This window comes from Pseudomonas sp. SID14000 (genome assembly GCF_002165135.1).
In the GTDB taxonomy this organism is placed as follows: domain Bacteria; phylum Pseudomonadota; class Gammaproteobacteria; order Pseudomonadales; family Pseudomonadaceae; genus Aquipseudomonas.
The window spans coordinates 169,465-226,237 of record NZ_NFZQ01000003.1 but is presented as its reverse complement, the minus strand read 5'-3'; the positions used below and the strand labels follow the sequence as shown (position 1 = coordinate 226,237).

General features: G+C 62.3%; 51 protein-coding genes and 2 pseudogenes (2 of these 53 running past the window's edge). 25 read left to right on the top strand and 28 right to left on the bottom strand.

All coding sequences use genetic code 11. The annotated features are described in order from the left end of the window. Nucleotides 1-1,204 carry the 3' portion of an exodeoxyribonuclease I gene (gene sbcB / locus CAY82_RS06105; protein ID WP_087500381.1) on the top strand. 230 nt of this gene lie to the left of the window's left edge, so only the last 1,204 of its 1,434 coding nucleotides appear in the window; the start codon falls outside the window, past its left edge; its stop codon occupies nt 1,202-1,204. A gap of 86 nt (nt 1,205-1,290) precedes the next feature. Here the strand turns inward: sbcB and mvaT are convergent, their stop codons facing one another. Continuing rightward, nucleotides 1,291-1,668, bottom strand: a complete 378-nt coding sequence (gene mvaT / locus CAY82_RS06100; RefSeq protein WP_015271662.1) for a histone-like nucleoid-structuring protein MvaT — start codon at nt 1,666-1,668, stop codon at nt 1,291-1,293. A gap of 285 nt (nt 1,669-1,953) precedes the next feature. On the opposite strand from mvaT, the gene purU reads away from it, so the two are divergent. Beyond that, entirely contained in the window at nt 1,954-2,805 is an 852-nt protein-coding gene (purU, locus tag CAY82_RS06095; protein ID WP_023662871.1) for a formyltetrahydrofolate deformylase, read from the top strand. A gap of 205 nt (nt 2,806-3,010) precedes the next feature. Here purU and CAY82_RS06085 read toward each other — a convergent pair whose 3' ends face one another. From CAY82_RS06085 to CAY82_RS06070, 4 genes are all read right to left on the bottom strand, one after another. Continuing rightward, a complete protein-coding gene (locus CAY82_RS06085; RefSeq protein ID WP_087500379.1) occupies nt 3,011-3,976 on the bottom strand; it encodes a lysylphosphatidylglycerol synthase transmembrane domain-containing protein in 966 nt (321 codons plus the stop codon). Continuing rightward, nucleotides 3,973-4,737 (bottom strand): DUF2334 domain-containing protein, encoded by a 765-nt coding sequence (locus tag CAY82_RS06080; RefSeq protein ID WP_087500378.1) that lies wholly within the window; start codon nt 4,735-4,737, stop codon nt 3,973-3,975. Before CAY82_RS06080 ends, CAY82_RS06085 begins: the two co-directional genes overlap by 4 nt. Further along, a complete protein-coding gene (locus CAY82_RS06075) occupies nt 4,730-5,851 on the bottom strand; it encodes a glycosyltransferase family 1 protein (RefSeq protein ID WP_087500377.1) in 1,122 nt (373 codons plus the stop codon). Before CAY82_RS06075 ends, CAY82_RS06080 begins: the two co-directional genes overlap by 8 nt. A 240-nt stretch (nt 5,852-6,091) precedes the next feature. After that, complete coding sequence (locus tag CAY82_RS06070) at nt 6,092-7,966, bottom strand: methyl-accepting chemotaxis protein (RefSeq protein ID WP_087500376.1); 1,875 nt, start codon at nt 7,964-7,966, stop codon at nt 6,092-6,094. A gap of 169 nt (nt 7,967-8,135) precedes the next feature. Here CAY82_RS06070 and CAY82_RS06065 point away from each other — a divergent pair, with 169 nt between their 5' ends. Further along, nucleotides 8,136-9,611 (top strand): helicase HerA-like domain-containing protein, encoded by a 1,476-nt coding sequence (locus CAY82_RS06065; protein WP_087500375.1) that lies wholly within the window; start codon nt 8,136-8,138, stop codon nt 9,609-9,611. A 156-nt stretch (nt 9,612-9,767) separates the two neighbouring features. Here the strand turns inward: CAY82_RS06065 and CAY82_RS06060 are convergent, their stop codons facing one another. Continuing rightward, a complete protein-coding gene (locus tag CAY82_RS06060; RefSeq protein ID WP_087500374.1) occupies nt 9,768-11,240 on the bottom strand; it encodes an inorganic phosphate transporter in 1,473 nt (490 codons plus the stop codon). A 313-nt stretch (nt 11,241-11,553) separates the two neighbouring features. Then, nucleotides 11,554-11,754, bottom strand: a complete 201-nt coding sequence (locus CAY82_RS26640) for a hypothetical protein (protein ID WP_063913241.1) — start codon at nt 11,752-11,754, stop codon at nt 11,554-11,556. Between the two features lie 488 nt (nt 11,755-12,242). Between CAY82_RS26640 and pcaR the strand changes: the two genes are divergently transcribed. The 8 genes from pcaR to pcaC all read left to right on the top strand — a co-directional run bounded on the left by pcaR (nt 12,243) and on the right by pcaC (nt 20,635). Beyond that, nucleotides 12,243-13,133 carry a pca regulon transcriptional regulator PcaR gene (gene pcaR, locus CAY82_RS06050; RefSeq protein ID WP_087500373.1) on the top strand — a complete coding sequence of 297 codons (891 nt, stop codon included), beginning with the start codon at nt 12,243-12,245 and terminating at the stop codon, nt 13,131-13,133. A 322-nt stretch (nt 13,134-13,455) separates the two neighbouring features. Continuing rightward, a complete protein-coding gene (locus tag CAY82_RS06045; RefSeq protein ID WP_087500372.1) occupies nt 13,456-14,802 on the top strand; it encodes an MFS transporter in 1,347 nt (448 codons plus the stop codon). Between the two features lie 230 nt (nt 14,803-15,032). Next, nucleotides 15,033-15,893, top strand: coding sequence for a CoA transferase subunit A (locus tag CAY82_RS06040; protein ID WP_015271654.1), 861 nt, complete (start codon nt 15,033-15,035; stop codon nt 15,891-15,893). Next, nucleotides 15,890-16,669 (top strand): CoA-transferase subunit beta, encoded by a 780-nt coding sequence (locus CAY82_RS06035; RefSeq protein ID WP_087500371.1) that lies wholly within the window; start codon nt 15,890-15,892, stop codon nt 16,667-16,669. Before CAY82_RS06040 ends, CAY82_RS06035 begins: the two co-directional genes overlap by 4 nt. Next, nucleotides 16,666-17,871, top strand: coding sequence for a 3-oxoadipyl-CoA thiolase (gene pcaF / locus CAY82_RS06030; protein WP_170931035.1), 1,206 nt, complete (start codon nt 16,666-16,668; stop codon nt 17,869-17,871). The genes CAY82_RS06035 and pcaF overlap by 4 nt, the downstream gene beginning before the upstream one ends. Before the next feature lie 202 nt (nt 17,872-18,073). Then, entirely contained in the window at nt 18,074-19,426 is a 1,353-nt protein-coding gene (locus tag CAY82_RS06025; RefSeq protein ID WP_087500369.1) for a 3-carboxy-cis,cis-muconate cycloisomerase, read from the top strand. An 11-nt stretch (nt 19,427-19,437) separates the two neighbouring features. Further along, nucleotides 19,438-20,229: a 3-oxoadipate enol-lactonase gene (gene pcaD / locus CAY82_RS06020; RefSeq protein WP_087500368.1), complete on the top strand. Its 792-nt coding sequence runs from the start codon at nt 19,438-19,440 to the stop codon at nt 20,227-20,229. A gap of 10 nt (nt 20,230-20,239) precedes the next feature. Then, nucleotides 20,240-20,635, top strand: coding sequence for a 4-carboxymuconolactone decarboxylase (gene pcaC / locus CAY82_RS06015; RefSeq protein ID WP_087500367.1), 396 nt, complete (start codon nt 20,240-20,242; stop codon nt 20,633-20,635). 31 nt (nt 20,636-20,666) lie between these two features. Here pcaC and CAY82_RS06010 read toward each other — a convergent pair whose 3' ends face one another. The 7 genes and pseudogenes from CAY82_RS06010 to ttgA form a co-directional block, all read right to left on the bottom strand. Next, complete coding sequence (locus CAY82_RS06010) at nt 20,667-21,191, bottom strand: DUF962 domain-containing protein (RefSeq protein ID WP_087500366.1); 525 nt, start codon at nt 21,189-21,191, stop codon at nt 20,667-20,669. Nucleotides 21,192-21,384: 193 nt separating this feature from the next. Beyond that, nucleotides 21,385-21,699, bottom strand: coding sequence for a LysR substrate-binding domain-containing protein (locus CAY82_RS06005; protein WP_256576230.1), 315 nt, complete (start codon nt 21,697-21,699; stop codon nt 21,385-21,387). Next, nucleotides 21,694-21,813 (bottom strand): annotated as a pseudogene (locus CAY82_RS26990) (LysR family transcriptional regulator); the annotation flags it as partial. The gene CAY82_RS06005 and the pseudogene CAY82_RS26990, both read right to left, overlap by 6 nt. A 201-nt stretch (nt 21,814-22,014) precedes the next feature. Then, nucleotides 22,015-23,271: an OprD family porin gene (locus CAY82_RS06000; protein WP_087500364.1), complete on the bottom strand. Its 1,257-nt coding sequence runs from the start codon at nt 23,269-23,271 to the stop codon at nt 22,015-22,017. A 366-nt stretch (nt 23,272-23,637) separates the two neighbouring features. Beyond that, nucleotides 23,638-25,092 carry an AdeC/AdeK/OprM family multidrug efflux complex outer membrane factor gene (locus CAY82_RS05995; protein WP_087500363.1) on the bottom strand — a complete coding sequence of 485 codons (1,455 nt, stop codon included), beginning with the start codon at nt 25,090-25,092 and terminating at the stop codon, nt 23,638-23,640. Continuing rightward, nucleotides 25,089-28,241 carry a multidrug efflux RND transporter permease subunit TtgB gene (ttgB, locus tag CAY82_RS05990; RefSeq protein WP_087500362.1) on the bottom strand — a complete coding sequence of 1,051 codons (3,153 nt, stop codon included), beginning with the start codon at nt 28,239-28,241 and terminating at the stop codon, nt 25,089-25,091. Before ttgB ends, CAY82_RS05995 begins: the two co-directional genes overlap by 4 nt. Nucleotides 28,242-28,244: 3 nt before the next feature. Beyond that, nucleotides 28,245-29,399: a toluene efflux RND transporter periplasmic adaptor subunit TtgA gene (gene ttgA, locus CAY82_RS05985; protein ID WP_087500361.1), complete on the bottom strand. Its 1,155-nt coding sequence runs from the start codon at nt 29,397-29,399 to the stop codon at nt 28,245-28,247. A 258-nt stretch (nt 29,400-29,657) separates the two neighbouring features. Between ttgA and ttgR the strand changes: the two genes are divergently transcribed. Continuing rightward, nucleotides 29,658-30,290, top strand: a complete 633-nt coding sequence (ttgR, locus tag CAY82_RS05980) for an efflux transport transcriptional regulator TtgR (RefSeq protein ID WP_087500360.1) — start codon at nt 29,658-29,660, stop codon at nt 30,288-30,290. A gap of 221 nt (nt 30,291-30,511) precedes the next feature. Here the strand turns inward: ttgR and CAY82_RS05975 are convergent, their stop codons facing one another. After that, a complete protein-coding gene (locus CAY82_RS05975) occupies nt 30,512-31,963 on the bottom strand; it encodes an MDR family MFS transporter (protein ID WP_087500359.1) in 1,452 nt (483 codons plus the stop codon). Between the two features lie 440 nt (nt 31,964-32,403). On the opposite strand from CAY82_RS05975, the gene CAY82_RS05970 reads away from it, so the two are divergent. Further along, nucleotides 32,404-33,273 carry an oxaloacetate decarboxylase gene (locus tag CAY82_RS05970; protein ID WP_087500358.1) on the top strand — a complete coding sequence of 290 codons (870 nt, stop codon included), beginning with the start codon at nt 32,404-32,406 and terminating at the stop codon, nt 33,271-33,273. Nucleotides 33,274-33,406: 133 nt separating this feature from the next. Here the strand turns inward: CAY82_RS05970 and CAY82_RS05965 are convergent, their stop codons facing one another. Continuing rightward, entirely contained in the window at nt 33,407-34,312 is a 906-nt protein-coding gene (locus CAY82_RS05965; RefSeq protein ID WP_087500357.1) for a LysR family transcriptional regulator, read from the bottom strand. A gap of 103 nt (nt 34,313-34,415) precedes the next feature. Here CAY82_RS05965 and CAY82_RS05960 point away from each other — a divergent pair, with 103 nt between their 5' ends. Then, nucleotides 34,416-35,291, top strand: a complete 876-nt coding sequence (locus tag CAY82_RS05960) for an MBL fold metallo-hydrolase (protein ID WP_087500356.1) — start codon at nt 34,416-34,418, stop codon at nt 35,289-35,291. A gap of 27 nt (nt 35,292-35,318) precedes the next feature. Next, entirely contained in the window at nt 35,319-35,933 is a 615-nt protein-coding gene (locus CAY82_RS05955; RefSeq protein ID WP_087500355.1) for an NAD(P)-dependent oxidoreductase, read from the top strand. A gap of 98 nt (nt 35,934-36,031) precedes the next feature. On the opposite strand, the gene CAY82_RS05950 is transcribed toward CAY82_RS05955, so the two are convergent. Continuing rightward, complete coding sequence (locus tag CAY82_RS05950; protein ID WP_087500354.1) at nt 36,032-36,907, bottom strand: LysR substrate-binding domain-containing protein; 876 nt, start codon at nt 36,905-36,907, stop codon at nt 36,032-36,034. Between the two features lie 113 nt (nt 36,908-37,020). Between CAY82_RS05950 and CAY82_RS05945 the strand changes: the two genes are divergently transcribed. Further along, on the top strand, nt 37,021-38,658 hold the full coding sequence (locus CAY82_RS05945) for a 5-guanidino-2-oxopentanoate decarboxylase (protein WP_087500353.1): 1,638 nt from the start codon (nt 37,021-37,023) through the stop codon (nt 38,656-38,658). A gap of 134 nt (nt 38,659-38,792) precedes the next feature. Here the strand turns inward: CAY82_RS05945 and CAY82_RS05940 are convergent, their stop codons facing one another. Further along, nucleotides 38,793-39,713: an AraC family transcriptional regulator gene (locus CAY82_RS05940; protein WP_025340474.1), complete on the bottom strand. Its 921-nt coding sequence runs from the start codon at nt 39,711-39,713 to the stop codon at nt 38,793-38,795. A 202-nt stretch (nt 39,714-39,915) separates the two neighbouring features. Between CAY82_RS05940 and CAY82_RS05935 the strand changes: the two genes are divergently transcribed. Together CAY82_RS05935 and CAY82_RS05930 are read left to right on the top strand one after the other, a co-directional pair. Beyond that, nucleotides 39,916-40,209 carry a putative quinol monooxygenase gene (locus CAY82_RS05935; protein WP_087500352.1) on the top strand — a complete coding sequence of 98 codons (294 nt, stop codon included), beginning with the start codon at nt 39,916-39,918 and terminating at the stop codon, nt 40,207-40,209. A gap of 81 nt (nt 40,210-40,290) precedes the next feature. After that, a complete protein-coding gene (locus tag CAY82_RS05930) occupies nt 40,291-40,524 on the top strand; it encodes a hypothetical protein (RefSeq protein WP_051098363.1) in 234 nt (77 codons plus the stop codon). On the opposite strand, the gene CAY82_RS05925 is transcribed toward CAY82_RS05930, so the two are convergent. Both CAY82_RS05925 and CAY82_RS05920 read right to left on the bottom strand, forming a co-directional pair. After that, the gene (locus tag CAY82_RS05925) at nt 40,525-41,130 is read right to left on the bottom strand and encodes a flavin reductase family protein (RefSeq protein ID WP_087500351.1); all 606 of its coding nucleotides are present in this window, start codon (nt 41,128-41,130) and stop codon (nt 40,525-40,527) included. It lies immediately after the preceding gene. 118 nt (nt 41,131-41,248) lie between these two features. Continuing rightward, nucleotides 41,249-41,575: a hypothetical protein gene (locus CAY82_RS05920; RefSeq protein WP_087500350.1), complete on the bottom strand. Its 327-nt coding sequence runs from the start codon at nt 41,573-41,575 to the stop codon at nt 41,249-41,251. A gap of 344 nt (nt 41,576-41,919) precedes the next feature. Between CAY82_RS05920 and CAY82_RS05915 the strand changes: the two genes are divergently transcribed. Further along, the gene (locus CAY82_RS05915; RefSeq protein ID WP_087500349.1) at nt 41,920-42,672 is read left to right on the top strand and encodes a hypothetical protein; all 753 of its coding nucleotides are present in this window, start codon (nt 41,920-41,922) and stop codon (nt 42,670-42,672) included. A 267-nt stretch (nt 42,673-42,939) separates the two neighbouring features. Here CAY82_RS05915 and CAY82_RS05910 read toward each other — a convergent pair whose 3' ends face one another. The 4 genes from CAY82_RS05910 to bglX all read right to left on the bottom strand — a co-directional run bounded on the left by CAY82_RS05910 (nt 42,940) and on the right by bglX (nt 50,000). Beyond that, a complete protein-coding gene (locus CAY82_RS05910) occupies nt 42,940-44,259 on the bottom strand; it encodes an MFS transporter (RefSeq protein WP_085625844.1) in 1,320 nt (439 codons plus the stop codon). Between the two features lie 277 nt (nt 44,260-44,536). Beyond that, nucleotides 44,537-45,871, bottom strand: a complete 1,335-nt coding sequence (locus CAY82_RS05905; RefSeq protein WP_087500348.1) for a sigma-54 dependent transcriptional regulator — start codon at nt 45,869-45,871, stop codon at nt 44,537-44,539. After that, entirely contained in the window at nt 45,865-47,622 is a 1,758-nt protein-coding gene (locus CAY82_RS05900; protein WP_087500347.1) for an ATP-binding protein, read from the bottom strand. The genes CAY82_RS05905 and CAY82_RS05900 overlap by 7 nt, the downstream gene beginning before the upstream one ends. An 86-nt stretch (nt 47,623-47,708) precedes the next feature. Then, entirely contained in the window at nt 47,709-50,000 is a 2,292-nt protein-coding gene (gene bglX / locus CAY82_RS05895) for a beta-glucosidase BglX (protein ID WP_087500346.1), read from the bottom strand. Between the two features lie 186 nt (nt 50,001-50,186). Between bglX and CAY82_RS05890 the strand changes: the two genes are divergently transcribed. Then, nucleotides 50,187-50,804: a TPM domain-containing protein gene (locus CAY82_RS05890; protein WP_087500345.1), complete on the top strand. Its 618-nt coding sequence runs from the start codon at nt 50,187-50,189 to the stop codon at nt 50,802-50,804. A gap of 144 nt (nt 50,805-50,948) precedes the next feature. Further along, complete coding sequence (locus tag CAY82_RS05885; RefSeq protein ID WP_087500344.1) at nt 50,949-52,163, top strand: SAM-dependent methyltransferase; 1,215 nt, start codon at nt 50,949-50,951, stop codon at nt 52,161-52,163. 140 nt (nt 52,164-52,303) lie between these two features. Here CAY82_RS05885 and CAY82_RS05880 read toward each other — a convergent pair whose 3' ends face one another. Further along, the gene (locus CAY82_RS05880) at nt 52,304-53,071 is read right to left on the bottom strand and encodes a TSUP family transporter (RefSeq protein WP_087500343.1); all 768 of its coding nucleotides are present in this window, start codon (nt 53,069-53,071) and stop codon (nt 52,304-52,306) included. Between the two features lie 76 nt (nt 53,072-53,147). After that, entirely contained in the window at nt 53,148-53,693 is a 546-nt protein-coding gene (locus CAY82_RS05875) for a hypothetical protein (RefSeq protein WP_177408883.1), read from the bottom strand. Here CAY82_RS05875 and CAY82_RS26635 point away from each other — a divergent pair, their 5' ends adjacent. After that, nucleotides 53,694-53,966: a hypothetical protein gene (locus tag CAY82_RS26635; RefSeq protein WP_170931030.1), complete on the top strand. Its 273-nt coding sequence runs from the start codon at nt 53,694-53,696 to the stop codon at nt 53,964-53,966. Nucleotides 53,967-54,062: 96 nt separating this feature from the next. Here CAY82_RS26635 and CAY82_RS26985 read toward each other — a convergent pair. Beyond that, a pseudogene (locus CAY82_RS26985) lies at nt 54,063-54,196 on the bottom strand (DUF4917 domain-containing protein); the annotation flags it as partial. 71 nt (nt 54,197-54,267) lie between these two features. Next, nucleotides 54,268-55,146: a DNA-binding response regulator gene (locus tag CAY82_RS05865; RefSeq protein ID WP_087500341.1), complete on the bottom strand. Its 879-nt coding sequence runs from the start codon at nt 55,144-55,146 to the stop codon at nt 54,268-54,270. Nucleotides 55,147-55,594: 448 nt separating this feature from the next. On the opposite strand from CAY82_RS05865, the gene CAY82_RS05860 reads away from it, so the two are divergent. The 3 genes in view from CAY82_RS05860 to CAY82_RS05850 are tightly spaced (at most 38 nt apart) and all read left to right on the top strand, a layout consistent with a single transcriptional unit that may run on beyond the window. Next, nucleotides 55,595-55,786, top strand: a complete 192-nt coding sequence (locus tag CAY82_RS05860; RefSeq protein ID WP_087500340.1) for a Flp family type IVb pilin — start codon at nt 55,595-55,597, stop codon at nt 55,784-55,786. A gap of 38 nt (nt 55,787-55,824) precedes the next feature. Further along, complete coding sequence (locus CAY82_RS05855) at nt 55,825-56,343, top strand: prepilin peptidase (protein WP_087500339.1); 519 nt, start codon at nt 55,825-55,827, stop codon at nt 56,341-56,343. Between the two features lie 15 nt (nt 56,344-56,358). Beyond that, nucleotides 56,359-56,773, top strand: partial view of an AAA family ATPase gene (locus CAY82_RS05850; RefSeq protein WP_087500338.1) — the start only. 920 nt of this gene lie beyond the right edge of the window; only the first 415 of its 1,335 coding nucleotides appear in the window; the start codon lies at nt 56,359-56,361; its stop codon lies off the right edge, out of view.

Genomic DNA, 56,773 nt, shown 5'->3' with positions numbered 1-56,773 from the left:
GTTCATGACCCGGGTGCACGCGCAACTGGCGCAACCAGGTACCTGTGGCGCCGGCTACAACACGCTGCGCTTCGACGACGAAGTGACCCGCTACAGCCTGTACCGCAACTTTTTCGACCCTTATGCCCGGGAGTGGCAGGGTGGCAACAGCCGCTGGGACCTGATCGATATCGTGCGCACAGCCTATGCGTTGCGCCCGGATGGCATCGAGTGGCCGCAACAGGATGGGCGCACCAGCCTGCGCCTGGAGCTGCTGAGCAAGGCCAATGGCATCGACCATGGTCAGGCTCACGAAGCGCTTTCCGACGTGCGGGCGACCATCGCCCTGGCCCGCCTTATCCGGCAGAAACAGCCCAGGTTGTATGACTGGCTGTTCCAGTTGCGCAGCAAGCATAAAGTGATGGAGCAGATCCGTTTGTTGCAGCCATTGGTGCATATATCCGGGCGCTTTTCGGCTGCACGTAATTACCTTGGTGTCATATTGCCATTGGCCTGGCACCCACGTAATCGTAATGCGCTGATTGTCTGCGACCTGCATCAGGAAACCTTACCGCTACTACGGGAAAGTGCTGAAGTTCTACGCCAGCGTTTGTATACCCGCCATGAAGAACTGGCCGAGGGAGAATTACCCGTTCCGCTCAAACTGGTGCAGATCAATCGCTGCCCGGTGCTGGCGCCACTCTCGGTATTGCGCCCGGCCGATCAACAACGGTTGGGCCTGGACTTGACGTTGTTACAATTGCGCGGCGAAGAACTGGCCAGGCAACAGGCGCAATGGCAAGACAAGCTGGAGTACATCTACGGCAAGGAAGACTTCGCCCCGAGTGAAGACCCGGAACAACAGTTGTATGACGGATTTCTGGGGGACCGTGACCGCCGTTTATGTGAGCAAGTTCGTGCGCTGGAACCGGCGCAGTTGGGCCGTGGGCACTGGATGTTCGATGACCCGCGCCTGCCCGAACTGTTATTCCGTTACCGGGCGCGCAACTTCCCCGAGACCTTGACCGGTGAAGAGCGGCAACGCTGGTTCAGCTTCTGCCAGCAGCGCCTGAGCGACCCGCAGTGGGGCGCGCCGAATACGCTGGGCGACTTCGAACAGGCCCGGCAGCAGGCCTGGGAGGGCGCCGACGAGGCGGGGCGGCGAGTGCTGGAGGCCTGGCAGGTGCATGCCCGGCAACTGCAGGCACAGTTTGCAATTGGCTGAGGGCTGACAAAAAACGCGGACAAACAAAAACGCCGGCAATGTGCCGGCGTTTTTGTTTGCGATAAGCAGCAGGGGTGTGTGGACAATCAGTCCAGCAGGGTCGCCCAGCTTTCAACCACATCGCCACCCCACTTGGCTTTCCACTCTTTCAGGGTCTTGTGGTTGCCGCCTTTGGTTTCGATCACTTCATTGTTGTGCGGGTTCTTGTATTGCTTGACCTTGCGCGCACGCTTGGTAGCAGTAGTCTTGACCGCACCACGAGGTGCCTTGCTCAGTTTCGACTCTGGGTCGAGCAGGGCAATCACGTCGCGCAGCGACTTGGAGTACTCACCCATCAGGGCGCGCAGTTTGCCTTCGAACTCCAGTTCTTTCTTCAGCTTGTCATCCTGCGACAGGTTGGCCAGGCGGGCCTGAAGTTCCTTGATGGCTTCTTCGGTAGCGCGGTACTCGTTGATCAGGGACATGGAGTGTTCCTTAATGCGTGTTCAGAAATGTGTGGAGCAATAATAGACAGGCAATACTCGCAAGTAAACATATTGTTGGGCAATTAACTGTTAACTAAGGTGTGACAACCATTTCTCTACGTGAACAAAAATTTACAATTAATCCGGCATTTCCTCATGCCTGTCAGAGAATGCCGGCAATGCATCTCGTCCAGGTACACAGGCTACGGCCACTGCGATCAATACTGCGTTTTTCCTGGCGGGCCGCTAGAATGAGCGCCTTTGCGAAGTTCTGGAGTCTCATTCATGCGCACCTATCGTCTGGTGATCGCCTGCCCCGACCGTGTTGGCATCGTGGCGAAAGTCAGTAATTTCCTGGCCTTGTACAATGGCTGGATCAACGAAGCCAGCCACCACTCCGATGAGCAGAGCGGTTGGTTCTTCATGCGCCATGAAATCCGCGCCGAATCGCTGCCGTTCGGTATCGAAGCCTTCCGCGAGGCGTTTGCGCCGATCGCCGAAGAGTTCTCCATGACCTGGCGCATTACCGACTCGGCACAGAAAAAGCGCGTAGTGCTCATGGCCAGCCGCGAGTCGCACTGCCTGGCCGACCTGCTGCACCGTTGGCACACCGATGAACTGGACTGTGAGATCCCTTGCGTGATCTCCAACCACAACGATTTGCGCAGCATGGTCGAATGGCACGGTATTCCGTTCTTCCATGTACCGGTCGACCCCAAGGACAAGGCACCGGCCTTTGCCGAAGTGTCGCGCCTGGTGCAGGAGCACGCCGCCGACGTGGTGGTGCTGGCCCGCTACATGCAGATCCTGCCGCCGCAACTGTGCCAGGACTATGCTGAGAAGGTAATCAACATCCACCACAGCTTCCTGCCGTCGTTCGTCGGCGCCAAGCCCTATCACCAAGCCGCCCTGCGTGGTGTGAAGCTGATCGGTGCGACCTGCCATTACGTCACCGAAGAGCTGGACGCCGGCCCGATCATCGAGCAGGACGTGGTACGTGTCAGCCATGCCGACAGCATCGACGACATGGTCCGGTTTGGCCGTGATGTGGAGAAGATGGTGCTGGCCCGTGGCCTGCGTTATCACCTGGAAGATCGGGTGCTGGTGCATGGCAACAAGACTGTGGTGTTTGACTGACAGAGTCGGGTTGTCGGTGAGATCTTGGGGCTGCGCAGCAGCCCCGGCAATCTTGAGGGATACCCAATGACCAAGACCCGCAACAACCCCACCGCCTCACCCCCACCCACCCTCGGTGAAGGCTGCCTGGCCCGCTACGACCCTGAAGCCCTGGCCGACACCGATGGCACCGATTTCCCCGGCGCTGCCGAACTGTGGCAGCAGCTCAACCCACCTGACGCCGCCAGCGCTCCAGCAGCGGGCGCGCCAGCAGGCACACGAACACCGGCCCACCCGCCAGCAGATAAAAGTAGTAAGTGACCGCCCGCCATATCAGGATCGCCGCAGCCGCGGTCGAACTGCCCACCAGTGGTGTCAGCAGGCTGGCGGAAGTCAGCTCGGCGGCACCGGCACCGCCAGGTAGCAGGCTGAACTGGCCGGCACTGAGCGAAAGCATCTGCACCAGGAAGCTGGGGATCCACGCCAGGTCTACCCCCAACCCTCTCAAGACCAGGTACAACACGCTGTAGCGCAGGCCCCAATGGGCGCAGGTCAGGGTGAACACCAAGGTCAGCGTGCGCTTGGGCAGGCGCCAGGTCTGCAGCAGCGCGTCGACGAAGTGCAGCAGTTTGCGCGCCCAGCGGCGTTTGCGCTGCCGGCTCATGCCCAGGCGGCGCAGCAACTTGCCGTTCACGCGCATCACCGTGCGTCGGTAGCGCAACAGGCCAATCACCCCGGCCAGTGCCGTGCACAGCAGCAACGCACTGCCCAGCAACATGTTCTGCTGGCTGTGGCCCAGGCTGTGGAACAGCGAATAACCGGCAATCGCCAGCATCGCGCAGAAAAAGAACACCAGGTCATTCAGCTGGTCCATGGCAAACACCGCGCCGCTGCGTGCCGGGCCGATACGGTCGCGTGCCAGCAGGGCGATCAGGGTCAACGGGCCGCCGCTGCCGCCGGGGGTGGTGCAGATGGCGAACTCGGTGGCCATCACCACGCCCAGGCTGCGCAGGCGCCCAAGCCTTGTGCCTTGCTGGCCGAGCAGCAGGCGCAGGCGAATGGCGTTGATGACCCAGCACAGCAGGATCATGCCCAGCAGGGTCAACATCAGGCTGGGGGCGAAACGCTGCAGCCTCGGCAACAACTCGCTGCCACCGAGCAATGCCGGTACCAGCCACGCCAGGCGGTTCATGCGTTGGCCTGGCGGTCGAGCCAGGTGGACTTGGTCAGGGGCTCACGCCCCTGTTCCAGCAGCGTGTGCAAGGTGTTCAGCCAGTAGTCGCGCGACGCGCGATGACGCATGTCCACCGGGTGCAGGCCCAGGCGCAAGGTCTCGGCGTCGCGCCAGCGCCGGCATTGCCAGTCGCACAGCACCCGTGACAGGCTTCGGCGCCAGGCGCTGCGGGCGCTCCAGACCAGCCCTGGGGCCTTGATCGCGGTGAAGTCCGGCAAGCGGTACAGGTGCTGCGGCGTGCTGGTGTAGCGCAGCGGCAGGCGGCGCAGTGCCTGGCGGGTGCCTTCGCTCATCAGCCAGGCGGGCGCGACGAAACCGGCCACTGGCCAGCCCTGCTGGCCGAACAGGGCCAGGCCGTGCTCCAGGCGTTGCAGGGCCTGCTGCTGGTCGAGGGCGTAGAACTCGCCTTCATGGGTATAGATGCGACGCATGACGTATTCGCCGGGCGTGCGCGGTGGCGGGCCGTTGTCGGCATGGTAGAAACCATGCAGAGCGAGTTCGTCACCTCTGGCCAGGCGCCGTTCGAGCAAGCGGCAGAAGGTGGGTGAGCGCTGCAGGGGGTTGCAGTGGTGAAAGTCTGGCACCACCAGCCAGGTCATGGGGATGCCGCCGATGGCGTCGATGGCCTGGACGAAGGGTTGGTAGTCGGGCCAGGTCTCGGGTGCGACATCGTGCAGCACCAGCATCAGGCTGCGCGATGTGGGTAGTGGCTCAACCATGGGCACGAACCTGCGGCTGGTGGCCGAGCACGGCCTGGTAGTGCTGCAGCAGGCCGGCTACCACGTTGTCCCACGAATAGTGCTGCTCGACATGGCGTCGAGCCTGTGCCCCGAGTTTACGCACACCGGCCTCGAACGCCTCTTGCACAGCCGTCGCCATGGCTTGGCTATCGTTGGGGCGGCACAAGCGCCCGCACTGTTCGTTGACGATTTCGCCGAAAGCACCGGCGCGCACCGCCACCACCGGCGTGGCGCTGGCCATCGCTTCGAGAATGACCAGGCCGAAGGTTTCCTGGTCGCCGGCGTGCACCAGCAGGTCGGCGCTGGCCATCAGCCGGGCGACTTCTGGTGCCGGGCAGAAGTGATCGATCACACTGACGTTCTGCGGCACGTTGGCCGGCATGTTCGAACCCACCAGCAGCAAGTGGTAGGGGTGGCCCAGATGCCGCATGCACTCGAGCAGCACCGGCAGGTTCTTTTCCCGCGAGCCACGGCCGGCATAGATCAGTAGGCGACTGGTATCGGCAATGCCCAGTTCGGCACGCAGTTGCGGGTCGCGCTGGCTGGGGTGGAAGGTGGCCAGGTCGACGCCCAGGCGCTGCACGTGCACATCCCGCACTCCCAGGCGGCGCAACTTGTCGGCCATGACCTGGCTGGGGGCCAGGACCCGGTCGAAATTGCCGTACAGCTTGCTGACGTAGGCCTCGACATTGGGGGTGAACCAGTTACCCATGCGGTTACTGACCAGCAGCGGCAGATCGGAGTGGTAGAAGCCGATCACCGGCACATCGAGTTTGCGTCGTGCCTCCAGCGCAGCCCAGGCGGTCAGGTAGGGGTCGCCGACTTCGATCAGGTCGGGCTTGAGCCTGCGCAGCACATTGCACCAAGGGGCCAGGCGCACCGGGAAGCGGTAGCCGTTGCCGAACGGCAGCGGCGGTGCGGGCACCTGGTAGATGCCATCGGCGTGTTGCGCGCTGGCACCAGGTATCAGCAAGCTGTGACGCACGCCCTGAATGGCGCCGAGGCGGTGGTGTTTGGCATCAAGATAGGTACGTACGCCGCCGCTGGCGGGGGCGTAGAACATGGTGATGTCGGCGATGTGCACGATCAGCATCCCTCCGGGATCGTCTTCGGGTCTGTCATCTGGCGCTAACGGGCCGGCGATGACGCGCCTAAAGGTGGACCTATCAGAAGGATAGTTTGTTCGATCGAGGTTGGGCGGGCGGGAAAGGCGGGGAGCGGTGTGGGCTTCTTCGCCGGTTAACCCGCTCCCACAGGGATTACACAGGCCCCGGGGTCTGTGCAGTTCCTGTGGGAGCGGGTTCACCTGCGAAGCAGGCGACGCGGTTTGCGATCAGATGCGGAAGCTGCCCACCAGCTGCTTCAGGCGGCCGGCCTGCTGCTCCAGGTCAGAGCAGGCGCGCAGGGTGGCCTGCAGGTTTTCCACGCCTTCCTGGTTGAGCATGTTGATCTCGTTGATGTCCATGTTGATCGCCTCGACCACGGCGGTCTGCTCTTCGGTGGCGGTGGCCACCGACTGGTTCATGCCGTCGATTTCGCCGATACGTACGGTAACGCTGTCAAGCCGCTCACCGGCCTGGTTGGCGATCTGCATGCTGTCCTGGCTATGGCGCTGGCTCTGGTCCATGGTCTCGACCGATTCGCGGGCGCCGACCTGCAGTTCTTCGATCATGGTCTGCACCTGTTGCGCCGACTCCTGGGTGCGGTGCGCCAGGTTGCGTACTTCATCGGCGACCACGGCAAAACCACGCCCGGCTTCACCGGCACGGGCCGCTTCGATGGCCGCGTTCAGCGCCAGCAGGTTGGTCTGCTGGGAAATGCTGGTGATCACCTCGAGGATCTGGCCGATGTTGACGGTTTTGCTGTTCAGCGTCTCGATATGCGCGCTGGAAGTGACGATCAGGTCGGACAGGCGGTTCATTGCCGCAATGTTGCGTTCCACCACCTGCTGCCCTTCTTCGGCCAGCAACCGCGCCGAGCTGGCGTGCTGCGAAGCCTGGGCGGCGTTGCTGGCAATTTCCTGGGCGGCGGCGCCCAGTTCGTTAATGGCGGCGGCCACGCTGTTGGTGCGGTTGGACTGTTCGTCGGAGTTGGTCATCGACGAGTTCGAGGCGCTGATGACCCGCAGGGCCACTTCGTTGACCTGCTCGGTGGCCGAGGACACTTCGCGAATCGAGCTGTGAATACGCTCGACGAAACGGTTGAAGGCGCTGCCCAGGATGCCGAATTCGTCGTGGTTGTGGATACGCAGGCGCTTGGTCAGGTCGCCTTCACCTTCGGCGATGTCTTCCATGGCGCGGGTCATAGTGTGCAGCGGCTGCATCAGCACACGGATCAGCAGGCCAAGCAGGCCGATGATGATCACTACCGCCACCAGCGTGGCAATCACTGCCGAGGTGCGGAAGGTGCTGAGCATCGAGAAGGCCTTGTCCTTGTCCACCGACAGGCCGATGTACCAGTTGGCCGACGGCAGGCCGGTGATCGGAGTGAAGGTCAGCAGGCGGGCCTGGCCTTCGCTCTGCACTTCGGTCAGCTCACTGGTCAGTTTCGGCGTGTGCTGCGGGAACAGGTCCGACAGCGACTTCATCACCAGGTCTTTGTCCGGGTGCACCAGGATCTTGCCCTGGTCGTTGACCAGGAAGGCGTAGCCCATGCCACCGAAGTTCAGCGAGTTGATGATCTGCACCAGGCCGTCCAGGGCCAGGTCACCACCGACCACGCCGACACTGCTGGAAACTTTGTTGATGATGCCGATGACCATCTTGTTGGTGGCCATGTCGATGTACGGCTCGGTCAGGATCGCGCCGGCGGCGTTCATGCCGTCCTTGTACCAAGGGCGGGTGCGTGGGTCGTAGCCGTCGGGCATCTTCGTGTCCGGGCGCACGCTGAAGCCGCCGTCGACCTTGCCCACGTATACCGTGAGAAAGCTTGAGATCAGTGCATTCTGGCCCAACAGAGTTTCTGCGTTGGCCGGGTCCTGGGCAATGTTCTGTGCCAGGTTTTCCACCAGCTTGATACGGCCTTCGAACAGGTTGCGGATGTTGGTCGAAGTGGAAGCGCCCATTTCAGCCAGATAGTTTTCCAGGTCCTCGCGGATCGCATTACGCTGGAGGTAATCGTTGTAGAGCGTGAACAGGCTGAAGGCGAGTATCACGATCAGTGATGCGGCCAAAAGAATCTTGTGGCTGAAACGAAGGCTTTTGTTCATGGCGTAATCGGTTCCGCTAAGGTTTTATATCAGGCGTTTGCACGCGTGGAGTCGCAAAGCAGTGCAACATCCCGAAAAGTCCCTTTTCGGTTGTCCCTCTCTATTAAGGCGAATATCACCCACAGGTATCGGCCGAATTAGGGTAAAGCTTGAGCAGAGGATTAAAGAGATGTCGGAATTTTCGACCATCGTTGTAGGCGCTGGCCCGGATGGCCAGCCAATTGGGCAGGCGATGAGGCTGGCCAACCGCCATGGCCTGGTGGCGGGCGCGACGGGTACTGGCAAGACCGTCACCCTGCAGCATCTGGCGGAAGCGTTCAGTGACGCGGGGGTGGCCGTATTTGCCGCCGATGTCAAAGGCGACCTGTGCGGCCTGGGCGCTGCTGGTACGCCGCAGGGCAAGGTGGCCGAGCGTATCGCCGGCATGCCCTGGCTGGGGCACACGCCCCAGGCTTACCCGGTGAGCCTGTGGGACATTGCCGGGCAGGCCGGCCACCCGCTGCGGACCACCCTCAGTGAAATGGGGCCGCTGCTGCTGGGCAACTTGCTGGAACTGACCGACAGCCAACAGGCGGCGCTGTACGCGGCGTTCAAGGTAGCCGACCGTGAAGGCCTGCTGCTGCTCGACCTCAAGGACCTCAAGGCGCTGCTCGCGCACCTGAAGGACAATCCGCAACTGCTGGGCGAAGACAGCGCGCTGATGACCACCGCCTCCACCCAGGCCCTGTTGCGCCGACTCGCTACCCTGGAGCAGCAGGGCGCCGAGGCGCTGTTCGGTGAGCCGGGGTTGCAGCTTGAGGACCTCTTGCGGCCTGACCCGGATGGTCGTGGACGTATCCACCTGCTGGACGCCAGCCGGTTGGTGCATGAGGCACCCAAGGTGTACGCGACCTTCCTGCTGTGGCTGCTGGCTGAGTTGTTCGAACAGTTGCCCGAGCGCGGCGATGCCGAAAAGCCGGTGCTGGCATTGTTCTTCGATGAAGCGCACTTGCTGTTCAACGATACGCCCAAGGCATTGCAGGATCGCCTGGAGCAGGTGGTGCGGCTGATCCGCTCCAAGGGCGTGGGGGTGTACTTCGTCACCCAGTCGCCGGGGGACTTGCCGGATGCGGTGCTGGCCCAGTTGGGCTTGCGCATTCAGCATGGCTTGCGGGCGTTTACTGCCAAGGAGCAGAAGTCGCTGCGGGCGGTGGCCGATGGCTTTCGCCCCAATCCGGCGTTCGACACCCTGGCGGTGCTGACCGAGCTGGGTATTGGCGAGGCGTTGGTGGGAACCCTGGAAGAGAAAGGCACACCAGCGATGGTGCAACGAGTGCTGATTGCACCGCCGCAATCGCGTATCGGGCCCTTGAGCGCGGCTGAGCGCAGTGCGCTGGTTGCCGCTTCGCCGCTGGCGGGGCGTTACGACAAGCCGGTGGACCGTGAATCGGCCTATGAAATGCTGACCCAGCGCAAGGGCGAACCGGTGGAGCCGGTGCCACAACCCAAAGCTGATGAGGAGAGCTTTGCCGACACGGCCGGTGAGTTTTTGCAGAGTGCGGCGGGGCAGGCGATCAAGTCGGCGGTGCGCCAGGCGGCCAACCAGTTGGGGCGGCAACTGGTGCGGGGGTTGATGGGGTCGTTGCTGGGGGGCAGGAAAAGGTAGGTTGCCTGTACCGGCCCCTTCGCGGGTAAACCCGCTCCCACAGGTTCACCACAGATATCAAGAGCTGTGCATTACCTGTGGGAGCGGGTTTACCCGCGAAGGTGCCGGTACAGAAAAAAGGCGACCCGAAGGCCGCCTCTTTCAGAACCGTATCACTCAGCCAATGGCTTTGGACGCCAGCCAGAACAGGCCGGCCGCCAGGCCCATCGACGCAGGCAGGGTCAGTACCCAGGCCAGCAGGATGGTCTTCACGGTACCGCCTTGCAGGCCGCTCTTGTTGGCGACCATGGTGCCGGCCACACCGGACGACAGCACGTGGGTAGTCGATACCGGCAGGGCGAAGATGTTGGCCATGCCGATGGCGCAAGCCGCGGTGATCTGCGCCGACATGCCCTGGGCATAGGTCATGCCTTGCTTGCCGATCTTTTCGCCAACGGTCAGTACCACGCGCTTCCAGCCGACCATGGTACCCAGGCCCAGGGCCAGGGCGACGGCCACGATCACCCAGAACGGGGCGTACTCAGTGGTGGCGGTCAGGTCTTTGCGCAGTTTTTCCAGGTCGGCCTTTTCACGGGCCTCCAGGCCTGGCAGTTTGCCGACTTTCTTCGCCGTGTCGTCCAGGCACAGCAGGTAGCGGCGCACTTCGACACGCTGGTCGGCACTGAGGCTGTGGTAGTCGGTCACGCCCTGCAGCGAGGACTGCAACGCGGCAATGGTCGGCTCAGTCTGTTGCGGGTTGCAGCTGAACTGCTCCGGCAGGTCGCTGGACTTGGCCTTGCCCAGCGCCAGGAACTCGCCCAGAGTGGCGGCGTTGCGCTGGTAGAACTGGCTCATGTGCAGGGTGGCGTCACGGGTACGCTCGATCTGGTAGGTGGTGCTGTTCAGGTCGAGGACGAACTTGGCCGGGACGATACCGATCAGCACCAGCATGATCAGGCCAATGCCCTTCTGGCCGTCGTTGGAGCCGTGCACGAAACTCACGCCCATGGCCGAGACCACCAGTACCAGGCGGTTCCAGAACGGTGGGTGCTTCTTGTCGTCGAGCTTGCGGCGCTGCTCGGGGGTCTTGTGCATCTTTGACAGCGGGCGCCACCACTTCAGGCCGATCAGAACCAGGGCGGCAACAGCGAAGCCGGCCATGGGCGAGACCACCAGCGACATGGCGATGTCGATCGCCTTCTGCCAGTTGACACCGTCGCCCAGCGGGATGTCGTTGATCAGGGCATTGGCCAGGCCGACGCCGAGGATGGAGCCGATCAGCGTGTGCGAGCTGGAGGCGGGGATGCCGAAGTACCACGTGCCCAGGTTCCAGGTGATGGCCGCAGCCAGCAGCGAGAAGACCATGGCCAGGCCGTGTCCGGTGTTCACATTGATCAGCAGTTCTACCGGCAGCAGGTGCACGATGGCATAGGCCACCCCGACACCGCCGAGCAGAACGCCAAGGAAGTTGAACACGCCGGAGAAGAACACGGCGAGGTGCGGCGGCATGGCTTTGGTATAGATGACGGTAGCTACCGCGTTGGCGGTGTCATGAAAGCCATTGATGAACTCGAAGGCGAGTACGAAGGTCAAGGCGAGCAGCAGGCTCACCAATACCCAGGCATCCAGTCCGCTGAATAAATCGATCATGAAGGTTGTCTGGCGGTCATAGGGGGGCGGGATTATGCCAGAAAACCTTGGCAATCGATGCATCTGCGACAGACCGATGGCAATCTTCCTGACGCAAGTGCGATGTGTGCGGCGGTAGGTACAGGTAGGTAAATGTCCGCTAAAAAGCACAAAATCCGGCTAAATCAGACAAAAAATTGAAGAAAAAGCCGCTTCGCCACTATTCAAACGGCCGTATGAAATTTGTGTGATTCCATTTCATCTTCGGCCTGACAGTAAAGATCGACCGCGCCCGGGCAGGCCGGGCGACGACGCGCTGGCGTGGTCCCGGGAGTCAGGGATTGTCGCTGCGCAGTTCCTTCTCCATACGTTCCAGTTCCTGGCTGAAGGCTTGGTCGCGCACGCTGGCACGCTTGCGCCAAGGTTTGCGTTCCGGATCCGGTTGGGCGGCGTAAGTAGTGACTTCGCCACCGTAAACGTCCTTGTAACGTTCAGCCTGGCGCTCGAGTTCCGCGCGCAGTTCATCTTTCGTCACAGTAGTACCTGAATTAAGTTTGATGACTGTTGTTATGCGTTGTGCAGCGTGCACATACCTTGCTGGCCGCAACGGCTTGATACAGCGGAAGGCTCCATTGCCAAGGCATCGTCGAGGCCTGCGTAATCGATTATAGCAACCGAGATTTCGCCGAACATCGTTATTTACCTAACCCTGACATCACCTGACGCAAGTAACGGGATGCATCCGACAACAGTTTGGGCCTTTCATGCAAGTTTGAAAGGCGAGACTGATAGAAGTTCGCTGCAGTGCATTAGCGGGACCATCAACAGGGTATGGAATGAAAAACGGCCTCGCCAAAAGACGAGGCCGTTGCCTGGGGACTTCTACGGTGGGTACCTGACCAGTCTCTCCAAAGAAGCCACAAGTGGCATGAGAAAGGTATAAGTAAAAGTGTCAGCGGTCAATTGCGATTATCGGCCGTTTGTTCGATAATCGCACGAGTGGGCGTTTTTTTGAGGTGTGCGATGAGTGACGAAACCCTGGCCAACGATTCCGTCAATCCAGAGTCGGCCAATCCGGAGCAGGCACGATCTGCCTCGGCAGCCCTGGCACCGCCGATCGTGGCTTCCCCGGCCAAGCGCATCCAGGCCTTTACCGGCGACCCGGATTTCATGACCTCCCTGGCGCGTGGCCTGGCTGTGATCCAGGCCTTCCAGGAACGCAAGCGCCACCTGACCATCGCCCAGATCAGCCACCGCACAGAAATCCCCCGGGCGGCGGTGCGCCGTTGCCTGCACACGTTGATCAAGCTGGGTTATGCCACCACCGACGGGCGCACCTATTCGCTGTTGCCCAAAGTGCTGACGCTCGGGCATGCGTACCTGTCGTCGACACCGCTGGCGATTTCTGCCCAGCCTTACCTGGACCGCATCAGCGACCAGCTGCACGAGGCGGCCAACATGGCTACGCTCGAAGGTGACGACATTCTTTATATAGCCCGCTCGGCCACGGTGGAGCGGCTGATTTCGGTCGACCTCTCGGTGGGCGGGCGCCTGCCTGCCTATTGCACATCCATGGGGCGCATTCTGTTGGCGGCCATGGACGACACCAGCCTGCGTGAATACCTGGAACGTGCCGACCTGAAGGCGCGTACCAGCCGTACCTTGCATGACCCCGAGTCACTGTTCGCCTGTATCCAGCAGGTACGTGCCCAGGGCTGGTGCGTGGTGGACCAGGAGCTGGAGCAGGGGCTGCGTTCGATTGCAGTGCCCGTGTATGACGCCTCGGGGCAGGTGTTGGCGGCGTTGAATGTGAGTACCCACGTTGGGCGGGTGACGCGCAGTGAGCTGGAGCAGCGGTTCTTGCCGATTTTGTTGGCGGCGAGCCGGGACCTTTGCCATCAGTTGTTTGGCTGAAGTGCCCCCGGGCGCTTTGTGCCCCCAAAATAAAACAGTAAAAACCCTTTCCTGTGCGATAAACGCACAGTGTCGTTCGCGGTGAATTGCGCCGCCTCCGCCTGCTGATTAATGTCTCTCGCAACGGTCGGCTGTGCCGACCGAACAAGAAAAACATCAGAGGCACTTACCATGAATACTGTCCCCTCGCTGCCGCGGCCGCACCCGCGCGCAGTACCGTTGTATCCAGGCTGACGCCAGCTGCATTCCTCCAACTATCGTCCTCTGTACCGGTTGATCGCGTGCAGTGGTCCGGCTGTGCCCCTCATTCTGGATAACAACAATGAACCAAGCGCAAACCAACGTCGGCAAAAGCCTCGACGTCCAGTCGTTCATCAATCAGCAGCCGCTGTCCCGCTACCAGTGGCGGGTTGTACTGCTGTGCTTCCTGATCGTCTTCCTCGATGGCCTGGACACCGCTGCCATGGGCTTCATCGCCCCGGCCCTGTCGCAGGAGTGGGGGATTGACCGCGCCAGCCTCGGCCCGGTCATGAGCGCTGCATTGATCGGCATGGTGTTCGGTGCCCTCGGTTCCGGCCCGCTGGCCGACCGTTTTGGCCGCAAGGGCGTATTGGTCGGCGCGGTGCTGGTATTCGGCGGCTTCAGCCTGGCCTCGGCCTATGCCAGCAACGTCGACCAGTTGCTGGTGTTGCGCTTTCTGACCGGTCTGGGCCTTGGCGCAGGCATGCCCAACGCCACTACGCTTTTGTCTGAATACACCCCCGAGCGCCTCAAGTCGCTGCTGGTGACCAGCATGTTCTGCGGCTTCAACCTGGGTATGGCCGGTGGTGGTTTCATTTCCGCCAAGATGATCCCGGCCTACGGTTGGCACAGCCTGCTGGTGATCGGTGGCGTGCTGCCGTTGCTGCTGGCGCTGGTGCTGATGGTGTGGTTGCCGGAGTCGGCGCGGTTCCTGGTGGTGCGTAACCGGGGTACCGACAAGGTGCGCAAGACCTTGTCGCCCATCGCGCCGCAGGTCGTGGCCGAGGCGGGCAGCTTCAGCGTACCGGAACAGAAGGCGGTGGCCGCGCGCAACGTGTTTGCGCTGATCTTCTCCGGCACTTACGGCACGGGCACCATGTTGCTGTGGCTGACCTACTTCATGGGCCTGGTGATCGTCTATCTGCTGACCAGCTGGCTGCCAACCTTGATGCGCGACAGCGGCGCGAGCATGGAGCAGGCTGCTTTCATCGGCGCCCTGTTCCAGTTCGGTGGCGTGCTGAGTGCCGTCGGCGTGGGCTGGGCCATGGACCGCTTCAATCCGCACAAGGTGATCGGCATTTTCTACCTGCTGGCCGGGGTGTTCGCCTACGCCGTGGGGCAGAGCCTGGGCAACATCACCGTATTGGCCACGCTGGTGCTGGTCGCCGGCATGTGCGTGAACGGCGCCCAGTCGGCGATGCCGTCGCTGGCGGCGCGTTTCTATCCCACCCAAGGCCGCGCCACGGGGGTATCGTGGATGCTGGGTATCGGCCGCTTCGGGGCGATTCTCGGGGCCTGGAGTGGTGCGACGTTGCTGGGGCTGGGTTGGAACTTCGAACAGGTACTGACAGCGTTGCTGGTGCCGGCGGGGTTGGCGACCGTGGGTGTGATCGTGAAAGGGCTGGTGAGCCACGCTGACGCGACTTGAGGCCCGGGGGCCGCTTTGCGGCCCTTCGCAGCACAAGGCTGCTCCTACACAGGCGACGCCGCCCCCTGTAGGAGCAGCCTTGTGCTGCGAAGAATTCGACACGGTAGTGAATGAGTAGCAGGACAACAAATTGTTCGATAATCGCACAAATAGTCGATTATCGGATTGTAAGCCACCCACCAGTCTCCTTAATCTGAGCTCACCGAAGCACCCTGACCAGGAGTCTCCAAATGGCTGCAATTCTCCCGCTTCACGAAGCCGTGAAGCAGTTCATCCAGGATGGCGATACCGTCGCCCTCGAAGGTTTTACCCACCTGATCCCGACTGCCGCCGGCCACGAGATCATCCGTCAGGGCAAGCGCGACCTGACCCTGGTGCGCATGACTCCGGACCTGATCTACGACCAGCTGATCGGCGCCGGTTGCGCCAGCAAGCTGATCTTCTCCTGGGGGGGGAACCCAGGTGTCGGTTCGCTGCACCGCCTGCGTGATGCCGTCGAGAAACAGTGGCCGCACGCCATCGAAATCGAAGAGCACAGCCACGCCGACCTGGCCAACGCCTATGTCGCCGGTGCATCTGGCCTGCCGTTCGCCGTGCTGCGTGCCTACGCCGGTTCCGACCTGCCGAAGGTCAACCCGCTGATCAAAAGCGTCACCTGCCCGTTCACCGGGGAAGTGCTGGCAGCGGTGCCGTCGGTGCGCCCGGACGTTACCGTGATCCACGCGCAAAAGGCCGACCGCAAAGGCAACGTGCTGCTGTGGGGTATTCTCGGTGTGCAGAAGGAAGCCGCCCTGGCCGCCAAGCGCTGCATCGTCACCGTCGAGGAAATCGTCGACGACCTGCAGGCCCCGATGAACGCCTGCGTGCTGCCGACCTGGGCCCTGAGCGCGGTATGCCTGGTACCTGGTGGTGCGCACCCGTCCTATGCCCACGGCTACTACGAGCGTGACAACCGCTTCTACCAGGCCTGGGACCCGATTGCGCGCAGCCGCGAATCGTTCACCGCCTGGATCGACACCTACATCCGTGGCACTGCCGATTTCAACGAATTTAAGGCCAAGCTGGCCAGCACTGCGGAGGCCGCACAATGAGCTACTCCACTTCCGAAATGATGACCGTCGCCGCAGCCCGTCGCCTGCGCAACGGTGCTGTGTGCTTCGTCGGCATCGGCCTGCCATCCAAGGCTGCCAACCTGGCGCGCCTGACCTCGTCGCCTGACGTGGTGCTGATCTACGAATCCGGCCCGATCGGGGCCAAGCCAAGCGTGCTGCCGCTATCGATCGGTGACGGCGAACTGGCCGAAACCGCTGACACCGTGGTGCCGACCGGCGAGATCTTCCGCTACTGGCTGCAAGGTGGGCGCATCGATGTCGGCTTCCTCGGTGCCGCCCAGGTCGACCGCTTCGGCAACATCAACACTACCGTGGTCGGTGATTATCACGCCCCGAAAACCCGCCTGCCGGGTGCTGGTGGCGCACCGGAAATCGCCGGTTCCGCCAAGCAGGTGCTGATTATCCTCAAGCAGTCGCCGCGTGCCTTCGTCGACAAGCTGGACTTCATCACCTCGGTTGGCCACGGTGAAGGCGGTGACTCGCGCAAACGCCTTGGCCTGCCAGGCGATGGCCCGGTCGGCATCATCACCGACTTGTGCATCATGGAGCCGGAAGCCGGCACCCACGAATTCGTCGTCACCGCCATCCACCCGGGCGTGACCCGTGAGCAGATCATCGCCGACACTGGCTGGGCGATCCGCTTTGCCGACGATGTGCAGACCACTGCCGAACCTACCGAAGTCGAGCTGTCCGCCCTGCGTGACCTCGAAGCCCGTACCGCCGCGGCCCATGGCCAGGTGGCAGGAGAAGCCTGATGCGTGACGTATTCATCTGTGACGCCATTCGCACCCCGATCGGCCGCTTCGGCGGCGCCCTGGCCGGCGTGCGGGCCGACGACCTTGCCGCCGTGCCGCTGAAAGCGCTGATCGAGCGCAACCCCAGCGTGCAGTGGGATCAAGTTGACGAAGTGTTCTTCGGCTGCGCCAACCAGGCCGGTGAAGACAACCGCAACGTAGCGCGCATGGCGCTGCTGCTGGCCGGCCTGCCGGAGAGCGTCCCGGGCGTTACCCTGAACCGCCTGTGCGCGTCGGGCATGGATGCCATCGGCACTGCCTTCCGCGCCATTGCCAGCGGCGAAATGGAGCTGGCGATTGCCGGTGGCGTCGAGTCGATGTCGCGTGCCCCGTTCGTCATGGGCAAAGCCGAAAGCGGCTACTCGCGTAACATGAAGCTTGAAGACACCACCATCGGCTGGCGTTTCATCAACCCGCTGATGAAGAGCCAGTACGGCGTGGACTCCATGCCGGAAACCGCCGACAACGTGGCTGACGATTACCAGGTTTCGCGCGCTGACCAGGACGCTTTTGCCCTGCGCAGCCAGCAGAAGGCTGCTGCCGCCCAGGCCGCCGGTTTCTTCGCCGAAGAAATCGTGCCGGTGCGTATCGCGCACAAGAAGGGCGAGACCATCGTCGAGCGTGACGAGCATCTGCGCCCGGAAACCACACTGGAAGCCCTGACCAGGCTCAAGCCGGTCAACGGCCCGGACAAGACCGTCACCGCCGGCAACGCTTCGGGCGTGAACGACGGTGCTGCGGCGTTGATCCTGGCTTCGGCCGAGGCGGTGAAGAAACATGGCCTGACCCCACGTGCCCGGGTACTGGGCATGGCCAGCGCCGGTGTTGCACCGCGAGTGATGGGCATCGGCCCGGTGCCGGCGGTGCGCAAGTTGACCGAGCGTCTGGGTGTGGCGGTGAATGATTTCGATGTGATCGAGCTTAACGAAGCCTTTGCCAGCCAGGGTTTGGCGGTGCTGCGTGAGCTGGGTGTGGCCGACGATGCGCCGCAGGTGAACCCCAACGGCGGTGCCATCGCCCTGGGCCACCCGCTGGGCATGAGCGGTGCGCGCCTTGTGCTGACCGCGCTTCACCAACTGGAGAAAAGTGGTGGGCGCAAGGGGCTGGCGACCATGTGCGTAGGCGTAGGCCAAGGTTTGGCGCTGGCCATCGAGCGGGTTTGACCTGTACCGGCCTCTTCGCGGGCAAGCCCGCTCCCACAGGATAATCGTTGCCCACTGCACAACGGGACCTGTGGGAGCGGGCTTGCCCGCGAAGAGGCCGGTCCTGTCAGGCACAAGGCCAGTTGCCAGTCAGATAGCGAACCGAGTGTGTAACCAGGGGTGTCTAGAATTACCTGCGCACCATGATAATTAAGGACATGGCATGACCAACCAACTGTTCGACGCCTACATCACCGCGCCGGCCATGCGCGAGATCTTCTCCGACCGTGGCCGCCTGCAGGGCATGCTCGATTTCGAAGCGGCGCTGGCGCGGGCCGAGGCGGCTGCCGGGCTGGTCCCGCACAGCGCGGTGGCGGCCATCGAGGCGGCCTGCCACGCCGAGCGCTATGACGTTGGCGCGCTGGCCAATGCCATCGCCACTGCTGGCAACTCGGCGATCCCGCTAGTGAAGGCGTTGGGCAAGGTGATCGCCAGTGGCGTGCCCGAGGCCGAGCGTTACGTGCACCTGGGCGCCACCAGCCAGGACGCGATGGACACCGGCCTGGTCCTGCAACTGCGCGCTGCCCTCGAGCTGATCGAAGCCGACCTGGGCAAACTGGCCGACACCTTGTCGCGCCAGGCCTTGCAGTACGCCGACACGCCTCTGGTGGGGCGCACCTGGTTGCAGCACGCCACCCCGGTGACCCTGGGCATGAAACTGGCTGGTGTGCTGGGCGCCTTGACCCGTCACCGCCAACGGCTGCAAGAGCTACGCCCACGCTTGCTGGTGCTGCAGTTTGGTGGCGCCTCGGGCAGCCTGGCCGCCCTGGGCAGCAAGGCGATGCCGGTGGCCGAAGCCCTGGCCGAGCAGCTCAAGCTGAGCCTGCCCGAGCAGCCCTGGCACACCCAGCGCGACCGTCTGGTGGAGTTTGCCTCGGTGCTGGGCCTGGTGGCGGGTAGCCTGGGCAAGTTCGGCCGAGATGTCAGCCTGCTGATGCAGACCGAGGCGGGGGAACTGTTCGAGCCCTCCGCGCCGGGCAAGGGCGGTTCCTCGACCATGCCGCACAAGCGCAACCCGGTGGGCGCCGCAGTACTGATCGGTGCCGCGACCCGAGTGCCGGGCCTGGTCTCGACGATGCTCGCTGCCATGCCCCAGGAGCACGAGCGCAGCCTCGGCTTGTGGCATGCCGAATGGGAAACCCTGCCGGATATCTGCTGCCTGGTCTCCGGTGCACTGCGCCAGGCCCAGGTGATTGCCGATGGCATGGAGGTGGATGCCGTGCGCATGCGCCGTAACCTCGACCTGACCCAGGGGCTGGTGCTGGCCGAAGCGGTGAGCATCGTCCTCGCCCAGCGCCTGGGTCGCGACCGCGCCCACCACCTGCTGGAGCAGTGCTGCCAGCGCGCCGTAGCCGAACAGCGCCACCTGCGTGCCGTGCTGGGTGACGAGCCGCAGGTCAGCGCCGAACTGTCTGCCGAAGAACTCGATCGCCTGCTCGACCCTGCCCATTACCTGGGGCAGGCCCGCGTCTGGGTAGCGCGCGCCGTGTCCGAACATCAACGTTTCACTGCCTGAAGGAGACCGCTGTGGCGCACTTGCAACTGGCCGATGGCGTTTTGAACTACCAGATCGATGGCCCGGAAAACGCCCCGGTGCTGCTCCTGTCCAACTCGCTGGGCACCGACCTGGGTATGTGGGACACGCAGATTCCCCTGTGGAGCCAGCACTTGCGCGTGCTGCGCTACGATACCCGTGGCCACGGTGGGTCGCTGGTCACTGAAGGCCCTTACAGCATCGAACAGCTGGGCCGTGACGTGCTGGCCCTGCTCGATGGCCTGGACATCGCCAAGGCGCATTTCGTCGGCCTGTCTATGGGTGGCCTGATCGGCCAGTGGCTGGGCATCAATGCAGGCCAGCGCCTGCACAGCCTGACCCTGTGCAACACCGCCGCCAGAATCGCCAACGACGAGGTGTGGAACACCCGCATCGACACCGTGCTCAAGGGTGGCCAGCAGGCCATGGTCGACCTGCGCGATGCCTCCATCGCCCGCTGGTTCACCCCTGGCTTCGCCCAGGCCCAGCCAGCGCAAGCCCAGCGCATCTGCCAGATGCTGGCGCAAACCAGCCCACAAGGTTATGCCGGCAACTGCGCAGCGGTGCGAGATGCCGATTACCGCGAGCAGTTGGGCCGTATCCGGGTGCCAGCGCTGATCGTTGCCGGTACCGAAGACGTGGTGACCACCCCGGAGCACGGCCGTTTCATGCAGGCCGGTATCGAAGGTGCCGAGTACGTCGACTTCCCGGCGGCACACCTGTCCAACGTCGAAATCGGCGAGCGCTTCAGCCGCCGCGTGCTCGACTTCCTGCTGGCTCACTGAGGACAACGCCATGGACGAGAAACAACGTTACGACGCCGGTATGCAAGTACGCCGCGCAGTGCTTGGCGATGCCCACGTGGACCGCAGCCTGGAGAAACTCAACGACTTCAATGGCGAGTTCCAGGAGATGATCACCCGCCACGCCTGGGGTGACATCTGGACCCGCCCGGGCCTGCCACGGCATACCCGAAGCCTGATTACCATCGCCATGCTGATCGGCATGAACCGCAACGACGAGCTGAAGCTGCACCTGCGCGCGGCAGCCAACAACGGCGTGACCCGCGACGAGATCAAGGAAGTGCTGATGCAGAGCGCGATCTATTGCGGCATTCCGGCGGCAAATGCCACTTTCCACCTGGCTGAGTCGGTGTGGGATGAACTGGGTATAGAGTCGCGACAGCAGTAATGCCTATACCAGCGGTAGGGCCATGGAGTGTTTACATGGCCGCATTCTTCTGCCGCATGGCCACCGGGCCGGCGTTGGTCTCGACAGCACGCTTCAGGGCCGGGCACAGGCCCAGCATGAACGCAGCTTCTGCCACCACGAACAGCGGCCCGATGATCAGCCCGCTGACATCATCGACAAACGCCGGCTTGCGGCCTTCGTAGTAATGGCCAACGAACTGGATGATCCAGCCCACCACGAACGCCCCCAGCCCGGCGCCGAGCCACAGCGCTGTCGTCTGCATCGCCAGCACCTGGCCGACCCACAGGCATAGCCCCAACAACAACCCCATCACCAGGCCGAAGCGCAGGTCCAGACGCAGGTAGAACCAGACCGAGGCTGCCGCCGCCGGCAGGGCAGGGGACAGCCACATGCCGGCCACCTCCCAACCCGGGCGCGACAGCAGGATGGTCACCGCCAGCACGATCATCGGGATACCGACGAAGTGGGTGGCGATGTTGCGTGGGTCGCGGTGGTAGCTGGCGTATTGGCTCAGGTGGTCGACGAGGGTTTTCATTGTTGTGCCTCCCTGGTTGCCTGATCGAGGTGTATTGCCTGTTCTGGCCTCTTCGCGGGTAAACCCGCTCCCACAGGGTCACCACAACTCCTGAGGGCTGCGCTGTACCTGTGGGAGCGGGTTTACCCGCGAAAGGGCCGGTACAGGCGACCGATATAGCTCAGGATAGCCCGCCCCTGCCACCATCATCAGCTCAGCGAATGGCAGCAGACCGCACCGGCCTATCCAGCCCCATCAGCGTCTCGATCATCGCTCGCGCCGCCGGCGACAGCCGGTAGCCGCTGCGGCTGACCACTCCGCAACGCACGCTCAGCACCTCCAGCGCCGGCGGCAGGTTGCGCCAGTGCAGGCGCACCAGGCGACCGCTGGCCAGGTCTTCGGCAACGGCCTCTTCGCTGGCGCTGCCGATGGCGTCGCTGGCCTGCACCACGCTGCGCAGCACTGCCAGGTGCTCGGTCTGCAGGTGCGGGGTGAAGTCATCTGCAGCACTGCCGAAGCTGTGTTCCAGGCTCGGGATGGCGCGACTGAAGGCAGGTTGGGTGATGCCCATGGCCTCGGCGGCGCGGACGAAGCTGCGGTATTCGGTGAGGGCGATGAAGTAGCGCAGCTGACGGAGGTCCATGTCACGGCTCTGGGGCGGGGATCAAGCGCCTATTCAAGCGGTTGCTGCATATGTCGTCAAAGAAGGTTTATTGATTTGTTTATATCTTAGGGTTATTTGTTGTGGCATCTGGTCTCTTCGCGGGTAAACCCGCTCCCACAGGTTCGGCACAGATTCTGAAACTGTGGCGAACCTGTGGGAGCGGGCGTGCCCGCGAAGAATTCAAAGCAGATTCAGCGGGTAACTCACGATCAACCGGTTCTCGTCGAACGAGTTGGTGCTGAAGTCCCGGCGCATGGTGGAGTTGCGCCACTTCAGCGACAGGTCCTTGAAGCTGCCCGACTGCACCACATAGGCCAACTCGGTTTCCCGCGCCCATTCCTTGCCATCGTCCACGCCGCCTGCGGTGACGTTGTCACCTTTGATGTAGCGGTTCATCAGGGTCAGGCCTGGCACGCCGACGGTGGCGAAGTTGAAGTCATGACGCACCTGCCAGGAGCGTTCCTTGGCATTGTCGAAGCTGGAGTTGTAGCTGTCGTTGGCCAGGGTGCCGCCGCTGGTGCCGTTGACCCGCATCCAGGCGTTGTCGCCGCTGACCTTCTGCAAGCCGACGTAGAAGGTGTGGCCCTGATAGCGCGCCGAGAACATGGCCGAGGCGGTGCGGTTGTCCAGTTCGCCAGCGCGTTCGGCGCCGTCTTCCTTACCGATGAAGTAGCCCAGGTTGGCGCCCAGGGTCCAGTCGCCCAAGGGTTGGCTGTGCACCAGATTGAGGTATTGCTGGCGGTAGATGTCCTTGAGCTGGGCGTCCCACAGGCCGATCATCGTGCGCTTGTCGTTGAAGGTGTACTCGCCGCCGCCAAAGTTGAAACGGTCGGAGGTGAACGCTGCCTTACCGTTCAGTGACATGTCTTCCATGCTGGCGTCGTTGCGTGGGCTGTTGCCGCGGAACTGGCCAGCGTACAGGGTCAGGCCAGCGATTTCCTTCGAGGTCAGCTGGCCGCCGCGGAAGGTTTGCGGCAGCGAGCGGCCGTCGTCCGAGCGCAGGATCGGCAGTACCGGCATCCATTCACCCACTTTCAACTCGGTTTCGGACAGCTTGGCTTTCAGTGCCACGCCTAGGCGGCCGAAGTCATCGGCGGGGCGGCCATCGTCGTGCACCGGCAGCAAGTGGGTGTTGGTGGTGCCTTTGCCGCCGTCAAGCTTGACCGAGTACAGGCCCAGTACGTCCACGCCAAAACCGACGGTGCCCTGGGTGAAGCCTGAGCGGGCGTCGAGGATGAAGCTCTGCGTCCATTCCTCGGCCTTGGCCTGCGAGTGGGCCGGGTCGACAAAGTTGCGGTTGATGTAGAAGTTGCGCAGGTTGAGGGTGGCCTTGGCGTCCTCCAGGAAACCACCGTTGTCGGCGGCGAACACGGGGAGTGCGCAGGACATGGCCAACAGGCCGGGCAGCAGCTGGCGTGCGGGTTGCAAAGTGCTCATCTGTCGTGGATCTCTTGTTTTTATGGGCGAGCCGGTGCGCTGCAGGATGCGGCCTGCAGGTGCGGGTCTTTTGGGATGAACCGGGGCAACGTTGCGTGGAGAGGATGGTGCGGGGTAGGGCAGGGGTGAGGCAATTCGCCGCAAACGGAAACGGGCGATAATCGAACGGAATGTTCCGGTTGGTTAATTGTTTTTCTGTACTGGCCTCTTCGCGGGTAAACCCGCTCCCACAGGTACTGCACAGCCTTCAGAATTTATGCAAAACATTGTGGGAGCGGGTTTACCCGCGAAGAGGCCGCCTGCACAGGCAACCGACAAACAAAAAGCCCACCGCTACAGGTGGGCTCTTTGCTGTCACAGGGCCGATCAGCCTTTCGGTGCTTCCACCGATGCCTGCTGGTTGGCCTGCCCGGTCTGCTCGTACCAGCCACCGCCAAGCGCCTTGTACAGGTTGACCTCGCTGGTCAGCTGCGACAGGCGGTCGCCGATCAGCGCCTGCTGGGCGCTGAACAGGTTACGCTGGGCGTCGAGGAAAGTCAGGTTGCTGTCGATACCGATGCGATAGCGGCGTTCGGCCAGGCGGTAGTAGTCCTGGTTCGCCTGTACCAGGTCGCGTTGCGCCTGCAGCTGCTCTTCGAAGGTCTTGCGCGCCGCCAGGCCATCGGAGACTTCCTGGAAGGCGGTCTGGATGGTCTTTTCGTACTTGGCGACGTTGATGTCCTTCTGGATCTTCGAGTAATCCAGGCTGGCCTTCAGGCTGCCGGCGTTGAAGATCGGCAGGTTGATCTGCGGCTGGAACAGCCAGGTGCCTTGGCCGCCCGCGAACAGGTGACCCATGTCGGGGCTCAGGCTGCCGGCGTTGGCGGTCAGGCTGATGCTCGGGAAGAACGCTGCACGGGCCGCACCAATGTTGGCGTTGGCGGCTTTGAGCAGGTGCTCGGCTTCCTGGATATCCGGGCGACGCTGGAGGATGTCCGACGGCAGGCCGGCCGGTACTTCGGCCAGTTGGTCGGCATTGAGCTCCAGCGGCTTGGCCAGGTCGGCGGGAATGCCGGTGCCCAGCAGCACGGTCAGGCTGTTGACGTCCTGGGCGACCAGGCGCTGGTACTGCGAGTACTTGACCCGGGCGCCTTCCACGGCGGTGCGCGCCTGGCTGACGTCGAGTGCCGAGGCTACGCCGACTTCGTTGCTGCGACGGGTGAGGTTGTAGCTTTCCTCATAGGTCTTCAGCGTTTCTTCGGTCAGCTTGAACAACGCCTGGTCGGCCTGCCAGGTGTAGTAGGCGTTGGCCACGCTGGCCACCAGGCTGATCTGCGTGGAGCGACGTGCCTGCTCGCTGGACAGGTAGGTTTCCAGGGCCTGCTCGGTCAGGCTGCGCACACGGCCGAACAGGTCCAGCTCATAGGCGCTGACGCCCAGGGTGGCCGAGTACTGGCTGGTGATGCCCGCCTGACCGGTTTGCGACATGTTCGCCGGCACCCGCTGGCGGCTGCCGCTGCCGTCGGCCGAAACCGCCGGGAACAGGTCGGCGCGCTGGATGCGGTACTGCGCACGGTAGGCATCGATGTTCAACGCGGCGACGCGCAGGTCGCGGTTGTTGACCAGCGCGGTCTGGATCAGCTGCTGCAGTGCCGGGTCGTGGAAGAACTGGCGCCAGCCCTGCTCGGCGGCGGCAACCTCCGCCGACTGCGTCGGCGAGTACGCAGGGCCTTGCGGCCACTGCGCAGCCACCGGCGATTCCGGGGTCTGGTAGTCAGGGATCAGCGAGCAGCCGCCAAGAATGAAAGCGGTTACTGCCAGGGACAACAAAGACTTGGTCATTGCCCAGCCTCATAACGTGGAGTTTCAGGGGTGACGTCTTTTTCCGGCTCTTTGCTGCCGAACAGTGACGACACTGCGACGAAGAACAGTGGTACCCAGAAGACAGCCAGCACGGTCGCACTGATCATGCCGCCGATCACGCCAGTACCGATGGCGTGCTGGCTGCCGGCACCGGCGCCACTGGCGATGGTCAACGGTACCACGCCGAGGATGAACGCCAGCGAGGTCATGATGATCGGGCGCAGACGCATGCGGCACGCCTCGATCGCCGCGTCGTACAGGCTGCGGCCTTGTTCGTGCAGTTCCTTGGCGAATTCGACGATCAGGATGGCGTTTTTCGCCGCCAGGCCGATGGTGGTCAACAGGCCGACCAGGAAGTACACGTCGTTGGACAACCCGCGCAGGCTGGTGGCGATCAGGGCACCGATGATACCCAGTGGTACTACCAGCACCACGGCGATCGGGATCGACCAGCTTTCGTACAGCGCTGCCAGGCACAGGAACACGAACAGTACCGAGAGGGCGAACAGCGCCGGCATCTGCGAACCGGAGAGTTTTTCCTCGTAGGACATGCCGGTCCAGGAGAAACCGATACCACTTGGCAGTTCGCCAGCAATGCGCTCGACCTCGGCCATGGCTTCACCGGTACTGTAGCCCGGGGCCGGTGCACCGAGGATTTCCATCGCCTCGACGCCGTTGTAGCGCGACAGCTTCGGCGAACCGTAGGTCCATTCGCCCTTGGCGAAGGAAGAGAACGGCACCATTTCGCCAGCGCCATTGCGCACGTACCACTTCTGCAGGTCTTCCGGGCTCATCCGCGCGTTCGGCTCGCCCTGGATGTACACCTTCTTGACCCGGCCACGGTCGATGAAGTCGTTGACGTAGCTGGCACCCAGGGCAATCGACAGGGTGTTGTTGATATCGGCGATGGTCACGCCCAGGGCGCTGGCACGTTCGTCATCGATGGTCAGCTGGTACTGCGGCTCATCGTTCAGACCGTTCGGGCGCACGGCGCTGAGGATCTTGCTCTGCGCGGCCTTGGCCAGGAACTGGTTGCGTGCTTCCATCAGCTTGGTATGGCCGACACCACCGCGGTCCTGCAGGAACACGTCGAAGCCGGTGGCGTTACCCAGTTCGAGCACCGCAGGCGGGGCAAAGGCGAACACCATCGCATCGCGGAAGGTGAAGAAGTGCTGCTGGGCGCGCTGGGCAAGGGCGAATACGCTGTTTTCCTTGGAGCGCTCATCCCACGGCTTGAGCATGATGAACGCCATACCCGAGCTCTGGCCGCGGCCGGCAAAGTTGAAGCCGTTGACGGTGAACACCGAAGCCACGGTGTCGGCCTCTTCGTTGAGCAGGTACTCACGCATCTGGTCGACCACCACCTGGGTGCGCTCGGCACTGGAACCGGCCGGGGTCTGCACCTGGGCGAACAGTACACCCTGGTCTTCTTCCGGCAGGAACGCGGTAGGGATGCGGGCGAACAGCCAGATCATGCCGACCACGATCAGTGCGTAGGCCAGCAGGAATGGTGCCTTGTTGCGAAGGATGGTGCCTACGCTGCGCTCGTAGCCGGTAACACTGCGGTCGAAGTTGCGGTTGAACCAGCCAAAGAATCCGCGCTTGGCTACATGATGCTCGCCCTTCTTCAGCGGCTTGAGCATGGTGGCGCACAGGGCCGGGGTGAAGATAAGCGCCACCAGCACCGACAGGCCCATGGCCGAGACGATGGTGATGGAGAACTGCCGGTAGATCACACCCGTGGAGCCGCCGAAGAACGCCATGGGCAGCAGTACTGCCGACAGCACCAGGGCGATACCCACCAGGGCACCCTGGATCTGCTCCATCGAGCGCTTGGTCGCTTCCTTGGGCGGCAAGCCTTCCTCGGACATCACCCGCTCGACGTTCTCCACCACGACGATGGCGTCGTCCACCAGCAAGCCGATGGCCAGGACCATGGCGAACATGGTCAGGGTGTTGATGCTGAAGCCGGCAGCGGCAAGGATGCCGAAGGTCCCCAGCAACACTACCGGTACGGTCATGGTGGTGATGATGGTGGCGCGGAAGTTCTGCAGGAACAGGTACATCACCAGGAACACCAGGACCACGGCTTCGATCAGGGTGTGGATCACGCCGCTGATCGATTCGGTGACCACCGGGGTGGTGTCATACGGGAATACCGCTTTCACCCCGGGCGGGAAGAACGGTTCCAGGTCGGCGATGGTCTGGCGCAGTGCCTTGGCGGTGTCCAGGGCGTTGGCGCCAGTGGCCAGCTTTACTGCCAGGCCGGAGGCCGGCTTGCCGTTGAACTGGGCGCTGACGGCGTAGTTTTCACCACCCAGGCCAACCTGGGCGACATCACCCAGACGTACCTGCGAACCGTCGCTGTTGACCTTGAGCAGGATCTTCTCGAACTGCTCGGCAGTCTGCAGGCGGGTCTTGCCGATGATGGTGGCGTTCAGCTGGGTACCCGGCATGGCCGGCAGGCCGCCGAGCTGGCCGGAGGACACCTGCACGTTCTGCGCGGCCACGGCGGTCTTGACGTCGACCGGGGTCAGCTGGAACTTGTTCAGCTTGGCCGGATCGAGCCAGATACGCATGGCGTACTGCGCACCGAACACCTGGAAGTCACCTACACCCGCGGTACGCGAGATCGGGTCCTGCATGTTGGAGACGATGTAGTTGGCCAAGTCATCCTTGGTCATGCTGCCGTCTTCGGACACCAGGCCGATCACCAGCAGGAAGTTCTTCACTGCCTTGGTGACGCGAATACCTTGTTGCTGCACTTCCTGCGGCAGCAGCGGGGTGGCCAGGTTCAGCTTGTTCTGGACCTGCACCTGCGCGGTGTCGGGGTTGGTGCCCTGCTCGAAGGTGGCGGTAATGGTCATGCTGCCGTCGGAGTTACTTTCCGACGACACATAACGCAGGTTGTCGATACCGTTGAGCTGCTGCTCGATCACCTGGACCACGGTGTCCTGCACGGTTTGCGCCGAGGCGCCCGGGTAGGTCACGGCGATGGCGATGGCCGGCGGCGCGATGCTGGGGTACTGGTTGATCGGCAGCTTCAGGATCGACAAGGCGCCGACCAGCATGATCACCAAGGCGATCACCCAGGCGAAGATCGGGCGATCGATAAAGAACTTCGACATGGTTTACTCCGCTTTGGCGTCTGCTTTCGCCGTGCTGGCCTGAACAGGGCTGGCCGGCTTCTTGACGTTGGTGGCTTCGCTGACCTTGACCTCGACGCCCGGGCGCACGTACTGCAGCCCCTCGGTGATCAGGCGGTCCCCCGGGTTCAGGCCTTCCTCGATCAGCCAGTCGCTGCCCAGGGTACGGTTGGCTTTGAGCTGACGCAGTTCGACCTTGTTCTCCTGGTTGACCACCAGCGCGGTTGGCGCGCCTTTCAGGTCGCGGGTCACGCCCTGTTGCGGGGCCAGGATGGCGTTGGCGTTGACCCCGGCCTTGAGCCGCGCATGCACGAACATGCCTGGCAGCAGGGTGTGATCGGGGTTGGGGAACAGGGCGCGCAGGGTTACCGAACCGGTGGTCTCGTCGACCGCGACTTCGGAGAACTCCAGGCGGCCCTCCTGCTGGTACAGGCTGCCATCTTCCAGCACCAGTTGCACCGAGGCGGCGTTGTCGCCGGCCTTTTGCAGCTGGCCGCTTTCCAGGTCACGGCGCAGCTTGAGCAGCTCGGCGGTGGACTGGGTGACGTCGACGTAGATCGGGTCGAGTTGCTGGATGGTGGCCATGGCGTTGGTCTGGCCATTGCTCACCAGTGCACCTTCGGTGAACGAAGAACGGCCGATACGACCGCTGATCGGTGCCAGGACCTTGGTATAGCGCAGGTCGATCTGCGCACTTTTGAGCGAAGCCTCGGCCTGCAATCGTTTGGCATTGGCGTCGTCGTATTCCTGCTTGGAGACAGCCTGTTCGTCGATCAGCTGCTTGTAGCGCTCGGCCAGCGAGCGGGTGGCCTGCAGGTTGGCCTGGGCATTGGCCAGGGTGGCTTCGTACACGGCAGGGTCGATCTGGTACAGCTGCTGGCCTTCCTTGACCTCGCTGCCTTCCTTGAACAGGCGCTTGAGGATGATGCCGTTGACCTGCGGACGCACTTCGGCGACGCGGTAGGCACTGGTACGCCCCGGCAATTCCGAGGTCAGGGTGAAGGTTTGGGGCTGGATGGTCACGACGCCGACCTGAGGAGCCTGCGCCGCTGGCGCTGCTTCTTCTTTCTTACAGCCACTGAGCAGGGTTGCCAGGGCGACGGCGGAAACCAGAGCGGTAACGGCTGGCTTGAATTGCATGAGGATCCTCGGGTCGCTGGAGCTGGGAGACGCTCAAGAGTAATGGAAGAGTCTTGGTATGGAAAAATTGCTATCCGGTGGATAAATAGCTTGCTAAGGAATATACTTACATTCATGGTTGTTTGTAAATACCGCTGGGTTGTACTCAGGTACTGCCTCAGCCCTTGATTAGCTCATCCGCGAGGCACATTGCAGAGGTGCCCCCGGAGTGTTGCCCCTGCGCGCCGCGCGTTCGGGGTAGATGAGGTTTGTACTGCCATGGTCCGTCGAACCAAAGAAGAAGCCCAGGAAACCCGTGCCCAGATCATCGAGGCGGCGGAAAAGGCCTTCTACAAGCGCGGGGTTGCGCGAACCACCCTGGCCGACATCGCCGAACTGGCGGGTGTGACGCGGGGGGCGATCTACTGGCACTTCAACAACAAGGCCGAGTTGGTGCAGGCGCTGCTCGACAGCCTGCATGAGACCCATGACCATCTGGCGCGGGCAAGCGAAAGCGAGGACGAAGTGGACCCGCTTGGTTGCATGCGCAAGTTGTTGCTGCAAGTGTTCAACGGGCTGGTGCTCAATGCCCGAACCCGGCGTATCAATGAAATCCTGCATCACAAGTGCGAGTTCACCGATGACATGTGTGAAATTCGCCAGCAGCGCCAAGGTGCGGTGCTGGATTGCCACAAGGGCATCACCCTGGCGTTGGCCAATGCCGTACGTCGGGGGCAGTTGCCAGGCGAGCTGGATGTCGAGCGCGCGGCGGTAGCCATGTTTGCCTACGTCGATGGCCTGATCGGGCGCTGGCTGTTGCTGCCTGACAGTTTCGATCTGTTGAAGGATGTCGAAAAATGGGTCGACACCGGGCTGGATATGCTGCGCTTGAGCCCGGCTCTGCGCAAATAACACTTTGTTAAGGATTGTTAGGGAGTGTTTCCCCTTTGTATTAAGGGGGGATTAATGCTTTCGGGTGACCTTGAACAAATCACAGATCCTGTGGGAGCGGCCTTGTGTCGCGATAGGGCTGCGCAGCAGCCCCGGCAATTTGTGCATCACTGCTGAAATCCTGGGGCCGCTTCACGGCCCTTTCGCGACACAAGGCCGCTCCCACAGAGATCGCGTAGCTTCTAGCGTCCGCGCAGTTGCCGGTCGGGCAATGCAAGCGCTGCAAACAGTCCCAGCACAGCTACCCCGGCACTCCCCATCAGCAAATGCCGGAACGTTTCCAGCAACCGCCCTTGGGTCACCAGGTCCACTTCACCGGCCTTCAGGCTCCCCAGCAACGGATTACCCAGCGACTCGAACCCGCCCTGGTGCAGCAGCGCCAGCAGCAGGCTGGACATGCACGCCACGCCCATGGCCCCGCCCAGCGAACGGAACAGGTTGGTGGTGCTGGTGGCCACGCCGATGTCCTTGCTGTCCACCGCGCTTTGCGTACCTACCAGCGAGGTCGGGAACTGCAGCCCGCAGGCGATGCCTGTCAGCAGCATGAACAGCGCACTGGGCAAGGCCGACTGCGGTGGGGTCAGCGCCATGGCGAAAATGGCCAGCGGCATCAGCAGCGCGCCGGCCAGGATCTGCGGCTTGTAGCGCCCGGTCAGGCTGGTCATGCGCCCGCCGGTGAAGGCACCCATGGGCAGACCCATCACCAGCGGCAGGAGGTGCAGGGCAGCACTGTCGGCGCCGGCGCCGGTAATGCCCTGGTAGCGCAACGGCATGAGCATGGTCAGGGAGATCGACTGGAAGCTGGCGAAGAAGATCACGCCCCAGCACAGCACCGCCACGCGATTGCCGAACAGGCCGAGTGGCAGCAGCGGCTCCGGGCAGCGGCGTTCATGGGCGATGAACAGCACCAGACCCAGAGCGGCGCAGGTGAACAGGGCCAGTACGGCCGGGTCGACCCAGGCGTGGCCCTGGCCGACCAGGGTAATGCCCAGCAACAGGCTACCCAGGCCGAGGATCAGCAGTACGGCGCCGAGGTAGTCCACCTGCGCCTCGCGGCGCTGTGCCGGCATACCGCCAAGGGCACGGCGGATCGCCCACAGCGCAACCAGCCCCAGCGGCAGGTTGATCCAGAACACCCAGCGCCATGACAGGTATTCGGTCAGCCAGCCGCCCAGCACCGGCCCGGCGACGCTGGCCACCGCGTACATGCTGCTGAAGTAGCCCTGGTAGCGGCCGCGCTCTCGCGGGGGTACGAAGTCGCCGATGATCGCCTGGCTCACCGAGACCATGCCGCCTGCGCCAATGCCCTGCAGTACCCGGGCCAGCAGCAGTTGCTGCATGTCCTGGGCCAGGGCGCAGGCGATCGAGGCCAGGGTGAACAGGCTGATGCCGGTGAGGATCATCCGGCGCCGCCCGTACAGGTCGCCCAGCTTGCCGTAGATTGGCACGGCCACGGTCATCGCCACCATGTAGCCGGAGATGATCCAGGCCAGCAGGCCGACATCGTTGAACTGAGCCGAGATCGCCGGCAGCGAGACGGCGACGATGGTCTGGTCCAGTGCGCCGAGGAAGATGACCAGCATCAGGGCGGTGAGCACGTTGCGCAGAGTGGTGGGGGGCAGGGCGGCGGTCACGGGAATACCTTGTTTGTCTTTGGCGGCCTCTTCGCGGGTGAACCCGCTCCCACAGGTATGTCGCTGTTCCTGAGGGCAACGCCGTACCTGTGGGGGCGGGTTTACCCGCGAAAGGGCCCTCGGATTGTAACCTGAGTTAGGTAGCTTCCTATGTACTATCTGCATCCCCTATGCAAGATCGGCATTGGCGCATTCATCCAGTGCTGCATGGCTGCGTGATATCGTTGGTGTGCCGCAGAGGCCGAAAACCGGGGCTTGCACCAGCATGGTGCAACATTATGCCGCAGGCTTTTCGCGCCGCTGTCTCCCACACCTTTTATTCCTCTGCCTGCATGTCGAGCATGACCGCCCAGATGGCGACGGTTGGAACAGGCCAGGTAGACCCGATTACAGGGGTCGGTAGTTACCGTTCGAATTTCAACTTTTTTTGCGGAGTGATCATGCCCAAGGCTTCCCATCAAGATCTGCGTTTTGCCTTCCGCGAGCTGCTCGCTTCAGGTTTCTGTTATCACACCGCATCGGTGTTCGACCCGATGTCGGCACGCATTGCCGCAGACCTGGGCTTCGAGGTCGGCATCCTCGGTGGTTCCGTCGCTTCGTTACAGGTACTGGCCGCACCGGACTTCGCCCTGATCACCCTCAGCGAGTTCGTCGAGCAGGCCACCCGTATTGGTCGCGTGGCGCAACTGCCGGTACTGGCTGACGCCGACCACGGTTATGGCAACGCGCTGAACGTCATGCGCACGGTCGTCGAACTGGAGCGCGCCGGTGTGGCTGCGCTGACTATCGAGGACACCCTGCTGCCTGCCCAGTTCGGGCGCAAGTCCACTGACCTGATTCCGGTTGAAGAGGGCGTCGGCAAGATCCGCGCGGCGCTGGAGGCGCGGGTCGATTCGTCGCTGTCGATCATTGCCCGGACCAACGCTGGCGTGCTCACCACCGAAGAAATCATCGTACGTACCCAGAGCTATCAGAAGGCCGGAGCCGACGGTATCTGCATGGTGGGGGTGAAGGACTTCGAGCAGCTTGAGCAGATTGCCGAGCACCTGACTGTGCCGCTGATGCTGGTGACCTACGGCAACCCGAACCTGCGCGACGACGAGCGCCTGGCGCGCCTGGGCGTGCGCATCGTGGTTGATGGTCACGCGGCCTACTTTGCCGCGATCAAGGCCACCTACGACTGCCTGCGGCTGCAGCGCGGCCAGCAGAACAAGTCGGAAAACCTCAGCGCCACCGAACTCTCGCATACCTATACCCAGCCCGAGGACTACATTCGCTGGGCCAAGGAATACATGAGCGTCGAGGAGTGACAACGCCATCCCTGTAGGAGCGGCCTTGTGTCGCGAAAGGGCTGCTTAGCAGCCCCGACAATATTTGATGTGGCCAAGATCCTGGGACCGCTGCGCGGTCCTTTCGCGACGCAAGGCCGCTCCCACATGGGCCTTACAAGTCCCGATCCCACTCCGGTTCGTCCCTGAACCGCTGCACCAGGAAATCCAGCATGCTGCGCAAGGTCGCCGGCATGTGCTTGCGCGAGGTGTACACCGCATTCAGGTTCAACTCGCGCGGCTTGGCCTCGGGCAGCAGGCGCACCAGTTCGCCCCGGCGCAGGGCCTCCGCGGCCTGGTAGGTCGGCAGCATGGCGATACCTGCGCTGGCCAGCGCCGCTTTCTGCAGTGTCATCGCCTCGTTGGCACTGATGTTCCCCGCCACCGGTACGGCGATCTGCTGGCCGGCCACCTCGAAATGCCACAGGCTGTGGCCGAAGTAGGCATGAGTCAGGCAGTTGTGCCGGCTCAGTTCCTCTACCCGTTTTGGCGTACCGTGCTCGCGCAGGTAGGCCGGTGCCGCACACACTACCGAGCGGCACACGCTCAGGCGCCTGGCGATCAGGTTGGGGTCCAGGTCATTGCTGGTGCGGATGGCCAGGTCGATGCGCTCGTCCACCAGGTTGACCGTGCGATCGAGCATCTGCAGTTCCACCTTTACCCCGGGGTAGCGCCGGACGTAGGTGGCCACTGCATCCACCAGCTGGGCCTGACCGAACGAGGTGCTGACGCTGATGCGCAGCGCGCCCTTGGGCGCGTCATCCGGCTGCTGTACCGCGGCCTGCAGGTCGCCGGCCAGTTCCAGCAGTTGTCGGCAGCGGGGCAGGGTTTCCTGGCCGGCGGCGGTAAGGCTGAGCTTGCGTGTGGTGCGTTGCATCAGCCGTGCGCCAACCCAGTCTTCCAGCTCTGCCAGGTAGCGCGACACCACGGGGCGGGACAGTTGCAGATGATCCGCTGCCGCTGACTGGCTGCCCAGGTCGACGACGGTGACGAAAACGCGCATGGCGTTGAGACGGTCCATGATTTGCCCGATTTCAGAAACAAACTATGTTCGAGCATCGCATTTTTTGTCACGGATTGGGCAACTAAGCTGTTGAGCATTGTTCATCTGACAGGTGTTTGCGATGTCTCTTTTCACTCCCTTGCGTGGCCTGCTGCTGGCCTGCGTGACCCTGGCCGGCCCGGCGCTGGCTGCCGAGCCCTTGCGGCTGGAGGTGTACAACCCCGGGCACGAGGCGATTTTCCCGGTCAGTTCGGTGATCGTCAGCGGCGAGCACGACGCCATCCTCGTCGATGCCCAGTTCGGCAAGACCCAGGCCGAGCAGCTGGTGCAGCGCCTGCGGGCAGGCGGCAAGCAGCTGACTGGTATCTACATCAGCCATGGTGACCCGGACTACTACTTTGGCCTGGATACCCTGACCCAGGCCTTCCCCGACGCCAAGGTGCTGGCTTCGGCCGCCACGGTTGCCCATATTCGCCAGACCATGGATGCCAAGCTGGCTTACTGGGGCCCCCAGATGGGCGCGGACAAGCCGGCGCGGCTGGTGCTGCCGAAGGTACTCGAAGGCAACCGCCTGATGCTGGAAGGGCAGGCCCTCGAGGTGGTCGGCCTCGACGGCCCGCAACCTGACCGCAGTTTTGTGTGGATCCCGTCGATCAAGGCGGTGGTCGGTGGCGTGGTGGTGTCGGAGAACATTCATGTGTGGATGGCTGACACGCAAACGGCCAAGTCCCACGCCGACTGGCTCGGCACCCTGGCGCACATCGAAGCGCTGGCGCCGCGCACGGTCATCCCCGGGCACTACCTGGGGGACAGCAGCCGATCACTGGAGGCCGTGCGTTTCACGGCGAACTACATTCGTGATTTCGATGCCGAGGCCGCCAAGGCGAAAGATGCCGGTGTGTTGATCGTGGCGATGAAGCGACGTTATCCGGGCCTGGCCGATGAAAGCTCGCTGGAGCTGGGGGCCAAGGTCGCCAAGGGCGAGATGAAGTGGTAATTCCGTTCAACTGATGGAGAGTGTCCCATGAGCAAGATCGCAATCATCGGTGCCACTGGCCGCGCTGGCAGCCAGTTGCTGGAAGAGGCCCTGCGCCGTGGCCACAGTGTGCTGGCCATCGCCCGCGATCCATCACGGTTGCAGGGGCGGGACGGGGTGACCGTCAAGGCGCTGGATGTCAGGGACAGTGCGGCCCTGCAAGCGGCGGTCGCGGGTGTGGACGCGGTGCTGAGTGCGGCGCATTTCTCGACCATCGAGCCGCACGCCATCATCGAGCCGGTCAAGCGGGCCGGCGTCAGGCGCCTGCTGGTGGTGGGTGGTGCCGGCAGCCTGTTGCTGCCGTCGGGGCATCGGGTGATCGACAGCCCGGACTTTCCCGAGGCATACAAGGCTGAGGCCACTGCCGGGGTGCGCTTTCTGGAGGTGTTGCAACGGGAGCCGAACCTGGACTGGACCTTCCTGTCGCCATCGGCGGAGTTCGTTGAAGGTGAGCGCAGCGGGCATTACACGCTGGGCAAGGATCATCTGCTGATCGGTGCAGATGGCAGAAGCTGGATCACCTTTGCCGATTACGCGATTGCCATGCTCGACGAGCTGGAAAAGCCGGCGCATTCGCGGCAGCGTTTTACTGTCGGCTATTGAGTCGCTCCCTTCGCGGGTAAACCCGCTCCCACAGGTACTGCACTGATTTCGATGCCGGTGTAGTACCTGTGGGAGCGGGTTTACCCGCGAAGGGGCCATTACAGGCTGGCCCGATCCTCCAGCCAATCCAGCAACTCCACTAACCCCGGCGGCAAGCTCTTGCTCTGGCTTACCAGGTAATACCCCTTGCCGGTCATCACTTTCAGCGCAAACGGCATGCACAACCGCCCTCCGCGCAAGTCATCACCGATCAGCGACCAGTCGCCGATGGCCACGCCGGTCCCCTGTGAGGCCATGGCCATCGCCATGTCCAGTGTCTCGAAATGCTGCTTTGGCCCTTGGGTGGCCAGCGTCACCCCGGCTGCCTGCAGCCACAACCGCCAGTCGTGCTCATCTCGCGACGGGTGCAGCAACATGTGTCGCGCCAGGTCCTCGACCTGCTGCAACGGTACCGGCCCCTCACGCAGTGACGGCGCACACACCGGTGTCAATTGCTCATCGAACAGCTTGCGCACGCGTAGCCCATGGTTCGGTGCATCGCCATAGACCACTGCCGCATCGAAACCCTCGCGGCGAAAATCCACCCCATGCTGCACCGTGGTGGTCAGCTCCATCGGCACGTCCGGGCGTAGCGCCTGCCATTCCATCAGGCGTGGCAGCAGCCAGCGCATCACGCAGGTCGGTGCCTTGAGCTGCAAGGTAGCGCTGCGCTCACCTACCTCACGCACCCCTTGCTCGATCAGCGCGAACACCTGCTGCACACGTGGCAGCCAGTCCTGACCTTCACGGGTCAGGATCAGCCCACGGGCCTGGCGCTGGAACAAGGCATAACCCAGATGCTCCTCAAGGGCCGCGATCTGCCGGCTGACGGCGCCCTGGGTGATATGTAACTGCTGCCCGGCACGGGTGAAGTTGCAGTGCTGGGCGGTGACCAGAAAGGTATGCAGGGCGGGCAGAGGCGGGAGGCGTTTCATTGCACTAAGCCATGATTACAGGACATGGCTAGTATGTGTTTTTTTGCATTGTGGCGATAGTCGTGGCTGGGTCCAATAAGGGCATAACCCAACAAGATTCATGGTGAAACCCGATGGCAACCTGTGGCGAAGTATTGGTCAAACTCCTCGAAGGCTATGGCGTGGACCATGTCTTCGGCATTCCTGGTGTACATACCGTGGAGCTCTACCGCGGCCTCGCGGGCTCGTCCATACGCCATGTCACCCCGCGCCACGAACAGGGTGCGGGGTTCATGGCCGACGGCTATGCGCGGACCCGTGGCAAGCCCGGGGTGTGCTTCATCATCACTGGCCCGGGCATGACCAACATCACTACCGCCATGGGCCAGGCCTATGCCGACTCGATCCCTATGCTGGTGATTTCCAGCGTGCAATCGCGCGACCAGCTGGGCGGTGGTCGCGGCAAGCTGCACGAGTTGCCCAACCAGGCGGCGCTGGTGTCGGGGGTGGCGGCGTTTTCCCACACCTTGATGAGTGCCGATGACCTGCCGCAGGTACTGGCCCGGGCGTTCGCCGTGTTCGAAGGCGCCCGACCGCGTCCCGTGCACATCGAGATCCCGCTCGACGTGCTGGTCGAACCCGCCGATCACCTGTTGCCGGGGCGCCCGGTGCGTGGCAGCCGGGCGGGGGCGGCGCCGCAGGCAGTGGCGCAGATGGCCGAGCGCCTGGCCAATGCACGGCGGCCATTGATCCTCGCAGGTGGCGGAGCGTTGGCTGCCGGCGCTGCGCTTGCGCGCCTGGCCGAACACCTTCAGGCCCCGGTGGCGCTGACCATCAATGCCAAGGGGGTGTTGCCGTCCAGCCACCCGCTGCAGATTGGTTCGACGCATTCGTTGCCGGCCACGCGGGCACTGGTGGCAGAGGCCGACGTGGTGCTGGCGATCGGTACCGAATTGGCCGAAACCGACTATGACGTGACCTTCAAGGGTGGTTTCGAGATCCCGGGCAGCCTGTTGCGCATCGACATCGACCCGGACCAGACCGTGCGCAATTACCTGCCGGAGCTTTCACTGGTAGCCGACGCCACACTGGCCGCCGAAGCGCTGCTCGGCGCCTTGCAAACCCTGCCGCAGCCCATGCGCGAAAGCACCTGGGGCGTGGCGCGGGTGGCCAAGCTGCGCCAGGCACTGGCGGCGGGTTGGGACCAGCCGACCCTGAGCCAGACGCGTTTGCTGAGCGCCATCCTCGAGCGCCTGCCCAATGCCATTCTGGTGGGCGATTCCACCCAACCGGTGTACACCGGCAACCTGACCCTGGACATGGACCAGCCACGGCGTTGGTTCAATGCCTCGACCGGCTACGGCACCCTTGGTTATGCGTTGCCGGCGGCCATGGGCGCCTGGCTGGGCAGCGCGGAGCAGGTCGGCGAGCGTGCACCTGCGGTGTGCCTGATTGGTGACGGCGGTTTGCAGTTCACCTTGCCGGAGCTGGCCAGCGCAGTGGAGGCGCAGGTGCCGCTGATCGTGTTGCTGTGGAACAACCAGGGGTACGAGGAAATCAAGAAGTACATGGTCAATCGGGCGATCGAGCCGGTGGGGGTGGATATCCATACGCCGGACTTCATTGGTGTGGCGCGGGCCTTGGGCGCGGCGGCAGAACAGGTGGCAGATGTGGCGCAGCTGCAGGTGGCGTTGGGGCAGGCAGTGGAGCGCAAGGGGCCGACCTTGATCCAGGTTGACCAGAATCAGTGGCAGGTGGCTGTGCTGGGTTGAAGTGAAGCCATTGCCTGTACCGGCCTCTTCGCGGGTAAACCCGCTCCCACAGGTACTGCACAGTTTTCAGTATCTGTGCAAAACCTGTGGGAGCGGGTTTACCCGCGAAGAGGCCGGCACAGGCAAAGCCGAACTCAGCCAGCAGTCGCTCGCAACCTGGCCACATCACGAATCGGCGGCGCGCCATACAGCCGGCTGTACTCACGGCTGAACTGTGACGGGCTTTCATACCCCACCCGGTAGGCCGCCACCGCCGCCTCGAGCCCGTCATTCAGCATCAGCCGCCGCGCCTCCTGCAGACGCAGTTGCTTCTGGTATTGCAACGGGCTCATCGACGTCACGGCCTTGAACCGGTGGTGCAAGGTCGAGGTGCTGAGGTTGACCTCCCTCGCCAGGTCTTCGATGCGCAAAGGCAACTGGTAGTTCTGGTTGAGCCAGGTGATGGCCTGGCAAACCCGGTGGGTCTGGCTGTTGGCCAAGGCGATTTCGTACAACCGATAGCCCTGCGGCCCACGCAGCAGGCGGTACAGAATCTCCCGACGGAACAGCGGCGCCAGCATCGCGATGTCGCGAGGGGTGTCCAGCAGGCGTATCAGCCGCAGCAAGGCGTCGAGCAACGCGGCATCGGTTCTTTCCACATACAAGCCACGACCGGAAGGCCGGTTGGGCACCAGCATCGGCCCGCTTTCGGCGATCAGCTGGCTGATTTCGGCCGGGTCCAGGTCCATGCGCAGTCCAAGGCTCGGGTGCTCGGGGCTGGCGTCGAGCTTTACGCCGCTAAGCGGCAAGGTTACCGAGACCACCATGTAGTGCAGCGGGTCGTAGGCATACTGCTCGTCACCGAGAAACAGGCTTTTGCTGCCCTGGGCGAGGATGCACAGCGCGGGTTGCGCCAGGGTTGGTACCGAGCGCACGTTTTCGGTGTAGCGCACCAGGTACAGGTCATCGATGGCCGATGCCGGGCCGTGAGGCTCCCCGGCGTGGCGGCGGATCAACTCGGCAAGCTCCTGGCGTTGCAGTTCCAGGCTCGGGTCGATGGACGTGGCGGTGGTCATGATGGCTTTCCTCTGCTGACCGACGCAGCATAGGTTTGGGCAATGAGGGGCGCTAGTCAAAAGCTGCACGCCGATTGCCTGATCCTGCCGCGCTGCAGGATCAGGCAATCGGCGTGCAGTAATGGCCTAACGCGTCGCGCGGGTGAGGCCCTAACCTTGGCACCCTGGTTTTTCCGTCCGCCTGCTTCAAGGAGATTGTGCAATGACCACGACACAACCGGTCACCCACCTTGCTTTCATTCGTGCCAGCAGCGGGCGCTCGGCAGAGCTGGGCGCGCGCCTGCGTGACCTGCTCGAGCCCTCATTGCGGGCACCGGGCTGCCTGAGTTTCACGGTGCAGCGTTCGCAGGCTGATGCTGATCTGTGGTTGCTCAGTGGTAGCTGGCAGGACCAGCAGGCGATGAGTGGGTACTTTGCTTCGCCGACGCTGGAGGTGTTTGGTGAGTTGGTGCAGGCACAGGTGGTCAGTAGCCTGGACTTGCATACCTTTGATTGATCTATCGACCTACCGGCGATAGGGCCGGTACAGGTGATTAGGGTAAGATGCTGCCCCTTGATCAACCAGGTAGATAGCAACATGGCACGTAGGGAGTTCCCGCATTTCGAAGCGGTTTCGGCGATGGTTCCGGTGGAAGGCGGCGGCTACAACGCGGCCATCGCGGTCAAGGCCCTGGGTATGGGCGGCGCGCCGCGCTTCCACAAGATTCTCGACGGGCAGGTGTTCAAAGGCGCCGTGGCCGCCGACGAAGCGGCCACGGCCGAGCTGCAACGCCTGCAGGGCGTCAGCGAAGAAGGTGAGCTGATCTGGTGATCAGGCCGGCGGCCTGGCCATCTTGAACAGGTTGCCCAGCTCGAAATAGTCCGCCGGGCCACCGCCACGCAGGATCGGCTCGGCGGCAGCGGTATCGTAGATGCCGTTCTTCAACAGGTACTCGGCAATGTGCACCGCCACCACTTCACCCAGGATCAGCCAGCTGGGCACCAGTTCCTGGTCGGCCCGCTTGAGCTGGACGATCTGGCTGACCTTGCACTCGAAGGCCACCGGGGTTTCGCCGACACGTGGCACGTTGACAACGCGCGACGGTGTGGCAGTGAGGCCGCTCAACTCGAATTCGTTTATCTCGGCTGCAACCGGTGCGCAGCTCTGGTTCATCTGCTCGGCCAGCGGGCGTGTGGCCAGGTTCCAGACGAACTCTCCGGTCTGTTCGATGTTGTTCAGGCTGTCTTTGCGCCCGACACTGCAGAAGCCAATGATCGGCGGGATGTAGTTGAAGGCGTTGAAGAAGCTGTAGGGCGCCAGGTTCAGGCGGCCTTCGCGGTCCTGTGAGGAAATCCAGCCGATAGGGCGGGGGCCGACGATGGCGTTGAACGGGTCGTGGGGCAGGCCGTGGCCTTTGGCGGGTTCGTAGTAATACATCTGTGCTGGGCTGGCTGGCCCTACCTCCTGATTAACGAGGCGCCTAGTGTGCCAAGCCTGTGCTCGCCTGCAAATGATCAAGCCCGGCCGAGGCCGGGCTGGGAGCTCGCATCAGAGATCAGCTGATGCGATTGGCGTTGGTGCGGTCGAAGCCATCTTCGGCGAAGCGTTGGCCACCGGTGCGGTCGAAACCGTCTTCGGCGAAGCGTTGGCCACCGGTGCGGTCGAAACCGTCTTCGGCGAAGCGTTGGCCACCGGTGCGGTCGAAACCGTCTTCGGCGAAGCGCTGGCCACCGGTACGGTCGAAGCCATCTTCAGCGTAGGCAGCGGATTGGCTCTGGGTCGCTGCGAAGGCGTGGGCGTTGGTGCGGTTGAAGCCATCTTCGGCGAAGGCGCCAGCAGCGAAAACCGAGAGGGCCAGGGTGAGGATCAGTTTGTTTTTCATGGTCGTTGCTCCAGGGGTTTTTGAGGTTGTTTTGTTTCTATGGGTTTAATCCTACGCCGATTAATTTGATTAAAAAGCGCAAATAGTAGTGCTTAAAAATCGAATTATTCGATGTATATTGGCGTGCATCTTGTGGCTCGGGCAGCGGTTCTGGCTCAGGATGTGTCCGCCCATGCGCCGACGTTCTGCCAGCCATTTCAGCTTGAGGCGGTGGAATTAATGGGGCGTTAAGGATGAAAAATCTGTCATTGAAGGCTGCTGAACGCATTTTTCATACATCACCAACCGATTTTTCAAATGCTGCTCAGCACCATCGCCGCACCTCAAACCGGAGCGGCACAACAATGAACAAACTTCCGCAAATCACCTTGGCCTTCTGGGTCATGAAGATCTGCGCTACCACCCTTGGCGAAACGGCGGGGGATTTGCTGTCGATGACCCTGAACATCGGCTATGCCCTCAGTTCGTTGCTGCTTATCAGCGTGTTCCTGCTGACCTTGCTCGGCCAGCTGTACTCGCGCCGCTACCACCCGATGCTGTACTGGCTGGTGATCCTCTCCACCAGCACTGCCGGCACCACCATGTCCGACTTCATGGACCGCACCCTGGGCCTGGGCTATGCCGCTGGGGCGGCCATTCTCATCGGCATCCTGCTGCTGACCTTCCTGGTGTGGCGCCTGAGCGGCAACCCGCTGGATGTAACCCGCATCAAGAACCGCACGGGCGAATTGTTCTACTGGGTTGCGATCCTGTTTTCCAACACCCTCGGCACCGCACTGGGCGATTACCTGGCCGATGACTCGGGGCTCGGTTTTGCCGGTGGTGCACTGCTGATCGGCAGTGCTATCGCCTTGGTAGTGGTGGCCCGCTACTGGACACGCATCCCTGGCGTGGTGTTGTTCTGGGTCGCGTTTGTGCTCACCCGGCCGTTCGGTGCCACCTTGGGCGACTTCCTCACCAAACCCCATGAGAAGGGCGGCCTGGACTTCGGCACGGTCGGCTCTTCGGCAGTGTTGGGCGGGGTGTTGCTGGTACTGGTGTTGATGGCCACCTGGTACCAGCGTCGTGAGCCGCGTCAGGCGTTGGAGATGTCCTGAGCCTGCTTTCCGATACCAGTGAGCCGATTAATTGGGCTATTCGGCTCACATGGTGAGCCGAATAGGATTTCTAATCGGCTCATCAGAAGGCTTCGGAGGTATGGCTTGATGTTTGCGCTGTTGCTGAAATCGAGCGCCGTCCGCGCGGTGCGTCTCGCATGCGCTGGAGCCCTCAAACCGTACACCTGGATTGCATGACGCATTCGCATGTATGAAAAAAGGCGCCCCGAAAACGGGGCGCCCTTCTTGATTACCGCAAGCTCACACTCACTCAGTGGTAATCCGCGAGTGCTGCTTGGTGTCCTTCATGGTCGCGTAAACCAGCAGCGAGCAGGCGATGCAGGCGGTGACGTACCAGTAGAAGCCGCTCTCCATGCCCGCGCTCTTGAACCACAGGGCCACGTACTCGGCGGTGCCGCCGAAGATCGACACGGTCAGGGCGTACGGCAGGCCCACGCCCAGGGCGCGGATTTCAGTGGGGAACAGCTCGGCTTTGACCACGGCGTTGATCGAGGTATAGCCACTGACGATGATCAGCGCCGCCATGATCAGGAAGAACGCGCCCCACCAGGTCTGGATGGTGTGCAGGGTGCTGAGGATCGGTACGGTGAACAGGGTGCCGAGCACGCCGAAGGCGATCAGGATCGGGCGCCGACCGATCTTGTCGGACAGGCCACCGATCACTGGTTGCAGGCACATGAACAGGAACAGCGTGGCGGCCGAGATGGTGGTCGAGTCGCTGATGCTCATGCCTACGGTGTTGACCAGGTACTTCTGCATGTAGGTGGTGTAGGTGTAGAAGGCCAGGGTGCCGCCCATGGTCAGGCCGACCACGGTCATCAGCTCCTTGGGGTGGCGCAGCAGGGTGCGCATCAGGCTTTCCTTGGCCTTTTCCTTCTTGGTGAAGGAGGCGGTTTCTTCCATGCCGCGACGCAGGTACAGGGCCACCACGGCGCACAGCGCACCGATCACGAACGGTACGCGCCAGCCCCAGGCATACAGCTGCTCTGTGGTCAGGGTCTGTTGCAGGACGATCAATACCGCCAGGGCGATGAGCTGACCGGAGATCAGGGTCACGTACTGGAAGCTGGAGAAGAAGCCACGGCGGTCCTTGCTGGCCATTTCACTCAGGTAGGTGGCCGAGGTGCCGTATTCACCGCCCACCGACAGGCCCTGCATCAGGCGTGCGATGACCAGCAGGATCGGCGCGGCGACGCCGATGGTTTCGTAACCCGGGGTCAGGGCGATGACCAGCGAGCCTGCGCACATCAGCAGTACCGAGGCCATCAATGCGGCTTTGCGGCCTTTGCGGTCGGCGTACAGGCCCATCAGCCAGCCACCGATCGGGCGCATGAGGAAGCCCACGGCGAAGATCGCGGCGGTATTGAGCAATTGTGCGGTAGAGTCGCCGGCGGGGAAGAAGGCCTTGGCGAAGTACAGCGAGAATGCGGCGTAGACGTACCAGTCGTACCATTCGACCATGTTGCCGATGGACCCGCTGAAGATCGACTTCAGACGGCTGGCGGTGGTTTTTTCTGCGGCAGGCGCGGTGGCCGCCCCGGTGGGCAGGGAGGTGGCATTATCCATCAGGGATACCTTCTCGTTGTTTTTGTGGAGCGCGCCTTGGCGCAGCTTGCACAGGTAATTGCAGAAGGTGTGCCAAATGGGTGCGGAGTGATCCAGATGGGGGCGGCTTGCGCCCTTCGCGGGCACGCCCGCTCCCACAGGGACCGCGGGACGCCTGACTCGTTGCGTTTCTCTGTGGAAGCGGGCGTGCCCGCGAAGGGCTGCAACGCAGCCCAAAAAAATCTTGTTTATGAGCGGTTCTTTGCTTATTGGCTGGGTGCGATAAGCGGATTTCCGCTCATTTGCGCCCTACAAATTCCTCGCGTATCAAACCATGCCGCTGCATCTTCTCGTTCAGCGTGCGCCGTGGCAGTTGCAAGGCCTCCATCACTGCCTTGATCTCACCCCCATGCTGGCGCAGCGCCGCGCGCAGACATTGCGCCTCGAACGCCTCCATCTGCTCGCCCAGCGACTGCCCGGCAGGCGCCACCTCGATGTTCGGCGCGCCCAGCCCCAATGCATGGCGTTCCGCCGCATTGGCCAGCTCACGCACGTTGCCCGGCCAGTCGTGCGACAGCAACTGCGCCAGTTGAGCGCCCGACAGCGGCGGGGCCTCACGGCCAAGCTTTTCGCCAGCGGCACGGGCAAAGTGCTCGAACAGCAGTGGAATGTCCTCACGCCGCTCCCGCAAAGGCGCCAGGCGCAACTCGGCCACGTTCAGGCGATAGGCAAGGTCTTCGCGGAAGCGCCCGGCGCGGGCTTCCTCAAGCAGATCGGGCTTGGTCGCGGCAATGATGCGCAGGTCGACAGCAATACTCTGGTTGGCCCCCAGCCGCTCGAGCTTCTGCTCCTGGATCACCCGCAACAGCTTGGCTTGCTGCGCCAGTGGCATGCTCTCGATTTCGTCGAGGAACACCGTGCCACCGTTGGCGTACTCCAGCTTGCCGATGCGCTTGCCCTGGGCGCCGGTAAAGGCGCCGCTTTCATGGCCGAACAGCTCAGCCTCGAACAGTGATTCGGGGATGGCTGCACAGTTGAGGGCGACGAAGGGCTTGCTGGCGCGCGGACCAAAATCGTGCAGGCAGCGCGCCACGCGCTCCTTGCCACTGCCGGTTTCGCCACGGATCAGCACATTGACCGGCAGGCTGGCCAGGTCCAGCACTTGCCGGCGCAGCTGTTGCAGGCCTTGGGACATGCCCAGTAGCGTGCTTTCCAGGCGTGACTTGAGGTCGGCCTGCTCGTGCAGCCGGCGGTTTTCCAGCACCAGCTGGCGCTTTTCCAGGGCCCGGCGCAGGCTGCCCAGCAGGTGCTGCGGGGTGAAAGGTTTTTCCAGGAAGTCGTAGGCCCCGCTGCGCATGGCTTCCACCGCCATGGGCACATCGCCGTGGCCGGTCAGCAGGATCACCGGCAAGTCGGGGTCGTCCGCCTGCAGGCGTTCGAGCAATTGCAGGCCATCCATGCCCGGCATGCGCACATCGCTGATGATCACCCCGGGGAAGTGCCGTGGCAGGTGCGCCAGGCACTCTTCGGCGCGGGCGAACAGCTGCACGCTGAAACCAGACAGGCTCAGCCATTGCTCGACAGCTGTTCGAATACTGGCTTCATCATCGACGACGATCACTGAATTCAACATACAGGCTCCAGGTCACGGGGCAGGGTCAGGCTAAGGCGCGCGCCGCCGGGCAGGTTTTCGGCCTGCAACTGGCCACCGGCCTCGTGGACGATGCCGTAGGAAATAGCCAAGCCCAGGCCCAGGCCTTCGCCCACCGGCTTGGTGGTGAAGAACGGGTCGAAGACCTTGGCCAGGTCGGCTTCGGCAATGCCGCCCCCCGAATCCAGCACGCTAAGGCGCCACAGCGCGCCGTCGGGCTCGATGCGGATCTCCAGGCGTTTGTAGCGCTTGTCGGCCATGGCGTCGAGGGCATTGCGCAGCAGGTTGATCAGCACCTGTTCCAGGCGAATGGCATCTCCGCGCACCCAGGCCGGGCGCGCCAGGTACAGGGCTACCTCCACTTTTTCGCTACGAATGCGCGCTTCCAGCAGGTGCAGGGCCTGGTCGACCACGGTAGCCAGGTCGAGGCGCTCGCGCAGGCCAACCGGGCTGTTGCGGGCAAACGTTTTCAGGTGGCTGGTGAGCGCGGCCATGCGCGTGAGCATCTGCTCCAACGGCTCCAGCGCCTGGCGTGCTTCGTCATGGCGGCCATGGTCGAGCAGCAGGCGCAGGGTTTCCAGTTGCATGCGCTGAGTGGTCAGCGGCTGGTTGATTTCATGGGCCATGGCTGCCGACATCTGCCCCAGCGCGGCCAGCTTGGCCGATTGCACCAGGCCCTCTTGGGCGGTGCGCAGCTCGCGGGTGCGCTCCTCGACCTGACGCTTGAGCTCCTCCCGGCTGCGCTGGCGCAGCCGGGCCAGGCGCAAGCGCTGGCTGACGAACAGCGCAGCGAACACCAGGCTCAGCCATACGGCGGCGGCGCCGAGGGCGGCATTGCGACCGTCGGCGGCTACCTGCGGCTTGCGCAGCAGATGCAAGGTCCAGTTTTCACCCTCCAGTGGCAGGCTTTCCCACAGGTACTCGGCGCTGCCCTCCGGGCCTTGCACGCGGCTGAGGGTGCTGTTGGCGGCAAAGCGGGTCAGCACCTGGTGCTGCAGCGGCACCAGCGGTTGCTTGTCGTACTGACGGGTTTCGGCCAGTTCGGCACGGTCGGCACCACTGAGTGGCAACAGTTCGCGGTAGCGCCAGCCGTCCTGGTTGGCGATGAAGGTGATGCCGCGGGCATCGCTGACCAGCAGGATATCGCTGCCCTGGCGCCATTCGCGCTCCAGTTCGGGGAACTCCAGCTTCACCACCATGGCGCCGAGGAAGCGGCCATGCTCGTCGTTTACCGCGCTGGCGAGGAAGTAGCCCGGCACGCCACTGGTCACGCCCACGGCGTAGAAGCGACCACTGCCCTGGCTGCGGGCTTGCTTGAAGTAGGGGCGAAAACCGTAGTTGGAGCCCACGTAGCTGCTGGGCAGCCGCCAGTTGCTGGCGGCGATGGCCAAACCGGTGCGGTCGAGCAGCTCGAGGGTGGAGGAGTTGGCGGCGCCATTGATGCGTTCGAGCTTGCGATTCAGGGCGTCCTGCACCGGTTCGCTGACCGGGCCGCGCAGGGCGGCGATCAGTTCCGGGTCCAGCGCCAGCACGGCGGGCAGGGCGCGGTAACGGTCGATCAGCGTGTGCAGGGCATTGGCGTACAGGCCCAGCTGCTGGCTGGCACGCCGGGCGTCGTCTTCCATGGCCTGGCGCTTGGCCTGGTGCATGGCCCAGCCGGCGCTGAAGGCTGTGCCCAGCACGATCAGCAGGGTGATCAGCCCCAGACGCAGGGCGCGAACGGAAATGGGCATGGGGCGGATCCGGATGAATGGGGCATCAGGGCCGGCCTCTTCGCGGGTTTACCCGTGAAAGGGCCGATACAGGCAAAACCTGTCAGTTACAGCAGTTCAAAGCGCTGCTGTTGCACCGCCTGGGAATCCAGCCCGACCTGGACATTGAACTCCCCTGGTTCGGCAACCCGCTGCAGCTGGCCATTGTAGAACTTCAGGTCTTCCTCGCTGATGCGGAAGCTCAATGTGCGCGACTCACCAGGCTTGAGCATCAGCTTCTGGAAGTTTTTCAGTTCCTTGACCGGGCGGCTCATGGACGCCGACACATCCTGCAAGTACAGCTGCACCACGGTTTCACCGTCACGCTTGCCGGTGTTCGTCACTGTTACCTTGGCCAGCAGTGTGTCGCCACGCTTGAGGTTGTTGTTGGACAAGGTCAGGTCCGACAACTCGAAGCTGCTGTAGCTCAGGCCATAGCCGAACGGGTACAGCGGGCCATTGGGCTCCTCGAAGTACTGCGAGGTGTAGTTGCCCGGCTTGCCCGGCGTGAAGGGCCGGCCAATACGGGTGTGGTTGTAGTACATCGGGATCTGCCCAACCGAACGCGGGAAGGTGATGGCCAGCTTGCCGGACGGGTTGTAATCGCCAAAAAGCACGTCGGCAATCGCATTGCCACCTTCGGTACCGGCGAACCAGGTTTCGAGGATGGCGTCGGCCTGCTCGCGCTCCCAGGCGATCGACAGTGGGCGGCCGTTCATCAGCACCAGCACAAGCGGCTTGCCGGTGGCTTTCAGGGCCTTGATCAGCTCGCGCTGGCTGGCTGGAATTTCCAGGGTGGTACGGCTCGACGACTCGTGGGACATGCCGCGGGACTCGCCTACTACTGCTACAACCACGTCGGACTGCTGTGCTGCCTTCACTGCTTCGTCGATCAGCACCGCAGGCGGGCGCGGATCGTCGACGATTTCAGGGGCATCGAAGTTGAGGAAGTTCAGGTAATCGAACATCGCCTTGTCGCCGGTGACGTTGGAACCTTTGGCGTAGACCAGCTTGGCCTTGCCCTCCACGGCGCGACGCAGGCCTTCGCGCACGGTCACCGAGTGTACCGGTTTGCCGTCGGCAGCCCAGCTGCCCATCATGTCGATAGGCGCATCGGCCAGCGGGCCGACCAGGGCAATGGTGCCAGCCTTTTTCAGCGGCAGGGTCTGGTTGCGGTTTTCCAGCAGCACCAGGCTGCGACGCGCCACGTCACGCGCGGCGTCGCGGTGCAGGCGGTCGTTGCCGTAGTAGTCCTTCAGGTCGGTTTCGGCCTTGCCGATGCGTACGTACGGGTCCTTGAACAGGCCCATGTCGTACTTGGCACCGAGTACTTCGCGCACCGCCTGGTCCAGCTCGCCCTGGGTAACTTCACCGGACTTCAGCAGACCTGGCAGCTCTTCGCCGTACAGGGTGTCGTTCATGCTCATGTCGATGCCGGCCTTGATCGCCAGCTTGGCGGCTTCGCGGCCGTCGCGGGCGACGCCATGGCGGATAAGTTCCTGGATGGCGCCGTGGTCGCTGATGGTCACGCCCTTGAAGCCCCACTCCTTGCGCAGCAGGTCGTTCATCAGCCAGGTGTTGGAGGTGGCCGGCACGCCGTTGATCGAGTTCAACGCCACCATCACCCCGCCGGCACCCGCGTCGAGTGCGGCGCGGTAGGGCGGCAGGTAGTCGTTGTACATTTTCGGCAGGCTCATATCGACCGTGTTGTAGTCGCGCCCGCCTTCCACCGCGCCATACAGGGCGAAGTGCTTGACGATGGCCATGATGCTGTCGGGGTTGGCCGGGCTGCTGCCCTGGAACGAGCGGACCATCACCTGGCCGATCTTCGAGGTCAGGTAGGTGTCTTCACCGAAGCCTTCACTGGTGCGGCCCCAGCGCGGGTCGCGGGCGATATCGACCATCGGTGCGAAGGTCATGTCCAGGGCGTCGGCAGCAGCTTCGATGGCAGCGGTGCGGCCGACTTTGGCAACGGCGTCCATGTCCCAGGTCGCGGCCATGCCCAGACCGATCGGGAAAATGGTGCGCTCGCCGTGAACGGTGTCGTAGGCGAAGAACATCGGAATCTTCAGCCGGCTGCGCATCGCCGCGTCCTGCATGGGGCGGTTCTCGGGGGCCGTGCGTGAGTTGAAGGTACCGCCGATGCGCCCGGCGGCAATTTCCTCGCGGATCTTATCCTTGGGCATTTCCGGCCCGATACTGATCAGGCGCAGCTGGCCGATCTTCTCGGCTTCGGTCATCTGGCTGATCAGATGGTCGATAAACGCCTGCTTGTCCTGCAGGGGCGGGGCGGAGGGGGCGGCGAGGGCCGCCTGACTGGCAAGGCCCATGGCCAGGCCCAGCAAAGACAGTTTCATCATCAATTCCGTTGTGGGGCCTTTGCCGTATCCACGTTGATACGTACGCGGCCGAAGTTTTCAGGCGGCTATTGTTGTACGATTTGCAGGCATTTTTTCCAGCGGCGGATTATGCCTGAATATCACGCCTGCGGACGAAGCCCCGAATGCCGGGACAACAACTATAAGAACGCTGAAGAGACCGAAGGCATGATTCCCCTCGACGAATACCATCAGCGCCAGATCGCTGAAGCCATTGCCCGTGCCGAACGGCACACCGATGCCGAACTGGTGACGGTGCTGGCCCGCCGGGCCGATGATTACGCTTATTGGCCATTGTTCTGGGCTGCCGTGCTGGCGCTGGCCGTGCCATGCCTGTTGCACTGGCTGCTGGGCTGGCCTGGGGGGCGTGGCTTGCTGGTGGCCAATGTGCTGCTGTTCGTCGGCTTGTGCCTGTTGCTGCGCAGCCCGCGCCTGGCCGGCTGGCTGATCCCTCGGGCTCTGCGCCGTTGGCGCGCCTCGCGCCTGGCCCGCCAACAGTTTCGCGAACAGAACCTGCAGCGCACGGCAGGTGCCACGGGTGTGCTGATCTTCGTCTGCGAGGCGGAGCGGCATGTGGAGATCCTGGTCGACCGCGGCATCGAGCACCACCTGGATGCCACCGCCCGCGCGGCCATCGTCGCCCGCTTTGCCGAACAGGTACGCCAGGGCCGCACCTTGCAGGGTTTTGTCGAGTGCATCGATGCGTGCGGCGAGTTGCTCAGCGAGCACGTGCCGCCTACCCATTCCCGTAATGAGCTGCCCAACCGCCTGGTGATTCTCGATTGAGTCGAACCCTGCGGATTTGATGTGCCCCCTGTGGCAGCGGGTTCACCCGCGAATGCTGCCTTGAGGCTAGCGACGCATTCGCGGGTAAACCCGCTCCCACAGGGTGTAGAATGCGCTCCCCGCTATCCGAGGCACCGTTTCTCCATGTCCGCCAGTTCTTCTGCCCCATCCGCGCCGGATGCGCGCACCCAGTTTCTCGACCTGCTGAATGCTGCCCTGCACGGCAATACCCTGGTCAAACTGGTATTGGCGCGCCATGTCGGTGCCGACCAGACCTTGCAACGGATCATTGCCAAGCCGCTGCTGGTCAAGGGCCAGCCGTGCCTGTCGCTGGTCTACCGCCATCAGACCCGCGACATCACCCGCAACCTGGCGCTTGACCAGGCCCAGACGCTGGTCGCCGAGCTGTTGCCGGACAGCTTTCGCAACGCCCACCTGTTCGACGCCGACGGTGAGGTGCAGCTGACCTTCAGCAAGAAGGGCAAGCCAATGCTCCAGCGCCACGGCGCACAGGCACCGCGTGAGGCAGCCACCAACAGCGGCCATGACCGCGAAAAGAAACGCTATCTGGAGCTGTCACGGCCGTTCCTGCGTGATCTCGGCGTGACTGACGCACAAGGCGCGCTGATCCCGTCCATGTCGCGCAAGTGGAAGCAGATCAACAAGTTCATCGAAGTCTTCGACCACGCCCTGGCCAGCGCCCCGGTGCCGGCGGAGCAGGCGCTGCGGGTGGCCGACTTCGGCTCTGGCAAGGGCTACCTGACTTTTGCCATGCACGACTACCTGCGCAACAGCCTGGGCCGTGAAGCGCAGGTGACTGGTGTCGAGCTGCGCCAGGATATGGTCGACTTGTGCAACGCCGCCGCCTTGCGCCTGGAGCACCCGGGCCTGGAGTTCCAGTGTGGCGACGTACGCAGCGTGGTGCCCGAGGCCATCGAGGTGATGATTGCCCTGCATGCCTGCGACATCGCCACCGACTATGCCATCCATACTGGCATCCGCTGCAACGCCGCGATCATCATGTGCTCCCCGTGCTGCCACAAGCAGATCCGCCCGCAATTGCACAGCCCAGGGTTGTTGCAGCCGATGCTGCAGTACGGCCTGCACCTGGGCCAGCAGGCCGAGATGCTGACCGACAGCCTGCGCGCGCTGTACCTGGAAGCCTGCGGGTACGAAACCAAGGTGTTCGAGTTCATCTCGCTGGAGCACACCAACAAGAACAAGATGATTCTTGCGGTGAAGCGGCGGCAGGTGGGGGACAACGTTGCGTTGCTGGAGAAGATTGCCCAGCTCAAGGCGTTCTATGGGGTTCAGGAACATTGCCTGGAAACGTTGTTGCGGGCGGATGGGTTGCTCTGACTGTTGCCACCGCTTGACCTGCTCACGCGTGCCTCTGTGGGAGCGGGCGTGCCCGCGAACACCGGCGAAGCCGGTGCCAGCCACCGCGTTGTATTCTTCGCGGGCATGCCCACAGCGCTCCCAAAGGGCTTGGCGTACTCCTATAGGAATAGCGAAACGCCCATTCTTCCAATCAGAAAGATCAAGAGGATTAAAAAGAAGGTGCGGATAAACCGGCTTCCGTAGCGTAATGCCAGGAAAGTACCCGTCAACGAACCTGCAACATTGCAGGCAGCCACCACACCACCGATTGCCCATAGCACATGGCCGGAGGGGATGAAGAAAAGCAGTGCCGCAGTAAATGTACCCAGGTTGACCAACTTTGCAGAGGCCGATGCATTCAGGAAGTCGAAACCAAAATACTTGACGAAAATGAACAGCAGCAAGCTGCCACTGCCGGGTCCAAAGATACCATCGTAGAAGCCGATGGTGCCACCAAAGAAAATACCCAGTACGATTTCTTTCTTGCCGCATTGTACAGATGTATGGGTTTGCCCAAGGTCTTTCTTGATGAATGTATAAATTGCCATGGTCACCAGAGCGGCGAAGACAATGTATTCCATCATGGCTTTGGGCGCCAGCGAGACAGAGTAGGCGCCCAGGAATGCAAAGACAAACGCAGAAAGTGCTGTCGGTAGCATCAGTCGCCATACGATCTTGATTCGTTTCGCATAGCTCAGGGTGGAGAAAATGTTACCCGCGAAAACAGCGATTTTGTTAGTACCAAATACGGTGGCCAAACTGTGGTTTGGCAGTGCGTGAAGGAGAGCGGGGACTTGCACAAGCCCTCCGCCACCTACTGCTGCATCAATTAGTCCGCCGCAAAAAGCGAAAAGGCCCAGAGTGATCAGAGCGTGCTCGAATTCCATGGGTGACACCAGGTTTATGAGTGGAGATCTATCGGCTCTTTGATACGGCAGTCAGGCGTGTGGCCGATAAAATCGGTCAGTTAAGTTGGCTCAAGACCTCGCGAAGGTTATAAAACGCCTTGCCAACACGTTGGTTGTAATCAAGCATGATCGTCTGCAGTCGAACTGGATCAAAGGTCAATCCTGTAACTCGGCCATAAGCTTGCGCAGCGGCCAAGGCATGCAGACCATGCTTGTTCTCGACTTCGCCGGAATGGCTGAGTACGTAGCCTTTTGCGTTTCTTAGCTCATTAGTATTTGAGCCAAGTGACGGGTTGATAGCCAAAAGTTTATCTTCAATGTGTTGGGCGAGAAAATTGTACTCGCGTCCATTCCAGAGTTCAGATGCGATGGACACCATCATGGCATCCATCATGGATTGCATATATTCGATAGAATTCATCGGAAGTCTATGCCCTGCTACGCCAACGCTGTAGAGGAACTCGGAGAAATCGTTACACTGCTTTACAGAGAATCGGTCTTGACTCCAGTCGGTTGCGCTGAAGGCGCCTGTCATGTTCGGGTACATCCCATCATGTCCCTCATGTCCTAAGCCGAAATCATCTTTTGCAACTTCGTGCATGTGAGCCATGACGATGCTATGGCGCACTTTGCGCGCAATAATGACATCACTGTTTTTTTGCTGAAGTCAACAGGTTTTTTCAGGGTGTTTGTTTCTGAGGCTAGTGAGGTGCTGACGGGTGGTGTTATTCCTACGGAAGTTTCTTTTAAATCTGTAGGAAAGTTCTTTTCTTTTAAGTGGGCTGGGTTTTATGCATTCATAGGTGCGATCACAGGCTTCGCTATCTTTTGGTTATCGTTGGGCTTTGCGAAATGGAGCTTGAATTTGTCTTGAGCTATCAGTTCTCTGCCTGTAGTCGTATAGATGCATTCCTCGACCTCTTGAGAGCGATGGACTATTTCGACGCCCTGATCTGCATCCCCTGTGATCGTCAAAGAAATGCAGCGCTGGCCCCCCAAGCTCCTGAGTCGCTCGACAAAGTGCTGCTTCTGGTTGACCACCGAAGCCTCGCTCAACGGCCGGATGGCAATCGACAGGTGTACCGGACGCGTTTGGTGTATAGCCGACCGGCGTTCCACAACGCCAGGCTGGCGCCGTTGCCTTTCAGCAGAGGGAGCCTTGGGCAAATGATCTATCAGCGGCTCTTGTGAAGCGCAGCACTCGGTGACACGTTATCCGGCACGGACGCATTTGCACCTTTCAGGGACTTGGCTTCGCTGGCTGGCGCGCCGAGCTGGCGGGCCTGGCGGTACTCGCTGGGCGTGCAGTTGCTGACCTGCTTGAAGGCGCGGGCGAAATAGGACGGGTCTTTGAAGCCAGCCTCATAGCCGATGCTGGTAATCGGCATCTGGCTGTTGACGAGCAGGTCCATGGCCAGGTTCATGCGCTTGCTCAGGATGTAATCCAGAAAACCCACGCCGTTGACCTCCTTGAACAGGCGGCTGAAGCGAGCCGTGGTCATGCCGCAGCGCTGCGCCAGGTCCTTTTGATCGATGCATTCGCGAAAGTGCTGGTCGATGTATGGCATGACCTTACTGAGTGCCTTGTGCTTTTGGTGTTCGCCGGTCAGGCGAATGCTGTCGGGCAGGGACGGCAGATGATCGATCTGCTGCGCATTGCCCTGACTTTTGATAGCGCGGCGTACTTCGCAAAGCTGCTTCAGTACATCGAGGTAGCGGTTCATTTCGCTGGTTGTAAGCGGCAACACCAGGTATTCCCATACCCGCGAACGCATGGCCCAGACTGCCAGTTCTTCGGAGTGCTGCACGGTGAACATGGTGACCGGGATGGACGGTGAGTTGCGTTTCACCTCCAGCAGAAGGTTGAGGTTAAGGGTGTCGGGGCGATCGAAATGCATGCAGATCATGTCTGCCTGCTGGCGTTCGGAATGCGCGACGGCCTTCGCCAGTTTGCAATCGCAGACTTGACTGAACTGTCCCATCAGCGCTTCGGTGGAATGATCGCGTGTCAGATCGAACCACAACAACAGCGGCTTTGTGCCCGGGTCAGACATCGTGACTTAACCTTATGCTGGGGAGTTTCCCTACGTGCAGCAGTATTGTCAAAGCGCTATTAACTCGCCGATGAATTTGGTTATTAACTTAGATCTCTTTTGCTTAAGGCGTTCTAAACGTTTTGTAAAACGCTGATGTTAGACAGGTTCCGCACCCGGTCTGGTCTTTGATCAAGACGACCGCTTGTCGGCTTTGAACAAACGTGCCAGAACCTTTCCCTGAACCGACTGCAAATGCGTACGAAAGTGCTTCTCATATTCGGGTTTCCTGTCTGTTTTACTGGCGGGATCGCCCACCTTCTCGATGCTGGCCAATGGCCGCAAAAAAGTCCTAGCGATTCGCAAAAATCTCCTAACGACTAAGGTCCCCCCCTGACTAGGATTCCCAACAGGTAGTGCACACGCCACTGCCCGAGAAGAAAAAAATATCCTTAGCGAGGTGAGCGAAATGAATCTGCAAACAATCCAGGCTTCGGTTATGAAGTTCGTCAAAGATGAAGATGGTCTGACCATCGTGGAATATGCCGTGGCAGGTGGCTTGGTAACTCTGGCTGTTGCCGCCTCGTTCGATACTTTGGCGGCCGCCATAACCTCTGCTCTCGGCAGGTTGTCGACTTGCATGGCCGGTGGCGCCTGCTAACAAGCCTGACGCACCTGACACAATTGGGGGATGGGACGATGTCCATAGAGCAGATGTCTACTTCAATCATGTTGCTAGTGCTGCTCGGTATTGCGGTGGTGAGCGACCTTCGTTGCCACCGCATTCCCAATCTACTGATTGTTGTTGGACTGGCTTTGGGCCTGATAAGCCAGGTCTATGCAAGCGGGGTCGACGGGCTTGGTGATGCGGCATTGGCCACCCTGATCGGCTTTGCGGTTTTGTTGCCCATGTACGCTCTGGGCGGGATGGCTGCCGGCGATGTCAAGTTAATGGCCATGGTCGGTAGTTTCCTGACCCCATTCACCGCGTTGTGGGCTGTTTTTTTCAGTTTGATGGCCGGTGCGCTGTGCGGTGTGCTGATTGTCTTGTTTCGCGGACAACTAAAGCAAACCTTGGCGCGCTATTGGTTGATAGCAAGTGCACGAGCTTACTTGGCACCGGCGGCAAATGAAGTAGCCGGCAAGCCGTTCCCTTACTCCGTGGCAATTTTGCTCGGAACCCTGGCCAGTGGCTATTGGCTTTATATCGGTCGGTAGCCCAGGAGGCTAGCCATGTATGCGATCAGCGACAGCAGTGCCTACTTCAATGATCGGGAAACGGTACAGCGCCTTGCACCACAGCCGCGGACTGTTTGTGAGACTGGACTGACTGAAAGCTTTCTTGGTGATTTGCTGTGCAAGCACCTGCACGACGCCGGTACGCTGGACCTGTCGCGGCTGGTTGAGCGCCTGGCGCTGACCGGTGCCGTGGTAGAGGAAGTGCTGGCATTTCTGCGCAAGGATGGCCGCGTTGAAGTCCTGGGCCAGGTTGGTGTGCAAACGGGGGGGCAGGTGCTGCGATACGGCCTGACCGAGCGCGGCCGCGGTACCGCCCGGGATGCACTGGCGCGCAGCGGCTACATCGGCGCGGCGCCCTTTCCGGTAAGTGCCTACCGTGACCTGCTCAAGCTGCAGACCATCCACCATG

Bases quoted from the DNA above. Each gene is read 5' to 3' on its own strand.
- CAY82_RS06060 (WP_087500374.1), bottom strand. From the start codon at position 11,240: ATGATCGATTTATTCAGCGGACTGGATGCCTGGGTATTGGTGAGCCTG.
- CAY82_RS05925 (WP_087500351.1), bottom strand. From the start codon at position 41,130: ATGTATTACTACGAACCCGCCAAAGGCCACGGCCTGCCCCACGACCCG.
- CAY82_RS05965 (WP_087500357.1), bottom strand. From the start codon at position 34,312: ATGGACCGTCTCAACGCCATGCGCGTTTTCGTCACCGTCGTCGACCTG.
- CAY82_RS06000 (WP_087500364.1), bottom strand. From the start codon at position 23,271: ATGAGCACTTTGCAACCCGCACGCCAGCTGCTGCCCGGCCTGTTGGCC.
- purU (WP_023662871.1), top strand. From the start codon at position 1,954: ATGCGCACCTATCGTCTGGTGATCGCCTGCCCCGACCGTGTTGGCATC.
- pcaR (WP_087500373.1), top strand. From the start codon at position 12,243: ATGAGTGACGAAACCCTGGCCAACGATTCCGTCAATCCAGAGTCGGCC.
- CAY82_RS05865 (WP_087500341.1), bottom strand. From the start codon at position 55,146: ATGTCTGACCCGGGCACAAAGCCGCTGTTGTTGTGGTTCGATCTGACA.
- CAY82_RS05855 (WP_087500339.1), top strand. From the start codon at position 55,825: ATGTCCATAGAGCAGATGTCTACTTCAATCATGTTGCTAGTGCTGCTC.
- CAY82_RS06085 (WP_087500379.1), bottom strand. From the start codon at position 3,976: ATGAACCGCCTGGCGTGGCTGGTACCGGCATTGCTCGGTGGCAGCGAG.
- CAY82_RS05940 (WP_025340474.1), bottom strand. From the start codon at position 39,713: ATGACCACCGCCACGTCCATCGACCCGAGCCTGGAACTGCAACGCCAG.
- CAY82_RS05995 (WP_087500363.1), bottom strand. From the start codon at position 25,092: ATGACCAAGTCTTTGTTGTCCCTGGCAGTAACCGCTTTCATTCTTGGC.
- CAY82_RS05905 (WP_087500348.1), bottom strand. From the start codon at position 45,871: ATGTTGAATTCAGTGATCGTCGTCGATGATGAAGCCAGTATTCGAACA.
- CAY82_RS06025 (WP_087500369.1), top strand. From the start codon at position 18,074: ATGACCAACCAACTGTTCGACGCCTACATCACCGCGCCGGCCATGCGC.
- CAY82_RS05880 (WP_087500343.1), bottom strand. From the start codon at position 53,071: ATGGAATTCGAGCACGCTCTGATCACTCTGGGCCTTTTCGCTTTTTGC.
- CAY82_RS05945 (WP_087500353.1), top strand. From the start codon at position 37,021: ATGGCAACCTGTGGCGAAGTATTGGTCAAACTCCTCGAAGGCTATGGC.
- CAY82_RS06035 (WP_087500371.1), top strand. From the start codon at position 15,890: ATGAGCTACTCCACTTCCGAAATGATGACCGTCGCCGCAGCCCGTCGC.
- CAY82_RS05920 (WP_087500350.1), bottom strand. From the start codon at position 41,575: ATGAAAAACAAACTGATCCTCACCCTGGCCCTCTCGGTTTTCGCTGCT.
- bglX (WP_087500346.1), bottom strand. From the start codon at position 50,000: ATGATGAAACTGTCTTTGCTGGGCCTGGCCATGGGCCTTGCCAGTCAG.
- CAY82_RS06065 (WP_087500375.1), top strand. From the start codon at position 8,136: ATGTCGGAATTTTCGACCATCGTTGTAGGCGCTGGCCCGGATGGCCAG.
- CAY82_RS05915 (WP_087500349.1), top strand. From the start codon at position 41,920: ATGAACAAACTTCCGCAAATCACCTTGGCCTTCTGGGTCATGAAGATC.
- CAY82_RS05900 (WP_087500347.1), bottom strand. From the start codon at position 47,622: ATGCCCATTTCCGTTCGCGCCCTGCGTCTGGGGCTGATCACCCTGCTG.
- CAY82_RS05860 (WP_087500340.1), top strand. From the start codon at position 55,595: ATGAATCTGCAAACAATCCAGGCTTCGGTTATGAAGTTCGTCAAAGAT.
- CAY82_RS05955 (WP_087500355.1), top strand. From the start codon at position 35,319: ATGAGCAAGATCGCAATCATCGGTGCCACTGGCCGCGCTGGCAGCCAG.
- CAY82_RS05885 (WP_087500344.1), top strand. From the start codon at position 50,949: ATGTCCGCCAGTTCTTCTGCCCCATCCGCGCCGGATGCGCGCACCCAG.
- mvaT (WP_015271662.1), bottom strand. From the start codon at position 1,668: ATGTCCCTGATCAACGAGTACCGCGCTACCGAAGAAGCCATCAAGGAA.
- CAY82_RS06080 (WP_087500378.1), bottom strand. From the start codon at position 4,737: ATGGTTGAGCCACTACCCACATCGCGCAGCCTGATGCTGGTGCTGCAC.
- CAY82_RS06010 (WP_087500366.1), bottom strand. From the start codon at position 21,191: ATGAAAACCCTCGTCGACCACCTGAGCCAATACGCCAGCTACCACCGC.
- CAY82_RS05935 (WP_087500352.1), top strand. From the start codon at position 39,916: ATGACCACGACACAACCGGTCACCCACCTTGCTTTCATTCGTGCCAGC.
- ttgA (WP_087500361.1), bottom strand. From the start codon at position 29,399: ATGCAATTCAAGCCAGCCGTTACCGCTCTGGTTTCCGCCGTCGCCCTG.
- CAY82_RS05930 (WP_051098363.1), top strand. From the start codon at position 40,291: ATGGCACGTAGGGAGTTCCCGCATTTCGAAGCGGTTTCGGCGATGGTT.
- ttgR (WP_087500360.1), top strand. From the start codon at position 29,658: ATGGTCCGTCGAACCAAAGAAGAAGCCCAGGAAACCCGTGCCCAGATC.
- CAY82_RS05950 (WP_087500354.1), bottom strand. From the start codon at position 36,907: ATGAAACGCCTCCCGCCTCTGCCCGCCCTGCATACCTTTCTGGTCACC.
- CAY82_RS06075 (WP_087500377.1), bottom strand. From the start codon at position 5,851: ATGCTGATCGTGCACATCGCCGACATCACCATGTTCTACGCCCCCGCC.
- CAY82_RS06045 (WP_087500372.1), top strand. From the start codon at position 13,456: ATGAACCAAGCGCAAACCAACGTCGGCAAAAGCCTCGACGTCCAGTCG.
- CAY82_RS05875 (WP_177408883.1), bottom strand. From the start codon at position 53,693: ATGCACGAAGTTGCAAAAGATGATTTCGGCTTAGGACATGAGGGACAT.
- pcaC (WP_087500367.1), top strand. From the start codon at position 20,240: ATGGACGAGAAACAACGTTACGACGCCGGTATGCAAGTACGCCGCGCA.
- CAY82_RS06040 (WP_015271654.1), top strand. From the start codon at position 15,033: ATGGCTGCAATTCTCCCGCTTCACGAAGCCGTGAAGCAGTTCATCCAG.
- CAY82_RS05970 (WP_087500358.1), top strand. From the start codon at position 32,404: ATGCCCAAGGCTTCCCATCAAGATCTGCGTTTTGCCTTCCGCGAGCTG.
- CAY82_RS05910 (WP_085625844.1), bottom strand. From the start codon at position 44,259: ATGGATAATGCCACCTCCCTGCCCACCGGGGCGGCCACCGCGCCTGCC.
- CAY82_RS06070 (WP_087500376.1), bottom strand. From the start codon at position 7,966: ATGAACAAAAGCCTTCGTTTCAGCCACAAGATTCTTTTGGCCGCATCA.
- ttgB (WP_087500362.1), bottom strand. From the start codon at position 28,241: ATGTCGAAGTTCTTTATCGATCGCCCGATCTTCGCCTGGGTGATCGCC.
- CAY82_RS05960 (WP_087500356.1), top strand. From the start codon at position 34,416: ATGTCTCTTTTCACTCCCTTGCGTGGCCTGCTGCTGGCCTGCGTGACC.
- CAY82_RS05890 (WP_087500345.1), top strand. From the start codon at position 50,187: ATGATTCCCCTCGACGAATACCATCAGCGCCAGATCGCTGAAGCCATT.